Raw genomic sequence first — 57,671 nt, 5'->3', positions numbered from 1 at the left:
GTTATTACCAAATTTCTGTTCTGTAATACTTCCAGGAATGATAGATCCTGAATCTGTATGACCCTCTATTCTTACATCATTAGGCAAACCGCTAAGCACAGAAGCTAATTTGATAAAAGTTTCAACATTACTTTGATTATCAACTAAATTAGTAGAAGCAGATTCAAAATATTGATCTGCACCAAGACTTATGATAAAGCCTCTTTCATCTTCTTCTATTCTTACCTTTCTGCTTTTTATTTCTGATTCCAAAACAGAACTTGCCTTATCTATGCTTCTTCCAACAGAATATCCTCTGTCTGTAGATGGAAGTGTATTAGCATTAGCTCCTCCATAAATAAGTTTGCTTTGAGACAGTGTAGCACCTCCCGGCATAACTCCGAATGAACCTTGGAATGCTGTAGCAATAAGCTGTATAGAAGAATCGTTAACAGAACTAGACATTGTTGCAAGAAGCATTACGAAGAATGTCAATACTAATGTTACGAAGTCTCCGTAAGTTTGAAGCCATAAAGGAGCTGAAGGACCTGGTACTTGTGCTTTGTCTCCAACTTTTTTAGCTTTTTTACCAAATTTAATAGTAGCCATTTTTTACCTCTAAAATTATTTATATCATCTATATTTCTATTACTATCTATCTCCTACTTGTTCATTAACTTTCTGACGCTGAGCAGGAGGTAAGAATGATATAAGTTTATCTTTTACTATTCTAGGGTTATCACCTGCCTGTATAGATAATATACCTTCAAGCATAATGTTTTGAACAGTAGCTTCTGAAGCATGTCTTGCTGCTAGTCTTCCAGCTATAGGCAAAGCAAAACCGTTAGCTATAACAGATCCGTAATATGTAGTAATAAGTGCTACAGCCATACCAGAACCGATAGCTTCCATACCGCCGCCGCCGCCCAAACTTCTAAGCATGATTACAAGTCCGATTAATGTACCAATCATACCCCAAGCAGGATATAATGAAGCAGCATCTTCAAATACTTTTTTAATTGTATCATGCCTTGCTTCTACGTTATCTATTTCTGTATTAAGAATGTTTTTTACAAGCTCTGGATCTGTTCCGTCTACTACAAGCTGCATACCTTTTTTAAGTAAAGGATCTGAAATTTCTTGTATATCATCTTCTAATACTAATAAACCTTCTCTTCTAGCTTTTTCTGAAAAACTTAAAAGTGTTATAATAATTTGTGCTTCATCATAATCAGGTTTTTTCAAAAGAACTTTTATAGCTTTAGGAACACCTAATATAGTTCCTAAGTCATTAGCAACTAAAAGCGAAGTTGTACCTCCCAAACCTGTAACAACTACAGATGCAAAGTCAACCATATGACCTACATTACCGCCTCCTGCAATGATACCGAATAAGTTAATAGCTATAACTAATACAACACCTAATGGTACAAATATATCCATATTTTGACCTCTAACTAAAATTTATTTTTTATTTATTTTCATTCTTCATTACCATAGAACGATGGCTTTTTTACACTTTTTTCATCAACTATTCTAGTTCTGTAGTCTATTATTCTATTTAGCACCGTTTCAAAACTATCTTTAGTTACTACCTTCCTTCCAGATAACATTGTTATTACCAAATCAGGAGTCTCCTCCATGAATTCTATTTGATGAGGATTAACATATAATATACTTCCATCAAATCTTGTTATATGTATCATTATCAGAAACTCCTAACTCTATTATACTATAAAATTATAAAAAGTCTATTTATTATCTCTTAAGAGCTATAACTTCCTGAAGCATTTGGTCTGCTGTAGTTATAGTTCTAGCATTAGATTGGAATCCTCTTTGAGTTACTATCATATCTGTAAACTGCTCACTCAAATCAACGTTAGACATCTCTAAAGTTCCTGCTTTAATAGAACCTCTGCCCTCTGCTGAAGCAACACCTATATTGGCAGCTCCTGAGTTATTGCTTTGTACAAATAAAGTATCTCCTGCTTTCTCTAAACCGCCTGCATTATTAAATTTAGCTAAAGCAACCTGACCCAAAGTTTTTCTGTTTCCATTAGTGAATACACCAGTAATCTGACCGCTGTCATCAAAGCTGAAACCTTCTAGCATACCCATAGTATAACCATCTTGTTCTATAGCTTTAGTTGTTGATGGTGATTCAAATTGTGTAATACCATTAAATAAACCAACTTCACCTAAAGTAAGGTTAATAGTTTGATTTACTTCACCTTCTGTTCCTTGATAAGTGAAAGATACATTAGGCATTAATACGCCCTCTGTTTGTGTGTTAGTTCCATCACTTACTGAAATCAAAGAACCGGCATCATTAAATACTAATTGGAAAGTATTGTTTCCGCCGCCTTCTACTGGATCGCCTGCTGATACACTTACACTTCCTTCAGTAGCATCTGGTATATCTATTACCATATCCCATCTGTTAACATCTGTTCTAGTGAAAGTTGCTCTTAATTGACGAGGGATTCCTGTAGAATCGTATATAGTTAAATCTGATTGATGTGTTTCTCCGCTCTTTTGTAAGTTACAGAAATATTTTGTATTAGCTGTAGCTCTTGCTGGATCTTTTGAACCTACTGGTATAATTATATCTTCTACACCAGCAGCAGTATTTAAATCCATTTCACCAGTTTCTGGATTAAGTACAGCATTCCAACCTTGTACTTTATAACCATTAGAAGGATTTACTAAATATCCGTCTTTATCTAAAGAAAAAGCACCATTTCTTGTATAATAAGAATTATTGCCTCTTTTTTCAATAAAGAAACCTTCTCCCTGAATAGCTAAATCAGTGTTTACACCTGTAACTTGTAAAGCACCTTGAGTATGTATAGTGTCTATAGTTGCAACCATCATACCTAAGCCTACCTGCTGAGGATTGATACCGCCTCTATCCTCTTGCGGCTTAGCTGCTCCGCTTAAAGATTGGCTTATCATATCCTTGAAAGTAACTCTTCCTCTTTTAAATCCGTAAGTATTAACGTTAGCTATGTTATTTCCAACCACATCCATTCGAGTTTGATGATTTTGCAAACCAGACACGCCGGCAAATAATGAACGCATCATAAGGCGTATTCCTCCAAAAATTTTAATATTTCTTATAAATATTTTCGGTATAATTAAAATTTGTTTAATACTTTTTTATCTATTATCGCTATATACTCATTATTTACATATTTATAATTGAAATAAACATAAAAATATGTTAGAATTACTTTACAAGTGATTATATATATTTTCTTAATTGATGTTAAAATATGTAATCGTCTCTATTAATAGTGTTATATAAATTATCAATTTATAATAGGGGGTTATGATGGAACATTATACTTTAGAAAAAATTGAAGAAATACTCAATGATAATGAGTTCTATAGTGATGATTCCGAAAGTGATGAAAAAGAATTCATATACAATAAAGAATATTCCAATATTATAAATGTATTACAAGAATATTTAAAAAACGATGATAAAAATATAAAAAAATTATTCCTCTTGGCAAAAGCGTACTATCTAAATTTTGATTCAAAAAGCAGCATAGAAATATTAAAAAAAATAATAGAATTAGACCCAAAAAATGACAGAGCTTTATATTGGATTGCATGCGTATATTATTCTTCTAATGTTATTAATGATGCTTTAAAAAATATAAAAAATGCAATAGAGATAAATAATAAAGATTCAGAATATTGGTATTTGATTGGAGAGATATACAATAATATAGGAAATTATACTGATGCATCTATCGCATATAAAAAAGCTTATGAAATAAATTATACAGAAGAAGTTAATAATAATAAACAATATTATGCTTTTACTTTAGGAAAAGAATATTTAAAAGCTGAAAATTTTGATGAGGCTGTAAAATATCTTAAAAAATCTTTAGATAATTTTCAAAATGACAATGACAATGAAATTATGCATTATTTGGCATTATCTTATGATAAAAATAAACAATATAATGAGGCTATAGATACATATCAAAAACTCTTAAAAATAGATTATCATAGTGAATTAGAGGACTTCTCTTCTTCAGCAATAGATTCTCTTGCAAAAATATACATAAAAATTGGAAAGAATGAAGAAGCCATCAATATATATAAAAAATACATAGAAATTAATCCTTCTTTATGGAGCATAATAACAAAATTTTATGATAAAGATGCCGGCATAGAACAGTATAAAGAAATAATAAATGCATATAATGATGTAATGAAAGAAAATCCTACAAATAATCAGTATTATTATTATTTATCTGAATTATATAAAGATATTAAAGAGTATAGTAAAGCAATAGAACTATACAACACTGCTATAGAAATTAACCCTAATGATTATAATTATTATATTTCAATGGCTGCATTATATGAAGACATTAAAGAATATAATAAAGCTGTAGATATATTAAAAAAAGTTATAGAAAAAGATTCTAATAATATTGAAGCGTATATTGAATTAGGAGATTTATACGAGAAATTAAATAAAATAGATGATAGAAATGAAATATATAAAAAAGCCATAGAAATATATAAAAATGATAATGATGCTTACAGTTTTGAAAATATCGGAAACCTATACGAAAAACTAGGAAACATAGAAGAAAGGAATGCAGCGTACAAAAAGGCTATAGAAATATACAATGAAACATTAGATATATATCATTTGGAAAAACAAGCTGATTTATATATAAAACTTAATGATAAAAATAATGCTATTAATTCTTATAAAAAGCTATTAGAAATAGACCCTTATAATAATAAGGCTTTAGAAAAAATAGACGAATTAAAACAATAATTATTTATTATCACTAATAAAAATTATTAATCAACTCTATCGCACGCAGAGCAAATTCTTTAGTATATACTTAATCCAAAATTATAATTTAAACAATATATTAAACGTGCGTTAAATAAAATGTTACCCTAATAAAAACTAGGGCGGGTATGCTTTGACAATTTAGCTTTAAATATAAAAAAATTAAAATTAATAAATTGATTTAAAAAATATAAAGGGCGGGGTATGTAATAAAGTTTTAAAACCTATTTTCATTCCCCACCCTTTAGGCTTTTTAATTTATTTTGAATTTTGATTTTTATTTCTTTATTGCTTAATTAGAATTGATAACACCCACCCAAGTTTTTTTTAAATTTATTACGATCACAACGCACGCAGAATAATTCTATAATATATTGTTTAGTAAAAAATTTTAATTTAAATAATATATAATGATTCGCTTACCGTGCGTTAATAATTATTCTTTTGCAACAATTTTTAAATAACTTAAAAACGCCTCATCTTCACATATAGTTTTACCTTCATCATCAGATAATTTAGCTACAGGCTTACCATTAACACTCTGAAGTTTCATAACTATATTTAAAGGCTTTGCTACAGGCTCAAAATCATTAGTAATATAAGTACCTATACCAAATGCCACATTAGTTTCATCTTTGAATTCTTTGTATATATTATATGCCTTGTCAAAATTAAGACTATCACTAAAAAGCAATGTCTTAGTTTTAGGATTAACTCTGAGATTCTTATAATGATTTATAACTTTATGCCCCCAAACAAAAGGATCTCCTGAATCATGCCTTATTCCGTCATAAAGTTTTGCAAAATATAAATCGAAATCTTTTAAAAATTTATCGGTTCCTAATGTATCGGATAAAGCTATTCCTAGATCGCCTCTATATTCATTAACCCAAGACTGAAGCATAAACTTCTGACTCTCTGCAAGCCTAACCTTATCCAATGCCTGCCCTACTTGATAATATTCATGAGCATTAGTACCAACAGCAAGCAAATCGTAAGTCTTAGCAAAATATACATTGCTCGTTCCTACTAAACATACTGGAGGAAGTTTTTCTTTTAATATAGAAACAACTCTTCTCTGCCAATCAAAAGAAAACCTTCTTCTAGTTCCAAATTCTGAAAATCTAAATCCATTATCCGAATTATGTATAGGAAGTAATTTTTCATCTATTTTTTTTATTAAATTAATTTCAGCCTGTTCATAAGCCTTTTTACCATTATCATCTTTACAAATAGTATAAGCATAATAAATCTCGCTAATCATAGCAAGAATAGGTATCTCCCAAAGAATAGTTTGATACCAAGGGCCTTCTATTTCTACTGTTAATTTATTATCATCAAATAATGCCCTTATATGTTCTCCTAAAGGTCTGTACAATTTTAGGAACTCTATATAATCTTTTTTGATAAATCTTAAAGAAGCTAAATATTCCAATTCATCTTTTCTGAAAGTTAAATCGCAAAAATATTTTATCTGTTTTAAAAGCTCCCTATGCATATCTTCAGTCCATTCCAAAATATTTCTGCTTCTAAAAACATAACGAACCCAAACATCAGAAAACTGCCTTAAAGCACATTGCTGCATAGTAAATTTATATAAATCAGTATCTAATAAACTATTTATAATAGGTTTCATTTTATATCCTTACTGTTTTTTATTAATTTTGTCAAAAGTCTTAGATATTTTATAAAGCCTGTAAATTCCCGAGACAAAACCTACAAATATGCCTATTATTGTAAATAAAGGCTTACTATTAAAATGTTTATCAGCATAATGTCCTACGAAAGTCAAACCTAATACCATACTCCCAAACTCAACACCAAGTGCTGCATATTTTATTCCATTTTGTAATTTTTTATTTTCAGTTATATTCATTTATATTCCACTGTTGTAAATATTAATGGATTAACATATTCAGTAGCTATTCTCAATTCATAGTCAAAAACACCAGTTTTAGCATTGCCCAATATCTCGCCCTTCTTTACATCCATTTTTTCAGATACCAAAGAAGTAGCAAGTCCGCTGTATCTAGTAATAATACCAAATCTATGATAAATAGTAATTGTAAATCCTGTATCCTTATCATAAGATACATCATTAACAGTACCCGATGCTGTAGACCTAATCAAAGTTCCTGCAATAGTTTCAAAACCTATTCCTTTTGATATAATAGAGCCTTCCTGATATGGTCTGGATACAACCGCATATCTTGAATCTATAGGAAGTATTGAAGGTATAGGTTCTAAAGCATTATTTTTTGAAGTTATATTAGCTTTTAATTCATCTAAATACATCTTCAATTTTTCTAATTCTTCTGCTCTCAAATTCATAACCAAAATATTATCCGCATAATTTGTGGATAGATTCATATTGTTTGACTCAACTTTCATAAGAGAAGCAATATTCGACATATCATTTCTGTAATAATCATTAGTAACCACAGAACTAAATATATTTTCAAGAGAATTTATTTCTGATAATTTATCCTTATAACTTCCGCTTAATACTTCAGTTTTACTTGCCAAAACAGTATTCTTTGTAAGGAAAGAAAAAGTTGTAAGAAGTGATAATGAAATTATTAATACTATTATTATGATAGAATATACTGGAAGCGATAATGTTTTAGTTTTCTTTTTAGAATGCGGTATAAACATAAAGTAAATTCTATGGGTGAGAAATTTACCTATTTTACCAAAAAATAAATGCAAAAAATTTTCTTTTTTATTTAAATATTTATTATTTTTCTTTTTTTTAGGTTTTATATACATAATTCTACTACTGCCTATTTTAGAGTTATTTTAACAAAATATTGATTTTTAATCAATAATAATAACAGTTAAATAGTTTATTTTGTAGTATATACATCAACTAAAGCCAAATACATTTGATTAGCCAATTCTTTTACAGCCCTATTACTTTCAAACTTCCATTCATGTATAAAACCAGATTCTATAAGTACAGAAGGAACATCTTTTTTTATTTCTTCTTTATTATAAGCATTTTCAAAAGCATCGCCTATAACTATTAATCCTCTTAATGATATAGCATTATTGATAAGCTCTTCTTTATCATAGAATTTCCAAACAGTATTAGGAAGAACTCTATCATGTCCTATAATAGGAGAAATCTTATATTTTTCCTGCATTCTTTCTGATAATTTATAAGCAACCTGCATAGAAGCTGGAAATTCTTTATTGTATGGACTAACTATAACATGAAAACCTGAAGTTTTATTTCTTCTGCTTATATAAGGCATATAATCAAAATGTATGCTTAAAAGTAAATCAAAATTATTATCTATAGCATAGTGTCTAATAGCGTATAATTCTAAGGTCTGATATCTAGTTAAATTTCCAGTTCTCTCCTCGCCTTTTACTTTAGTATTATATATACCCAAAAGCTCCTCATAATTATTAGTCATATATTCTTTTATAGGTCTGCTGTAGTATGCACCTTCTCTGCTTAAAAAATACTCAAATCTATCATCCTCTGAAAGTATCTTTGCTAATTCTCTTGCCACTCTCAAATTCATATAATATTCATAACCCAAATAACCTAAAGCACCTTTAGTAGCTGCATTATGTCCTGGGTCTATAAGTATTCTTACCTTTCTATTTTCTATTATATCGTTAAATTTCTTGCTAGGATTTTCAGCATTGTTTGATTCACTCTCTCTTACTATAGTTTCAGAAACTTTTGTATTTGCTGTAACTATAAGAGATGAAAAAGAGACTATTATCAAAACGATAATAACTGTAGAAAATATAATAAAACGGTTTTTGTTATTCATAATAGTATTATCGTAAATAATTTTATTAAATTAATAATGGTATAAATAAAAATAGGGCTTTTATTAAGCCCCATTTTTTTGTATTTAAGTATTATTATTGACAAGAAGCCTTTCCAGTACGTACATTAATTCCGCCGGCATCTGATATCATCTTAATAATATTTTGATTTCTTGATTCGCATGCATAAGTATAAGCAGACTTGTTTAATTGTTTGCTTACTATATTTACATCAACTTTTTTATCTAATAAGAATTTTACAGCCTCTTCTCTGCCGTTTCCAGCAGCAACCATAAGCATTGTTTCTCCGTCCCTTTTATCCTGTTCATTAAGGTCTAATTTTCCATTATATAAAGGGTATAAATATTCTATAACATCTATATTGCCGCCAAGTATGGCAGATTTAAAAGCACTTGTAACATCAGCAGTATCACCTGCATAAAGATTAGCACCTTTAGATACTAAATACTGAACAACATCTAAATATCCTATAAAAGCAGCCCAGCCTAAAGCAGTTTGTTTTAAACTGTATGTATCCTGAACTTCTATATCCTGTCCTGCTTCTACCATTTTCTTTATTTCATCAAGATTTCCTTCTTTAACAGCATCAAACCATTTAGCATTAGGTCCTTGAGAAGCTCTAGTATAGAATATTCTGTGAGAAAGTCTTCTAGGATTTGCAAGATTTGTTAATTGCTCTGGAGTAAGTCTTTTAAATCTTGAAGTTTGAGAATAAAGAGAAATAGATAAAATTAAAATAAATAAAATACTAATTAACTTTTTCATATAATCTCTCTGATCTAATTTTTTGATTTAAAAAACAAAAAATTACTATATTTAGTAAAACAATTTTTACTACTTTTTCATAAAAATAAATTACTGTTATTAGTAAAAAATAATTGCATTATATAAATTATTATAGTATTATGATAACTAATAATATATTTAAGGAAAATGCTATGTTTAGAAAAATACTACTTCTCTCAATAACCTTTATTATGATATTTGCCATATCATGCTCATCATCTAAAAACAGAAACCCTAAAGAATTATTCATTAATGCAGGCGAAGAACCAAAAACAATAGACCCTACTCTATCCGGAAATGACTTCGTATATCCTAGACATGTATTTGAAACTTTAATAACAAAGGATAAAGAAGGTAATTTACAGGCTGGAGCTTGTGAAAGCTGGAATATATCTGATGACGGACTTGTATATACTTTTAATTTAAGAACAAATGCCAAATGGTCTGATGGTAAAGATGTAGTCGCTGATGATTTTGTATATGCTTTACAAAGAGCTGTAAATCCTTTAAGCGGTGCTGAATATACTTCTTTTATAGAATATATTAAAAATGCAGTTAAAATACTATCAAGCGAACTTCCTGCTGAACAGCTTGGAGTAAAAGCCATAGATAATTATACTTTAGAAATAACTTTAGAAGCTCCTACAGGTTATTTTTTAGATATATTAACTTATCCTATATTTGCTCCTGTGAGAAAAGATATAATAGAACAGTACGGCGATCAATGGTCATTAAGCCCTGAAAGCTATATAGGTAATGGGGCATTTGTCATGACTGAAAGAAACCCTGATGAAAAAATAGTAGTTGTAAAAAATACTAACTATTGGAATAAAGATAATATAGTACCTGAAAAAATTACTTTCGTTATGATGAAAGATGCTACTTTGGCATTAGCTGGAATTAAAGACGGTTCATTAGACTTTTCAGTTTATATTATAGAACAGGATTTAGAAAAATTAAAATCTGAAGGTATAGTTAATATTGCTCCGTATTTTTCTACTGTAGCATTCGGTATCAATGCCACTAATGAAATATTAAAAGATACAAGAATAAGAAAAGCTTTATCTTTAGCTATAGATAGAAATTATATAGTAGAAAATGTTGTTCCTACAGCTAAATCTCCTACAAGTGCTTGGGTGCCGGTAGGTGCTTATGATGTAAAAGGAGATTTCAGAGAAAATGGCGGAGAATATATAGACTTATCAAAAGAGGCTTACTCTAATAATGTGGAAATGGCCAAACAATTAATGGCTGAGGCAGGATACACTAATGGAGAAGGATTTCCTGTACTTGAGTATAAAACTACTGCAGATTTAGTATATATACAAGTGGCAGAGGCAATTCAGCAAATGTGGAAAGAGAACTTAGGAGTTGATTTACAGATATCTTCTATGGAATGGGCAGCTTATCAGCAAATGAGAAGCGAAAAAAATTATCAGCTTATAAGAACTTTATGGATTGGTGATTACAGCGATCCTATGACTTTCTTAGAAAATTATTTAAGCTACAGAAGCCAAAATACTGCAGGATACAGCAATAAACAATTTGATAATTATATAGAAGCTGCAAGAAATTCTGCTAATCAGGAAATAAGAATGAAAGCTATGCATGAAGCTGAAAAGATATTAATAGCAGAAGATAATTTGTTAATACCTATATACAACCCTTCAAATCCTACTTTAGTAAGTAAAAGATTGAAAGATTATGTATTAACACCATTGCAAGAATACCAGTTCCATTATGCTTATTTAGAGTAATATATATAAAAATTATAAGTACCTGTCATTTATGATAATGGCAGGTATTTTTTATGAGCAATTTTTATTAGCAATAATAAAAAATAAAGCCTCGCCTAAAATAGACGGGGCTTTTTATATACAACTATTATTAAAAAAATAAAATTACTTTTCATTCTTTTCTGTATCTTCTTTTTTCAATTTTTCTATTCTTATTTTAGTAACAATATTTCCGCTCTTACCAACAACAGTAAATGAATACCCATTATATTCTATATCCTCATTTCTTTTAGGAAGTCTGCCCAAATACGAAAATAAAAATCCTCCAACAGTATCTGCCTCATCATCTGGTATAGGAGGAAGTATATCATATTTATTAAAATCATCTATTCTAGTTCTTGCATCAACCAAATATGTTCCGTCATCATTGCTCTTTACTTCTTCATCTTCTTCATCGTATTCATCTCTTATGTCCCCTATAATCTGTTCAAGTACATCTTCCATAGAAACAATACCAGAAAATCCGCCGTACTCATCAACAACCATTGCTATATGAATTTGCTTCTCTCTGAAATTTTTTAATAATTCCATTAATGAAATTGATATTGGAACAAATAAAGGTTTATGAAGAATCTTTTTAAGAGAGAAATTCTTTTCTTCAGCATCAATCAAATCTTTAACATACAAAACACCAACTATATCATCTATGCCGTCTTTATATACCGGAATCCTTGAGTTTCTATCCTTATTAAAAGCCTTTATAACTTTATCATAAGAAGAGTCTATAGGTATCATAACAACATCAACTCTAGGCACCATTATTTCTCTTACACTTTTTGATTTCAATTCTATAGTATTTGTTATAATTTCTCTTTCAGCTTCTGTTAATGTGGATAAATTTACATAATTATTTTTTTCCGTATCACTATCTTTTTTTTTCACTATTTTAGATATTAATTTATTTATTGGCATTTTTATATATGTCCTTAAATTATGATTTATTTTCTTTTATTGTTTTTATTACTTTCTTATATAATTCTCTCATTTTATTATGATTTTCCATTAATGATTTTCTAGTATAATTATGATGTATTCCTTTCAAATGAAGTATTGAATGAATAATCAATTTTAATATAGTCTTTTTTATCTTTTCTTCACTATATCTAGTTACTACCCATTCATAAGAAATAACTATATCTCCGCCTTCATTAATATCTCCCATAGGAAATGTAAGCACATCGGTAGCTTTATCTTTGTTTCTAAACTCTTTATTAAGATTTTTTATATATTCATCATCGCAAAAAAGTAAATTAACCTCACCGTCAATATCAGCAGTTTTGGCAGAGTAATATAAAAAATATTTATAATACTTTATATTTATATCATAATCAGTTTCATTAAAAACATTTACTTTCATAATTGTTATTTTTTTACAGATTCTTTAGTATCTTTAGTTTCTTTTATTTCTTTAACTTCTTTACTTTCTTTAGTGTCTTTGCTGTATTTTAATTCTTTTGCATCCTTTTCGCCTTTATGCTTCAAAGGTATTTTCTTAGCTATTTTTTCTTTTATATTTTCTTTAATCTTTTCTACTTTCTTAGATTTCTTTTCCTCTTTAGCATCTTTAGCTATTTGTTTTTTAGAATCTTTTTCTTCTTTTTTATCATCTTTCTTTTCTTCTTTCTTATCTGATTCAGAATTATTATTCAACTCAGGATATTTAATTCTCTCATGCAATGATGCTATTATTTGCTGGAATGATATCTTTTTAATTATTTCTATATCTTTCAAAGTAAGACCGCTGTCGTTTAACTCACCATGAGCCATTTTATCATTTACAATATGTTCTATGAGCATTTCTAAATCTTCTCTTCTAGGCGAATCTAAAGACCTGCTTGCTGCCTCTATAGAATCTAATATCATTAATATCGCAGTAATTTTTGACTGAGGTCTAGGACCTGGATATGTAAATAAATTAACATCAACATCAGGATTTTCTTTCATAGCTTCCACATAGAAATATTTTATTAAGCTAGTTCCATGATGTTCTTTAATTGCCGCAATAACCTCTTTCGGAAGTCTGTATTTTTTAGCTATTTCAACACCTAAACGAACATGGGCTTTTACTATCGAAGCAGAAAGAGTAGGCTTTAATTTATTATGTCTGTTTTCTGTTTTATTCGTATTTTCTATATAATAGAGAGGATTCTCCATTTTACCTATATCATGATAATATGCAGATACACAGGCAAGTCTTGCATCTTCTCCTATTTCTTCAGCTATAGTTTCAACTAAATTAGCCATACTTATAGAATGGTGATAAGTACCAGGAGCGTTCATCTGAAGTTTTCTAAGAAGAGGATTGTTCAAATCTGATAATTCCTGAAGTCTGAATATAGTTGCTGTTTCAAGTACATATTCAATAATAGGTAAAAATATCATAACAAGTATAGACTGAGTAAATCCGCTTACAAATGCAAATATAAAAGTTATATAATTTATCTTTAGACTATCATCTAATAATATACTTACCAAACACATCAAACTTAAATATGCCCCTATAAACAAACCAATTAACATAATAGAATATCTATTATGTATTCTTTTTGACAATATAGATGCAATAACAGATATAACAAACAATGAAGATATTTCAAATATTCCAGCCTGTGCTACATTTGCCGCAAGTAAAGTTATACATAATGTTATCATAGAAGATATTCCTCTTTTAGCTCCAAGCAAAGAGTTTATTATACTGAACATAGGAATGAATGTATATACATAAAAAGGAATATAAACATTTGATAAACTATAAGAAACATGATTATAAAAAATATAAGTGATTCCAATTATTACAGCGTACTCTATAGCAAACAATAAGAAATTTTTGAAAGTTATGTAAAAAGGTATCTTATATCTTAATATAATAAATCCAATAAATGAAAAAAGAAGCAGAATAAATAAAGCCTGACCTATGAATATAGATACATTATATCCTCCAAAATTATTTCCGAATAAATTTCTAATTAATTCAGCTTTTTCCTCAGTTACTCTTTCCCCTACACTTAAAATAGGAAAACCTTTTTTTATTACATTATAAATAGGATCTACATTATGTCTTAGATTATTTATTTTTTCTTTAGTTCTTGAAGAATTATATATTAAATTATCTCTTAAAAATGCATTAACAATAGATGATATAGAATTTATATGATTTATATTGAGATTTCTATATTTAGTACCTATCATTGAAGGAAGTTCAACTCTTAAATCTTCCAAAAAGAAAACTCTGTTTTTAGGAAGTAATTTTTCTTCAACTATATAGTTATCATAGCTATATACGAATATACCATTATCCAATATTAAACTTAAAGTATCAGCACTTAAATTTCCTCTGGATATGATGCCTACGCCTAGTAATTCTTTAACTGTTTCTATTACTTTAGCTTCATAACCTATATTAAGATCATTAACTACAGCATTTGAAAATACAGATTTATTTATAGGCTCATCATACATAAGTAAAAATTGATTATACATATCATCAATAGAAATATTATTATCATGAGATATTCTCATAAAAGAAAACATATTGCTTATTTTAGATAAAGCTTCATATTCTATATTTTTAGGCATATCAAATGTAGGGGATGCAGCTGCTTCTGTATAATATACAACTTTTTGAGTTTCTTCTTTATTTTCATATTTTACATTCTGCTTTACTATGAAAGGCTCTGTAACTATATCACCTATATTAGGGATATTAACTTTCTGCATATAAGTTGGAAAAACCAAAAATAGAGTAAACAAGTATAATAATATAGCTATACTTAATTGGAAAAATCTTTCTATATTTGGAGTTTTATTCAAAACAGATTTTACTATTTTTTTATTTGTATTCATAAATTAGTACCTTTTTTAATATATTTATATAAATTAATCAGCATTATCATAAGCCTCTAATATTTTAGAAACTAAATGATGCCTTATAACATCTTTCTTTTCAAAATGATGAAAACTAATACCGTTTATATTGCTTAATATTTTCAAAGCATGTTCTAGTCCTGACTGAGCATTTTTAGGCAAATCGCTTTGAGAAATATCGCCTGTAACAACAACTTTAGACTTCTCTCCTATTCTGCTTAAAAACATTTTCATCTGAGATATAGTAGTATTTTGTGCCTCATCAAGTATTATAAAAGATCGGCTTAAAGTTCTTCCTCTCATATATGCAAGAGGAGCTACTTCTATTTTACCTTCTTCTGTAAATCTTGATATCATATCAGCAGATATAATGCTGTATAGAGCATCGTAAACAGGACGCATATAAGGAGATATTTTCTCTTTAAAATCCCCAGGCAAATATCCTAAACTCTCACCCGCCTCTACAACTGGTCTTGTTATAATGATACGTTCTATTTTTCCTTCAGAAAGTAAATTGATAGCATAAGCCACGGAAAGAAAAGTCTTACCTGTACCTGCAGCACCTGTAGAAAATATTATATCGCTTTTTTGCATCTTATATAAATATTCTCCCTGAGATACAGTTTTCATTTCTATATTTCTGCCCAAATAAGGCAATTTTATTTTCATGGATATAAATTTATTTTCTTTATCATTATAGATGTTGTCGGCTATATTGATTACTTTTTGTTCGGTTATTTCAGCAGATGAATTGTATAAATCTTTTAAAGTATATAAAACTTTTATGGTGTCTTCTATTTTTACTAAATCACCTTTTATAGTTAATTCATTTCCTTTTGGATATATGGAAACATTAAATTTATTTTCTAATATTTCAAGATGTTTATCTTCTACTCCGCATACAGATATAAAAGAAGCATTATCTTTGAATTTTACTTTATTATCTAAAAGTTTGTTGTTAATTATATTAAGTCCCTTTTTAAAAAATTTAATATCTTTTACTTTAATAATATACTAAAATCATATCTATTGTCAATATCAACTAAAAAAAATATGACATTTTTTACAATATTTATTTATAGTATATTAAAATATCGATAAAACAATAAATTCTATTTATATGGTTTTAGAATTTATTAAAAAAATCATTTTTTATATGTTAGTAGTTTACGCATTATTTTTTAACTATTATTTCACATATATAAAATTCATATATCATATTATATATATAAAAATATTATTTTATTCATATTATCTTACTTATAACTACTAAAAAATAAAATAATTTTCAATATGAAGTATATTATTATTGTAAAGAAAAATAAAAAAAATTATAAAAATATATAGACTATTTTTTTTATTTATAGTAGTATATAATAGTTTAAGAGTATAGTTTAATAAAGGGTATAAAGTTATATTTTAAATTATGAGAATTTTACTTGCAATAACAAGCTCAATATCTGCATACAAAACACCATTCCTTGTTAGTCATTTAAAAAAACAAGGACATAATGTTATTTGTGCAGTTACAAAAAATGCACAAAACATGGTCGGCGTTAAAGCATTAGAAACTATGAGCGGAAATAAAGTGATAACAGATTTATGGCAGGAAGACGATGTACTTAGACATATTCATATTAATGAAGAAACAGATATATTATTAATTGCCCCTGCCGATGTTAATATTATAGGAAAAATAGCAAATGGTATATGCGATGATGCAATAAGTACAATAGCATGTGCATATACAAAAAAGAAATATTTTGCTCCTGCTATGAATCCTCATATGTGGACTAATAAAGCAAATCAAAAAAATGTTAAATATCTAATAGAAGAATTAAATTATGAGTTAATACCGCCAGAAAGCGGAAATATGGCATGCAATGATGAAGGTGTTGGAAGGCTTGCCGATCTTGATACTATAATAAAAATAGTAACTTCAAATAATGAATCATTGAAATACAATAATATAAGATTCACTATTACATCAGGGGCTACAATAGAATGGATAGACCCTATAAGATATATCACTAATAATTCAAGCGGAAAAATGGGAGCTTCTATATATGAAGAAATATCTTCAAATGGTGGAATATCTACATATATAGAGGGCAAAGTTAATGATTCTTTAGCTGTAAAAAATAATGATAAAAAAATCAAAATAAATACTACTAAAGAATTGCAGGATAATGTATTGAATGAACTTGATAATACAGATATACTTCTTATGGCTGCTGCTCCTTTAGATTTCAGACCTGCACAAGTTTTTGATAAAAAGGTAAAAAAACATAATATAAATACTATAGAATTAATTGAAAATGATGATATACTTGCATCTTCAAAAAATAAAAAGAAAAATGGAACATTAATAGTATCTTTTGCTGCGGAAACTGCTGAAAATGATGAGGAACTAAAAAATTATGCTGTAGATAAGATGAAAAGAAAAGATGCTGATATGATAGTTGCTAACAAAATACAGGATGCTATAGGAAAAGATACTAATAAAATTACAATATTTTTTAAAGACGGAAGATTTAAATCTTTTCCTCTTTTAAGTAAAAAAGAATGTGCTAAAGAAATAGTTTCTGAAGCTGTTTCAGAATGGAAGAAAAAAATAATATTACGGGATTTTAAATAATGAGCTACCTTTATGAAATAAAAGAAATTAGTAAGATATATGGACATGGCGGAGGTGCTACACAGGCATTAAAATCTGTTAACCTTACAATAGAAGAAGGAAAACTTACTGCTATATTAGGACCTAGCGGTTCAGGAAAAAGTACTTTACTTAATATATTAGGTGCTTTAGATAAACCTACAAGCGGACAGGTATTATTTTTGGGTGAGGATATTTCTCATTATAGTGATAAAAGATTAGCTAAATTTAGAAGAGAAAATATAGGATTCGTATTTCAAAGCTATAACTTACTTCCTAACTTAACAGCTATAGAGAATGTTGAATTTTCTACTGAAATTACAGGACTTTCAAGAAGTAATGCAGAAGAGGCTTTAAAATTATTAGGTCTTGAAAACAGAGTAAAACATTATCCTACAGAATTATCCGGAGGAGAACAGCAAAGAGTAAGTATAGCACGTGCCATAGCTAAAAAGCCTAAAGTGGTATTATGCGATGAGCCTACTGGAGCATTAGATAATAAAACAGGTGTTATGGCTCTAAAAATACTTAGAGACCTAAACAGAAATTTAGGAACAAGCATCATACTTATTACACATAGTAAAGAAATAGCTAAAATGGCTGATACTGTTGTAAAAATTTTAAGCGGTGAAGTATTAGATAAATATGATGTGGCAAATCCTTTGAATCCTGAAGATATAGAGTGGTAAAATAATAATGATAAATATAAAAACTAAACTATTATTTAGAAAAATAAATAAGCAGCTTGCTATATTTATGTCTGCTGTATTCATAGTAACATTGGCTGTGCTTTTCTTCGTTGCTGTAAAAACAGTATATAGAGATTTTAAACTATCAGCTGAAAATTATTTTGAAGAAAATACATTGGATGATTTAGTATTATTCGGTATGTTTGATACTAATGATATAGAAACTCTTGAAGAAATGAAAGGCGTTGATAAAGTTGTTGCTAAGCATAGATTTCAAGGTAAAATAGACAATATTGATGCTATAATTTACGGTACTGATAATGCTGAAGATAGGATAAATAAGCCTTATGTATATGAAGGAAAATCTGAATTAAAGACTAATGAAATAGCAATTAATAAAAACTTTGCAGAAGCTAATTCTTTAAAATTAGGCGATACTGTAGAATTAGTATTTAATGATAAAACTAATTCATTTGTTATAGCCGCTTTAGTATCTTATCCTAATTATGTATTTTTATTTAAAGACGGAGCAAGCACTGCTTCAGAAGCTAAAGATTTTGCAGTTATAGAAGTTCATGAGGATCATTTTAATTATATACCTTACAATTCAATATATATAAAATACACAGAAGATGCTAATAAAGAAAATGTTGAAAATCTAATAAGAATAAAATTAAAACAAAAAATATTCTTATTCACAGATAGAAAACAATCTGTTAACTATGTAAACTATGAACAAACATTACTCCAAATAGACTCTTTTTCATATATATGTCCTTCTATACTTCTTCTTATGGCAATACTTTTACTTTATATTATACAAAGAAGAAATGTTGCTGTAGAAAGAAAACAAATAGGTATAATGAAAGCTATCGGACTTACAGATTTTTCTATAATGTTTATGTATATAAAATATTCATTCTTAGTATCATTTTTCGGTATACTTTTAGCTTTTATTGCAAGCAATTTCCTTTTGCCTCCTATATTCAATGCATTAGGAAATATATTTGATATGCCTAATTTTAATCATAACACCTATATAGATTTATGGATAATATCAGCGGTAATAATATTATTTGTATGCATATTCTCTAACCTTTTGGCTGCTGTATCAATATTGAAATTAAATCCTGCTCAGTCTATGAGAGGAGAGCCGCCTAAAGGATCAGGTAAAAGCTTTGTAGAGAAATTACCGATTTGGAATAAATTTTCTTTCAATACAAGATATGCTATAAAAAATGCCTCAAGAAGCAAAACAAGATATTTAGCTTCTCTTTGGGGAATGTTCGCTGCTATAAGTATGACTATATTTGCTCAAGGGTTTAATAATTCCTTTGATTATTTCTTATACAACTTATATGAAAAATTTGCTTTATATGATGTTGTTGCAAATATAAATCCTACAAAATGGGAAGATAATTCTGATATATTTACTAATGAAGGCATTAAATATTATGATAAGGCAGCTATTTATCAGGCAAGATTATATCCTGCATTTGAGGATAGTGCTGAAAGTTTGTATATACCTGCTTTAATATATAAAGACAGTTTTTCTTCTATGGATATACCTAATAATAATGACAAAGAAGATTCTGTTATGATTCCTAAATATTTAGCTGAAAAATTAAATATTAAAGAAAATGATTATATTGGAATAGAATTATATACTTTAGGAAACAGTATTTCAAGAAGAGTTAAAGTGAGTAAATTCGTTGATCAGCAAGGTATGTTCTATGTTTATATAGATAAAAAATTTGCTGAAGAAACATTCGATATACAAGATGTTTATAACAGCATATTTATATCAACTAAAGATGATTTCACTAAGGAAGATATGAAAGATATATTGGATAAAAGTAAAGAGGTTTCATATTACAGCTTCAGAAATGATGAGTATGAGGCTTATAAAAATCAGATAGCTACTATATATCTTTTGGTGCAGATACTTATATTCATAGCCTTCTTACTGGGTGCTACTTCTCTTTATGGTGTAGGTGTTATAACGCTTGCAACTAGAAGATATGAATTCACTCTTCTAAAAGTTATGGGATATACTACAAAGGAAATTATGATAGCCTCATTAAAAGAAACTATTACACAAATAATAGTTGCCATACCATTAGGAATAGCTGCAGGATACGGAATATTATATTTGGTAAAAAAACCTTTCTCAAGCAAATTATTTTCATTTGTTCCGCATGTATATCAGTCAAGCTATATACTTGCTATAGCATTGCTTATAACTGTAATATTCCTTGTATCTGTAATGAGTGCTTATTATATAAATAGATTGGATATGGTTGAAGGATTAAAAGACAGAGAAGAATAATTAAGTTAATGATAATAAAAAAATATGCAATTTTTTTATTCAATCGCTTGACTTTTTTTTCAGTTATTGTATAATAATAATCACTTTGCTGGTGTAGCTCAATTGGTAGAGCAGCTGATTTGTAATCAGCCGGTTGCGGGTTCGAGTCCCATCACCAGCTCATTTTTTTTTTAACGCATTTGTTTTTTCAATATTCCCAATACTAAAAAGTTTTAATAATTAAACAATTCTATTTCGATAATATATTGCAAACTAATAGTTAGGATATGATTGTATGTTAAAATTAAAAGATCTTATAAATAAAAAAGGATATTTCATAATAGCTGAAGCAGGATGTAATCATGAAGGCGATTTAAATACTGCAATAAAACTTATTCAAGAAGCAGCTAAATCCGGTGCTGATGCTGTAAAATTTCAAAGCTTCACACAAAAAACTTTATTCGCTGCAAAAGAATATACTAAAATTTTGAAATTAAAAGATGATGCTTTAGACGGTGTTGACAATATCATATTAAAAAAAGAATGGTATGAACCTCTAATAAAAGAAGCTAAAAAAAATAAAATCATATTTATAACAACTCCTTTTTCTGTAGATTCTGTAAATGATATTGTAAGCTACGATATACCTATAATAAAAATAGCTTCATGCGATATAGATAATATACCTTTGCTTGAAACTGTTGCTAAGACTCAAAAGCCTGTCATACTTTCAACAGGGCTAGCTTTAAATAAAGATATTAAAGAAGCCTTAAAAATATTGAAAAAAAATGAAGTAGCATTATTACATTGTTCTGTAGAATACCCTACTCCTTTACAAAATGCTAGACTCAACAGAATATCTGTTATGAAAAATCTATTTAAAAATAATATAATAGGATATTCAGATCATACTATAGGTATTGAAGCTCCTATAATTGCTGTTTCTTTAGGTGCTAAAATAATAGAAAAACACTTTACTGTTACACCTGAAAAAGAAACAGGAGATCATATTATTAGCTTAGAAACAAATGGCATGTTGGAGATGATAAAGTCTATTGATAAAACATTAACTATGCTTGGAGGAGATGCTGCAAGCAAGAAAGAGCATGTATTAAGCAAGCAGGAAAAAAAGGAACTTGTATATGCAAAAAGAGGTATTTATTTAAGTCATGCAATGCTTAGAGGTGAAATAATTACAGAAAAAGATTTAATAGCTTTAAGACCTTGCGTTGGAATACCTGCTAAATATTATAATAAAGTTTTAGGTATGAAATTAAAAGTTGATAAAAAATCAAATACAGCTTTAAGTTTTAGAGATTTAAAAAAATAACTTGAAATAAAAAATATTTTATGATAAAGTATACAGCAAATAAGGAATGAGGTCTCCTTAGATTATTTAATCAATTTATATTTAAATAATTAAACCGCTTTATTTATTTTTTTATATATAAAAGCTGATGACTTCTGCAAATTTGATGATTTTTTATGATTATTAAAGAACAAATAAAATCTTTAATAATTTATATATGGATTTGCAGATTCAGTTTTTATATTTTTTTCAACTAAAATCCAATAATTCATATACTCATAAAAAATCAAATACTAATAAAAAAGGATTATATATTTATGCTTCTCAGTTTAGCTTTGATATTTTTATGCGGAATGATACTTGGAAAAATATTCTCACTTTTAAAACTTCCTTCTCTGTTAGGACTTATAATCACAGGTATAATACTAGGACCATACTGCTTTAATTTACTTGATAATTCAATACTTTCAATATCAGCAGATTTAAGAGAATTGGCATTAATAATAATATTAACACGTGCCGGACTTAATCTTGATATAGAAGATTTAAAAAAGGTAGGACGCCCTGCAATACTTATGTGCTTTGTGCCTGCAACATTTGAAATAATAGGAATGATTTTAATAGCTCCTAAACTTTTTGATATTAGCTTATTAGATGCTGCTTTAATGGGTTCTGTTGTTGCTGCCGTATCTCCGGCTGTGCTTGTCCCTAAGATGCTTAAACTTATAGATGAAAGATATGGTACTAATAAAAGCATACCTCAATTATTAATGGCAGGTGCTTCCGTTGATGATATATTTGTAATAGTATTATTTACATCTTTTACTTCTCTTGTAAAAGGAGGCAATATATCTTATCTTGATTTTATAAAGATACCTACTTCAATTATATTCGGGCTTTTGTTGGGAATAATTATTGGTTTCATATTATCCAAATTCTTTACTAAGTTTCATATAAGAGACAGTGCTAAAGTAGTTATAATACTAAGCATATCATTTATACTTGTAAGCATAGAAAATTCAATATCAAATCTATTCGGCGGCATTATAGGAATATCAGGACTTTTGGCCGTTATGAGTATAGGAGCATATCTTAAAAAATCAAAAGAAGAATTATCAAAAAGACTTTCATTAAAATATTCTAAACTTTGGGTAGCTGCTGAAATTATGCTTTTCGTACTTGTAGGTGCTGCTGTAAATATTAATTATGCTATGAAAGCCGGAGCATTAGGAATTATATTGATATTTGCTGTTTTGATATTCAGAATGTTTGGAGTGCTTGTATCATTAATAAAAACTAAATTAAATAAAAAAGAGAGAATATTCAGCATGATTGCATATTGTCCTAAAGCAACAGTTCAGGCTGCAATAGGTTCAATTCCTTTATCATTAGGTTTTGCTTCAGGAGAGATTATACTTGTTATAGCAGTTCTTGCCATACTGATAACAGCCCCACTAGGAGCTTTTGCCATAGATGCTACTTATAAAAAATTATTAGAACATGAATAAATTAATAATATATACCTAAACAAATATATTTTGTCAATTTTAGTTTTTTCAATTTTATTGTTTGTGGTGTCTTTGCCCCACCGCTCTGCGTACTTCGTCAAAGTTTTTATCCTTCGGATACGCTATGCGAAAAATGCAATTGTTAGAACTTTATATTAAAAATATATGTATTAAATGTATGGTATAACCTAAATTTAGACTAAAAATGCAGTTCTTTTGGTTCTTTTATACCAATAAAAGAACTGGGGTATGGGGCAAAGCCCCAGATATTAAAAACAAAATATAACTTTATTTTTTACAAAGTATAGTTATTTAGGTATATACTAAAAATTTTCAGTAAAAAATAATTAAGGGCTTGTATTTTAATAAAAAATCAAACCCTTAACATATATTATAAAAAATCACTTACCTGTAACATTTATAGTATCATAATCAGCAAAATCATTTTTACTTTCTAAATCTTTTTTATCATAATCTTTTAGAGGTATTTTATTTCTTATAGCGGCATAAATAGTAGGTACTATTATAAGAGTAAATGCAGTTGAAACTAAAAGTCCTCCTAGTATAGCAATGGATAAAGGCTGATAAATTTCATTTCCGCTTCCTCCTGCTAATGCCATAGGTAAAAGTCCTAATATAGTAGTAAGCGTTGTCATAAGTACAGGTCTTAATCTTCTTGGCCCTGACTCCAATGCTGCATCATCTCCATTAATATTTTTTTCATACATAAGCTGATTCATATAGTCTATAAGTACAATACCATTATTTACTACAATACCAATAAGCACTATAAAACCTATTCCGCTGTATACGCTCAAAGTTTGTCTTCCTATAAATAATGCCACTAAAGAACCAGCAAAACCAAATGGTATTGCAAATGCTATAACGAAAGGAGCAATAAAAGATTCAAACTGACTAGCCATTATAGCATAAACTAAAATCAATGCTAAAATAAATGCCTGAAGGAGCTGTAAAAATGCTTCTTTCATATTCTCAAAATCTCCGGCATAATTAATAGTGAATCCTGAAGGAAGAAATACTTCTTTTGAAATATTATTCTGAACATCCTGCATTATTTCATTTAATGCTCTATTATAAGCTGATGCTTTGATAGTTGTTATTCTTGTGCTGTCTTTTCTTTCTACTTCTGTAGGGCCATAGCTTTTTTCTATAGTTGCTATTGATGATATAGGTACTATTCCTGATGTTGTAGGTATCATAATTCTTGATATATCATCTATCTTTAATCTGTCAGGCTCTCCTAAACGAACATTAACATCTATATCAGTAACATCAGAATTAGCAGGAGTCATAGTTGTAGCTGTTGTACCTGCAAAACTAGTTTTAATAATATTCGCTATTGTATTAACATTAACCCCCATTTTAGCTGCTATTTCCCTATTAACATATATTTTTAACTCAGGATTAGAATCATCTCTTGTAAGTCTTGGTTCTCTTATTCCTTCTATATCCGATATTGCTTTTATTATATTATTAGCTATTTCAGTGGACTTATCCAAATCATCTCCTACAAGTTCTATTTCTATTTCATTTCCTCCTGTTCCTCCGTTTCTTCCGATGCTGCCTATAGACGATGTTGTTACTGCGGATATATTAATCTGTGCAGGATAAGATAATAATGATTTTCTTGTTATCTCTATATATTCATCAACTGACTTTTTTCTTCCTTCGCTTTTACCTCTAAGCTGAACCCTTATCTCAGCCGAATTTTCTTCAGAACCTGATTTTACCCTAGACTGCATTCTGTAAAAATCTTCTTCTCCGATTGCCGCTTGTATATCGCCTTCCATTCTAGTAATGAAAGCCTGTGTCTGTTCTGATTTAGTACCTACAGGCATTTTCACTTCTATTTTGAATTGTCCTTCATCTGAAGTAGGAAATCCTTCCTTACCTATAAAAATTAAGCCTAATATTATTATTACAAACACCACTGATAATGAAGAGATAAATACTTTCTTTTTATTTTTTATAGAATAGCTTAATAAATTAGAATATAGATTATTAACTTTACTATGGAATTTATTATTAACAAAATTTTCTATAGGTATTAAAAATTTAGTTTTCTTATTTGTTACAAGTCTAGCCCCAAGCATAGGAACTATAGTAAGAGCAACGAATAAAGAACCTATCATTGAAACTGTAACTGTAATACATAAATCTCTAAATAATTGTCCTGTTTGTCCTTCAACGAAAAGGAAAGGCAAAAATACTGCTATAGTTGTAAGAGTTGAAGCAGATATCGCAAGAGCAACAGTTGAAGTACCATTGATAGCCGAAGAATATTTACCATACCCATTATTTCGGTAATAGAATATATTTTCAAGCACTACAATAGAGTTATCAACCATCATACCAATACCTAAAACAAGTCCTGATAATGATATAATATTCAAAGTTATTCCCATAAAATACATCAATGTAAATGTAATGATAATAGACATAGGAATTGAAACTGCTATTATAGAAACTGTTTTTACATTCCATAAATAAAGCATTAATACAATAACGGCAAATAATCCGCCCTGCCAAGCTGTATCTAATACTCCCTTTATAGCCTGATTTACATTATCAGCACTATTAAATAATATCTCATATTCTACGCCTTCAGGAAGATTAAGATTAGCTAATTGTTTTTTTACCGCCTTTGATACATTAACAGCATTTCCGCCTGATTCTTTATTAACTGATACAGATATTGCAGGCATTCCATTAATTTTTACTATTTCAGAATCATCACTATATCCCTGATAAACTCTTCCTATATCTTTTAATTTTATAGGTGTATCATTTGTTTTTAATACTACAACAGTATTTTCAATATCTTCCGGAGTTGTAAACTCACCCATAGTTCTTAGAGTATACTTATAAACTCCTTCATAAGTATCACCGCCGGATAGATTCTGATTTTCTGAGGATAAAAGAGAAACTATGCTGTTAATATCTATACCATAAGCATGAAGTCTATTTAACACTAAATCAACTTTCATTTCACTTTTTAATCCGCCTCTTATTTCTGCTCTTGCTACTCCTGAGGACTGTTCTATTTTATTTAATACCTGATTATCTATCAATGTATATAATGCTCCTAAATTGTCTGTACCGAAAAAAGCTATTTCCATAATAGGTGTAGTATCTGTTGAAAATTTAAGCACTATAGGACTATCAGCATCATCTGGTAAAGAATTCTTTATACTGTCTATAGCTTCTCTTACATCTGCTGTAGCAACTGCTAAGTCAGTACCCCAGTTAAATTCTATAAATACGCTTGACTTACCTTCCTCTGAAGTGGAGCTTATTGTATTAATACCGCTTACTGTTGCAACAGCATTTTCAATTATTCTTGTAACCGATTTTTCTACTTCTTCAGGTCCCGCATTATCATATTCTGTACTTACTGTAATATAAGGAAACTCCATATCCGGCAAAAAATCAACTGATAATTTACTTAAACTTACAATCCCTAATATTAATACTGCTATCATACACATAAAAACAGCTACTGGTCTTTTTACTACTAATTCTATAAAATTTCTCATTCACTTCACCCCGCCTTTTATATAGCATACTATATATATTAAACTCTTATTCTATTATTTATTTTTAGACGAATAATTTTCAAAAAAGTTTCAATATAAACTACTTTTTTATGATATAATCATTTTATTTTTCAAATTCTTACAATTCATTACATAACTTTATAAAATCATCATAAACTTTTATAGACTGCAAATATCTTAAATCAAGCATATATCCTGAATCAATATGCTTAAAAAATTCAGCATCCCAAAGTTCTGTTTCTATAAAGCCTTTTTTATAATCATATTTATAAGGTTCAAATTTAAACATATAAGTTCTAAAATATTTCACTTTAGCAAAACATAATTTATATATTCTAAATAATATTCCTATGGTATCATTTCTATTGAAAAATTTATCTGTAAATATTAATGTCTTATGTGAGTTTTCTTTCTCATGATACCAAGAATCTCCTTCTTTTATAAGATCATATTTTTTTATTATATTTTCTTTGTCGGCAGTATAAAGAGAAGTAAAATCATAATCATATACTACCTCTTTATAAATAAAGTCTATTCCATCGCATGCTATATAAAAATAACTATTCATATCATCTGCTTTAATTTTTATCATGATAGAATATTTACCATTAATGACATTTTTATATTTTTTAATTACTTCTTCTATTTCATCATTACTGCATAAATGAAATATATCATATTCATTCGGACATGCATTAAAATACTTTGAACATTGAACAAAAGAAGCATTTTTAAAAATAATTTCTATAATATGACTGCAGCTTAAATCATTGCCTCCTACTATATTCAAGTTATTACCATAATTAGAGATCATAAAATCAAGCCACATATTATTTTTTATTGACTTATTTATATTTTCTATCTTCTCTTTTGCAATCAATATATTAATTTCATCTATATAATTTTTAAACTCTTTTTCCATATATTTAAAATTGGCAAAAGCAACTTTATCATCATGCATAAGCACTTTTATACATATAGCATCATTATCCAATATATAAAATAAATATTTTTTTTCATCATTAAACAATAAAAAGCCTTCATTTGATCTTTCTATTTTTCCATTTATTTTAGATTTTATATATTTCATAAGTGAAAACATAGCATTTTCATCATTACTTTTATTATCATAGAGAAGTTTTATTGTCTTTAATTTCTCATCTAAAAAAATTATTTTATACATTATTATATCCAAATTACATAAACAATATATTCATTTTATTATAATATAAATACTTTATTTTTTAAAGCGTAAAATATAAAACTATTTTTAGGAACTTTTTAATAATTCATTCGTCTAAATGAGAAATAATCAAATCAAGAGGTTTTTATATGAAAAAAATAATGATTATTGCGGTATTAATTTTTAATATATATAGCTTATATGCCGAAGAACATTTTATAATAAATGATGCTTCTATTAAAGTATTAACTGATGCCGGAGTGGATATAGACTTAGAAAAAAAATACACTATAAATTCAATCACAAAAAAATACTTAAAAGATGCTAGAAAGATTTTATTTGAAATAAATAAAATTGATATGAAAATAAATGACGAATTTAAAAAAGAAAATGTGGATTTAGAGAGTGTTAAACAGTTAATATTTGAGAAAAAAGCAAAAGAAGCCGATTTTGATTATACTATAATGTCATGCGACTTGGATATATTATCATTATTTTCAGATAATGAGATAAAAAGGATAAAATATTATATTATTTTTAAAAAATAGTGGGAACTTTTTAAATAATGTTTACGTCTAACAATGCAAAAGATAATATGATATTGAAAGTTATGGAGTGATAAGGAGAGTTTATGAATAAAATATTTTATACTGTATCTTTGATATTATTATTATCTTTGTCAATTTTTGCACAACCGGGTCCTAAAGGTCCCGGTCCTCATGGGCCTGGACATGGAAGAAATAGAAGAGGAGGCGAATTTGATAAAAGATTAGGACATGATCCTTTACAGTTTTTTAGAAAAATTGGTATAACTCTAACTGATGAACAGGCTGAAAGAATGTATGATATAGCCATCAAATTTATTACAGAAGAAGAACCTATCAGATTAGAAATAGAAAGAATAGAAAACAGTATAAGATTGGAGTTAATGAAAGACAATACTGATAGAAATGCTATTAAAGAGCTGATAAAACAGAAAAAAGAGCAAGAGGCTTTAAGAGATTATTTAAGGATAGTGAGAGATTTGGATATTATAGCTGTTCTTACTCCGGAGCAAAAAGCTCAGCTAAACAGCTGCATGATGAGATAGGTAATTTTTATAAGGATAAATATGAGCAGTGCTATGGCTTATGAAGATAATATAGATGCATTCAAAACGGGTAATGAGGAAGCTTACAAAGAGCTTATAGAAATGTATAAAAAACCATTATTCAATTTGGTTTATTCTATCATTTCTAATAAAGATGAAGCTGAAGAGATTGTGCAAGACGTTTTTGTAAGTTTTTACATAAAACGTGAAAGTTTTGAGGGAAGAAGTAAAATATACACTTGGCTTTATAGGGTTTCTTTTAACAGGGCTGTTGATCATATAAGAAAAAAAGAGCGAGAAAAAAAATACCGCTTAAAAGAATATAGAAATTCTGAAGTACAGGGATCCGGAAATGATGACAGCATACATAGAATTATATTAGCCGAGGCTTTGGAAAAATTGGAAGATGATTTCAGAATTCCGCTTATGATGGCTGAATATGAAAATTACTCTTACAATGAAATATCAGAAAAATTGGATCTGCCGGTTAATACTGTCAGAACTAGGATATTCAGAGCTAGAAAAAAACTTCTATCTATTATAAAAAAAATGGGGGTGAGCTTATGAAAAATAATCATGAATATTATGAAATGCTTATCAGCAGACATAAGGACAATGATTTAGATGCTAATGAAATCTTTGAAATGGAAAAACATTTAGCTTCTTGTAAATCTTGTCAGAAATTCAGAGATGAAATCAATTCTATGTCATCTATACTTTTAGGTATGTCAAATATCAAAGTAAATAAGAAACCTGCAAGCATTTTCAATAAAAAGAGAGTCATAGCATCTATAAGTTCAATAGCTGCTGCTTTACTCATATTCGGTGCAGTAAGTACAATATATAACAATAATAATATTCCAGGTAATCCAAATGATTCTGCTAAATTAATGGTTGCTGATTTGAATGATTCTATAATAAGAACTAGCATAGATGATTATAATACTGAAGATGATTATGCTCCTTTATCAAGCTATTTTAGTTATGGTGATCTTGATCCTGAAGCAGCAGAGGCATCATCAGATGATGACTATAATAATGCTGAGATATCTATAATGTCTGCTTATATTTATTATATGGGTAAATAACGCATGCTAAACAGGCAAAAAATATAAAATAATTATAATTCATAGTTATTCTATATAATTAAAAATAACTAAGCATGCGTTTAACAAAGCTATAAATCTAATCCCAGCTTGGGTGGGCATTGCTTTTTCTTATAAAAATAAAAAAACAATGGTGATTATATTTCTAATATGCACAATAAACCTAAAGGGCGGGGAATTAGAATAAAGCCAAAATTTAAAATCACATTTTAGAAAGTTTTTTAACAGTAGCAGGAAGTAATTTATGTTCTTCTACTAATACGCGTTTTTGTAAAATTTCTGCAGTATCATCTTCTTTTACTTCAACTTTAGTCTGCATTATGATATCTCCTCCGTCTATAGTATCAGTAACATAATGAACAGTACAGCCTGATTCTTTTTCCTTGTTTGCAATTACAGCCTCATGTACATGAATGCCATACATTCCCTTTCCGCCATATTTAGGAAGAAGAGATGGATGAATATTAATAATTTTTCCTTCCCATTTTCTTATAAAGGCACTGTCTACTATTGATAAAAATCCTGCCAATACAACCAAATCTATATTAGAAATCTCTTCATCTATTTTTTTGAATAAATCTTTTTTATATACTTTTCTATCTAATAATACAGCCTTTATTCCAGCATTTTCAGCAATATTAAGTCCTCCGCAATCCCTATCTGCAATAACTATATCTATTTTATAATAATCATTATCCTGTGAATCTATTAAAGATTTTAAATTACTTCCGCCTCCGGAAATTAAAACGGCTACTCTAAGCATATATCACTCTTATCCTCATTATCATTTTTAGCAATATATCCTATTTCATAAGCGGATTCATTTTGTTCTTTCAAATCATTTATGATACTATCTTTATCCTCTTTAGAAGCTATTATTACAAATCCGATACCCATATTGAAAGTATTATACATCTCTTCTTCTTTTATATTACCCAAATACTGAATATAATTAAATATATTTGGAGTAACAAAACTATCCTTTTTAATTACAGCCTTATATCCTTTAGCAACAGAACGCGGAACATTTTCTATTAAACCGCCTCCTGTAATATGAGCCATCCCTTTAATATTATATTTTTCTAATAAAGGAAGTACTTTTTTTACGTATATTTTAGTAGGTGTTAAAAGAGTTTCACCTATTTTTTCACCTTCATATACAGCATTATAATCCCTTACAAGTTTTCTTATAAGTGAATATCCATTACTATGAAAACCGGAAGAAGCTATACCTATAATAGCATCTCCTTCACTTACTTTAGAGCCGTCAATAATTTTATCCTTCTCAACAACACCAACACAAAAACCAGCTATATCATAATCTCCATCTTTATAAAAACCAGGCATTTCAGCAGTTTCTCCGCCGATTAAAGCAGCACCAGCCTCATAACATCCGTCAGCAATACCTTTAACTATTAAAGCAGCAGTTTCCCCATTTAATCTTCCGCATGCAAGATAATCTAAAAAGAAAATAGGCTTAGCACCATGACAAAGCACATCATTAACACACATAGCAACAGCATCTATCCCAACAGTATCATATTTCTTCATAGAAAATGCTATCTCTAACTTTGTACCTACTCCGTCGGTTCCTGATACAAGTACAGGATTATTATACTTACCAAGTTCATACAAAGCACCAAAACTTCCTATATTGTTAAGTACATTTGTATGCATAGTTTTAGCCACAACTTCTTTCATCAGAGATACAGCTTTATAGCCTTCTTCTCTGCTGACTCCGCTGTCTTTATAAGAAATACCCATAAATAATTCCCTTATTTGATATTTAAAAAATAGAAAAAACGTTTATTAAGTATACCAATATTTTATATATTTACAAGAATTTTTTTTATTAATATAAATAATTAATAAAAACATAAAAATAGGTACAGATACAAATCTATACCTATTAAAAAATTCAATTAACACACTTTTAGAATGTTACACCTATAGCAATTCTAGGAAGCCATATAAATCTTAATCCATGAGTAAAAGAATATCCTAAATCAATTAAAGATATGTCAATAAAAGGACGAACAGGCCAATTTGCTCCTTTTTTTGTAAACATATCTATCTTAAATCCCATCTCCCCCGATATATAAAAATTTACTATAGCACTTAACTCTTCTTTATTTGCTGAATAATCTTTTCCATTAACAGCAAATATATTCATACCTATTTTTGGAAGCAGGAAAAAACCATTATCTCTATTACTTTTATTAAAATAAAATCGAACACCTATAGATGCCGGTATAACTACAACATCAGCCTTATATGATTTTTGATAAGCAGTTGAGCCATTAATAGTTATAGTACCATTATAATGAGCACTAAAACTATATATTCCAAGATAAGCATCTATTGCCTGTTTTGGTAAATATGCATAATTATATGTAAATCCTATACCAAATCCGCCTTTAAATAATTGCTCGTCTGATCCATTTTGGGGCTTAAATAATAAATTTCCTACAAGAGGCAAAGTAACTGTAGAATACATTGTAGTACCAAAATCTATACCTACAGCATGTCTAGCATTCTCATAGCTTGCTGCATATATCAAAGAATTAAATAATAATATAAATATTATAATTTTTTTCATAATCTAAATATCCATTAAAACCTTATACTAAAACCTATTCTTGGAAATAAACCGATTCTAAAATTAAGAAGTATCTTAGCCCAATCAGGCAAAGTAGCAACATTAGATATGTCACCACCTAAAAATCCTGAAGTAACCAAAGCCGCTAAATTTCCATATACAGCACCCGCCATATTATCAGCCCAAGGCATTATATAATATCCTATCTCCAATAATCCTATATCAATAGTAGGTTTAACTCTCCATTCTTTTGTAGGAAATAATTCTATATTCCATCCAATTTCATAAGAAATATAAACGGCTGCATCTGCTACTGTCTGACTTGATCTCACTGCAGTAACACCATGTTCGGTTTGAATATCATAAAAAAATGCATCTATAGCCAAACGGAAATGATTATAAAACTGTCTTTTCTTACCATAAAATTTCACTCCGAATGTAACAGGCATTATAATAATAGAAGTATTAAATTTAGTATCACCTACAACAAAGCTAGTTAGATCTGCATCGGAACCCTGAGGCAAATTAATGTTACCAGATAATTTAAGAGCATTCTCTTTGCTAATATAGAAAGAATACTGGCTTCCATATAATCCAATACCTGCACTTACAGATATTTGATTATGAACAAATAATGAATATTCAACAGAAGGTATATACCATCCAAATGCCTTAAGATTTATATACTGTAAATATTTTCCAGCATTTCCTAAATCCGCACCAAACATACCTACTGTATACATTCCATGTTTGAAAATAGTATCTAAAATCATAGGAGTAAATACAGAAACACCTGGATTTAGATTAAAGCTTATCATCTGTCTTCCCTTTATCCAACTATAATTTTCACCTGTAACTTCTGTAGATAAAGGAAGTCCCTTAGAAAATGCCGTATGCATTGAAAAAATAAAAAATACTATTAAAAACTTTTTCATAATTTACACTTTCAAAAATTATTTAATAACTTCAGTAAAAAAACCATCTTTCAGACTTAATAACTCATTCGTAATTTGATTACGTTCACTTTCAGATAAATTAACGCCTTTAAGTAATTCATCGGTTTTAGTCGTATCTATACTACCAGTCTTCATAAGCTGTCCTAACATATTTGTAGCAATTTTTTTATATTCAGTATTATCTGATTTTCTAATCTTATCCATAAAATCCATTGCTGATTGAGTAGTACTAACTACAAGAACTGATTTTCCTGATGGTACAACTTGCAGATTTTTTCCTTCATCATTTATTTTTACAAAGTCAGCAGATATAGTTAAATCATAACCAACAAACCGATATGTTCCATTATTACCTTTGGTGCTTCCAGTTATAGTTAATACATTGTCAGCATTTATAGTTACTCCTTTAAAATTACCATACCGAATTTTATTTAAAACTATGTCTGGACCTGGATTAGTTACAACAACACCTGTATTTTTTGTGCATGAAACAATTAATATAATTAAAAATGAAAAAAGTACAGAGTATAATTTCATATTTAATCCTCTTATAGAATACGTATATTTATAATTATATATATATATTTATATAAATAGCAACTATATAATGATGGGTAATACAAAATAATATGTATTACCCATCATTATATTAAAAAATTAATTTTATAAATCCTGAGCTATTTCTTCAATCTTGAATATCTCAAGAACATCGCCTTTCTTAATATCATTAAAGTTCTCTATAGAAGCACCGCATTCATAACCGCTAGCAACTTCTTTAACATCATCTTTAATTCTTCTTAAACTAGAAATCTTGCTTGTATAAATGAGAACATTATCTCTCATCACTCTTACACCAGCATTTCTTTCTATTTTTCCATTAGTTACATAACATCCGGCAATAGTACCAACCTTAGGCACATGGAATACATCTCTAACTTCAACAGTACCAATATCAACCTCTTTTTTGAGTCTTTCAAGAGAACCTTTCATAGCATTTTGAATGGCCTCTATTGCCTCATAAATAATATCATATCTTTCTATAGGTATTCCAAGTTTCTCAGCTAATTCTCTAGCCTTTCCGGAAGGACGAACTCTATAAGCTATAATGATAGCATTAGATGCATGAGCTAAGTTTACATCACTTTCAGTAACCGCACCTGATGCACTATATATTGAAACAAATCTTATTTTATCACTTTGTATTTTATTTAAAGCATCTCTCAAAGCCTCAGCACTGCCCTGAACATCAGCTTTAATTATTACTTTGAACTCTTTCATAGATTCAGAAGCTATTTTTTCATAAAGGTTTTCTAATGTAACTTTAACATTAGCCTTTAAAGCTTCCTGCTGTTTTAATTGAACTCTTTTATCAGCTATGGCCTTAGCTTCTTTCTCATCAAGCATAACATTGAATGATTCACCAGCTTCAGGAGTCTTTTCAAAACCTAAAACTTCAACAGGAGTAGAAGGCAAAGCCTTTGTAACTCTCTGACCCAAATCATTAACCATAGCACGTACTTTACCAACTGATAAACCGCATACAAAATAATCACCTATTTTCAAAGTACCATTTTGTACAAGTACAGTACCTACAGGACCTCTGCCCGGATCAAGTGAAGCCTCTAATACTATACCTATTGCTTCTCTATTAGGATTAGCCTTTAATTCAAGCATTTCAGCCTGTAATATAATAGCTTCCAATAAATCATTGATACCTTGTTTAGTTAAAGCACTCACACCTATATATTGAGTATCTCCGCCCCATTCTTCAGGAGTAAGTCCATACTCTGATAATGCTGCTTTTACCTTATCCATACTGGCATTAGGCAAATCCATTTTATTAACAGCAACTATTATAGGAACATTAGCTTCTTTAGCATGATTCAAAGCTTCAACTGTTTGGGGCATTACACCGTCATCTGAAGCAACAACAAGTATTACTATATCTGTACTTTTAGCTCCTCTAGCTCTCATCATAGTAAATGCAGCGTGTCCAGGAGTATCAATAAAAGCTATTTCTCCGCTAGGTATTTTTACTTTATAAGCACCGATATTTTGAGTGATTCCGCCGCTTTCTTTTGATGTGATATTACTATGTCTTATAGCATCAAGCAAAGAAGTTTTACCATGGTCAACGTGTCCCATTATTGTAACAACTGGAGGACGAGGCTGCAAATCTTCTTCTCTGTCTTCTTTTACTTCAATAGTTGCCTCTTCCTGTAAAGATATAACATTAACTTTACAACCAAAATCATCAGCAATAATTGTAGCAGTATCAGAGTCAATTATATCATTAACTCTAGCCATAGTACCCATACCCATAAGTTTGGATATTATGTCAGAAGCTCTTAAATTCATCTTTTTAGCTAAATCACCAACAGTAATAGTTTCCATTATGCTGATTTCTTTTTCAACACTTGCAAGTCTTTGTTCCTGCTGACGTTTTTTAGCCTGAAGTTTATTAAATATTTTATTTTCCTGTCTTTGAGCTGCCTCTGCTTTAGAATCTTTTTGAGATGATTTTTTATCGTATTCTTTATCTTTCTTCTCGTAATCTCTCTTCTTATTATCTTTTTTATTGTCTTTCTTAAAAGAAGATACATCTTCAACAGGAGAAGAATCTTTATATGATTTATTTTCTTTAAAATCTCTATTTTCTCTATTATGAGAATAATTTTTATTCTTAGATTCTTTATTATTATCTCTAGTATCTCTATTTTCTTTTGCTATATTATTTTTTTCAGGAGTATTGTTATTGTTGTTATTATTTTCCTGTTTTTGAGCATCAGGCTTATCTGATTTATTATGTATTATTATTTTCTTTTTTACTATAACTTTTTTTACTTTCTTAACAGCTGCTGCAGCTTGATTATCATCATTATTATTAGATGCATTACTTTTTTTGATAATAAATTTTTTTGGCTTATTATCAGCTGCAGAGCTTTCCTGATTTAAATTTTTTTCATTATTCTCATTTTTTTGAGACATTCTTTTCCTTTCCCATTAATATTAAATTTTAATTATTTGTTCTTGGTAATAAATTATCACCTTGCTGAGGTAAAGCTGCTGGGTTATTTGTACCTTGCGGTATAGCTGTAGCATTAGTATCTCCTATTTGAGGAGGGAGTATGCTTGCTTCACCTAATACAGCTGTATTTCTTTCTATTACTGCTTTATCTTTTAAATCCTGTATATCTCTTTCTACTAATTGCTGAGCATAAGCATTTTTGTATAATTGAGCAATATAAGGAGCTGTTTCTGTATTATATGCTGTGATTCCATACATTTGAGTTAATTGCTGTTTAGCTTGTTCAAAGAATGCTTGAGCCTGTTCTGGTGTAGGATCTGGTATATTTTTAGAAGCATCTGCCATGAGTTTTGTTACATAATATTGGAATTTTATATTTCTGATTGAAAGATTAATAAAATCTTTAGCTTCTTCTGTTTCAAAGAATTTTTCTTGTTCTGCTTTATTCAATAATAAAATAGAATTTATCAACTGATCTGCATATATTTGTTTAGTAGCGGCATCATTAGCGTACATAGCTATTTGTTCAGCTGTAGCACCTTGAAGTACTAAAGAAGCTTGTAAGTCTTTAGTAAAATTAGTTTGATTAATAGTAAAATCATCTACTTTTAATACCCATTCACCTTCTCCGCCTTTCAAATAAGCTAGAGAATCTGATGAAGTTTTTGATCCGCTTGTGCTTCCTCCTTGAGTTTGTGAGCAAGCTATTATAGAAAATGAAGATATTATCAATATTAATTTTTTCAGGTTTTTCAAACTCATAAATACTCCTTAAAATAAAAAACAATTTAATAATAGTATAGTGTATCATATATAAATATTTCTGCAAGTATAAAACATATAAAATTTACATATATAAACTTGACAAAAATAATTAATTCCTAAATAAAGAAATGTTATTTTTTTCCTGAATACATATTAATTACTAAATTAGGAAGTTCTTTTTCTAATATTCCATACCAAATAGATTTTCTTCTTTTTAATGTTTTACTGCTCATAGCAATATTCATCAATTTATTATATGTTTCATTAGCCTTCTGAACATTCTGGAATATTGGTATATGATTAGCAGGGAAAATCTCTGATATATTAGCTTCTATATCTTTCTTAATAACAACATCATATATAGGCAATACCTTTTCATATCCGGCACAAATACTTTCTGCATATTCTAAAACCATCTTATCAAAATCCGGAATAGTTTTTAGCAACTTAATAATCAAAGCAAAAGTATCTATGGCCTCTTTATAATTTTCTTTAACTACATAAGCTCCGTTTGCCTTATCGCATAAATCACATATAGTTGAATTTGTATAGCTTGATATATATTCATTTACATGCTCATCTATTTGGAAAGGAGGCATTGATTTAGCAACTTTTGATATCAAATCTAAAATTGCTGTAAACATTCTCTGCTTCCATAAATTACCCTTAACACTTTTAACTAGCTCTTCCATCTCTGTAAAGAAATGCTCTTTATATTTTTCATCAGGATTGAATATCGCTTCTACTATAGGTATTTCAGTACCTTTAAATGATATCATACCATTATCATAAAAAGATATTATATCCTTTTCAAATATTTCACTTTTAACTTTGCTGTTTTCCTTCAAAAAGTTAAATTGTAAATTTTTAGTTACTATTACTTTATTTTCCTTAGGTGCTAAAGTATTTGCTCTTGCCTGCATTCTCGCAGCATTGTTAATTAAAAATCCTGATAAATCCCCATCTTCCGTAATAATTAAAGAACTATTAGTATTACCTCCGGATATTCCGGCACTGATTTTAAACTCGGGCAAACCGCTCGTATCTACACTTGGGTATTCATTCAATAATCTTTTCTTACTTAATACTCCTATTATAGCAATGGTAGCACTCAAAGCATCTGTTGCTGTAGGGCATACCATAATTATTTCATCGCCTTGTTTTCTATGTGATATAACATTATAAAATCTTGTTACTTCGCTTACTTTATTTTGCATTAAATCATCTAAGGCATGCATTTTAGAAAGATTATTTTTATTTTCTTCGCAAAACTTTGTATAACCATGTATATCAAGCATTGCTATATAAATATCAGCTATTGAAAGGCTTAATTTTAAATCACCAGCAAAATTATATTTTTGATTCTCTGTAACGAATTGAGACCACAATTTCGGGTAGAGTTCTTTATCTAAATTATTAAAAAACCCCCAATTAATTTTTCGTATGAGATCGAATAAACCTTTTAATATTTTCTTATGGTCATGTACTTTTTCAAAATTAACATTTTTAGCATAAGTAAAAATTTCTGAAAATGTTTTTATTTCGCCTGATACTATTTTTTCACTTAAATGAGTATATAATTCATATTTGGAAGTGGATTGATTAAATTCTTCTATTTTGTTCACTTTCTTCCCTTACCTTAATTTGATCTAAATAGCCATGTTATTACTTTAACTTATAAACAAAAAAAATCAATAGATATTATAAAACATATTGAAAAAAATATAATCTATACTAGAATAAAATAAAAATAAATTTATAAAATTTAGTGTAAAATTATGCCTCAAAAAAAAATAAATGATGACTTTAATATAATTATAGCTTTATATCGCCCGGAAATACCTGCTAATACAGGAAATATTGGAAGATTATGTGTAGGACTTAATATACCTTTACATATAGTGTCAAAGCCTTCTTTTATAATTAGCTCTAAAGAAGTTAAACGTGCTGGACTTGATTATTGGGAGAATTTGCAATTAGTAAAACATGAAAATGAAAATACTTTTTTAGAATACTGCAATAATAACAATAAAAGAATAGTACCTATTACTAAATTTGGAAAGCATAGATACGATGAATTTCAATATTCTAATAATGATATACTTTTATTCGGCAGAGAATCAACTGGGCTTAGAGAATCATTATGGGAAAACGATTTAGAAAATTCTGTATATATACCTATGAGTGATAATATACGTTCAATAAATGTATCTAATACTGTAGCTATAGTTGCTTATGAAGCATACAGACATATTGTTTTAATTAATAATTAACTTATTTATTCTCAAATTATTAACTAATAAATAACGCACGGTTAGCGAAACTTTATATATAAATATTATTCTATTTATTAATTAATCAATATATAAAAAATTTATTCTGCGTGCGTTGATAATATTTTTAAATTCTAAATAATTTTTGGGTGGGTGCTATAATTACAGAATTAAATTATAAAAAATAAAAAAATTATTAACACTAAAATAAACAATAAGCATATAGGGTGGGATTACAAAATAAAACAAAAAACAAATTATTTTTTTGTTTTATTTACATACCCCGACCTATATATTTTTTAATCTATTTTAAAATTATAATTTTCATTAGCCTTATTACTAAACTATAAAATACAGCACCCGCCCAAGCTTTATTTAAATTTATTATGCAGTTAAGGCATTGTTTCCTTTAGAATCTATAGCTACAATCAAAGGCATATCTTCAACATAAAGCTCTCTTATAGCCTCAGTACCTAAATCTTCAAAAGCTATAATCTTAGCAGACTTAACACAATTAGACATATATGCAGCAGCCCCTCCAATAGCAGCAAAATAAACTCCGCCGTATTTTATTATGGCATCTATCACTTCTTTATTTCTCTTACCCTTCCCTATCATTGATAAAAGCCCAAGCTCTAAAAGTTTAGGAGAATAAGCATCCATTCTGTAACTAGTAGTAGGACCAATGCTTCCCATAATTTCATTAGGTTTTGCCGGAGAAGGACCAGCATAAAAAATTGTTTGATTTTCTATATTGAAAGGAAGTTTTTCATTGTTGTTTAACATATCAATTAATCTTTTATGAGCGGCATCTCTTGCAGTATAAATAGTACCTGTTAGAGCCACCATATCACCGGCATTCAAAACAGATAATTTTTCTTTTGTTAAAGGCGTATTTAATTTTTTTATTTCCATTTTCTGTCACTCCTAATTTTTTTATTGCTACTATAAATGATATACTATTTTTTATAGAATAATTTCTTTATGCCTTGTTACATGACATCCGGTACAAACACATACAGGAAGAGAAGTTATATGTGCCGCATACATGTTTATATGAACGGCTAAAGCAGTTGTTTTTCCTCCGAATCCTGATGGTCCTATATTCATTTTATTAATATTCTCAAGTAATTCTTCTTCTAATTTTTGTAAACGAATATCTTCACTTTTTGTGCCAACTTCTCTAAGCAAAGCCCTTTTTGCAATATCAGCACATTTCTCCATACTTCCGCCCAAACCTATTCCTATAATCATAGGAGGACAAGCATTAGAAGCGGCTGTTTTTATTGTTTCATATACAAACTCTTTTACACCTTCTATTCCAGCTGAAGGAGGAAGCATCTTTATCTTGCTCATATTTTCACTGCCGAAACCTTTAGGGGCAACTATGATTTTTACTTTATCACCATCTACAATATTATAATGTATTACTGCAGGAGTATTATCATTAGTATTTTTTCTGTCTATAGGATCATTTAATACTGACTTTCTTAAATAGCCTTTCGTATATCCTAAAGCAACACCTTTATTAATAGCATCTGTTAAATTACCGCCGGTAAAATGCACATCCATTCCTATATCCATATATATAATTGCCATACCTGTATCTTGACATATAGGCTTTAATTCTTTAGAAGCTATATCAGCATTTTCTATCAAAACATTAAGAATATTTTTTGCAATTTTGTTTTCTTCTTTTTTTTCGCTTTCAATCAGAGCTTTTTTAATATCATCATTTAAATAAATATTAGCATCTATACATAATTGAGCAACAGTTTCTGTTATAAGATTAACATCTATATCACGCATAAAAATCCTTTTATAAATAAAAAATTAAATTAGACAAAAAAATAAAAGCCCACTAATATTACTATTAATGGGCTTTATATCTACATTTGTAATAAGTCGCTTAAATCAAATTATCCAATAATTCTCATTATAGATTGATTTTTCATATTAGCGTTAGCTAACATAGCAGCACCTGTTTGTTGTAAGATTTGCTCACGAGTATAAGCAACCATAGCAGAAGCCATATCAGCATCACGTATAACACTTTCAGAAGCGATAGTGTTTTCAGTAGCGATCATTAAGCTTTTTACCATAGATTCCATTCTGTTTTGAACAGCACCTAATTCAGATCTTTGAGCTACTACCATTTGAATACCTTCATCGATTCTTCCTAAAGCTTGGTTAGCAGTTTCAACAGAAGAAATAGATATAGGAGTATCTCCTCCAACTTGTAAGTTAGCAGCAGTCATAGAACCTATGTTTACAGAAATTCTTTGATCCATGTTAGCACCGATGTGGAAAGTCATAGGAGTTTGACCATCAGCAGCAAAACGTCCAGTTAACATGTTCATTTTGTTGAATTCAGCTTGAGAAGCGATTCTGTCAACTTCAGCTACTAATTGATTAACTTCTACTTGGATTAAAGCTCTGTCGCTGTCAGAGTATATACCGTTAGCAGATTGAATAGCTAATTCTCTCATTCTTTGCATAATGTTAGTAGTTTCATTTAAATAACCTTCAGTTGTTTGAATGAAAGATATACCGCTTTGAGCGTTTCTAGTAGCTTGTTGTAAACCGCGGTACTGTGAACGCATTTTTTCAGATACTGCTAATCCAGAAGCATCGTCTCCAGCAGTGTTAATTCTCATACCACTAGAAAGCTGTGCTATTGTTTTAGTCATTGAATTTCCAGTTAAATTCAATTGTCTGTTTGCATTTAATGCAGAAATATTATTGTTGATAATCATAACTACCCTCCATGAATAGTGCTTAAAATATTTTGTAATTTTATTTTCTAAAGCTATCTATATTATGCATTTTATATCTGTTTAGTCATCCCCTACAAAACAGTAACATAATATTAACTTCACGTACACCATATTATAATATCTTTTAAAAAAAAGTAAAGACTAATTTTTTATAAAAAAATTCCGATAGAGGTTTTAACTGTATTCTTATACATTAAAACATGATATTTTATTGACTTTTTACCGCTATTAAATTAAAATTAACAAATATAATATAATAAATATATACGGTTATAAAAATATGAAATATATCACCACTCTTTTTATAGTAATGACAATAATGTTATATTCATGCAGCGATGCTAAAGCAAATACATCTAAAAAAGAAAACAATCAAAAAATAAATGAAAATTTTTATTTCAATGCTGATAATGCATATAATTATATAAAAAAGCAAACAGATTTAGGACCACGTAATTACGGCTCTGAAGCTCATAAAAAAGTAAGAGAATTCTTTAAACAAGAAATTTCTGATCTTGGATATGAAGTTCATAGTCATAATTTTGAAGCTCCTTACATAAAAGGAAGAAAAGGAGAAAATATATATGCATTTCTTAAAGGCAAAACTGATGATTATATAATTATTACTAGTCATTTCGATAGCCGCTCTGTTGCTGAAAAAGACCCTGTACAATTTAATAGAGATAAGCCTATAAGCGGTGCTAATGATGGAGCAAGCAGCAGCGGTGTTTTACTTGAACTTATGAAGGCTTTAAAAAATTATAATGATTTGCCTTATAGCGTATGCTTTGTACTATTCGATTTGGAAGATGATGGAAATCTATTCGATGTTGAAGGTGATTCTTTAATAGAAACAGATTGGATACAGGGAAGCATTGCTTTTGTGAATGAAATTATATTAAGAGATAAAATATTAGATAAACAAAAAATAAAATTCGGTATACTTCTTGATATGGTTGGAAGCAAGAATGCAAAATTCAGATATGAAAGTTTTGCTCATACATATTATTCTGCAATATACGATAAAGTTTGGAATTATGCCGATAATTTAGGATACAAAGAATATTTTATTGACGGACATTATGGTACTATAATAGATGATCATACTCCGTTTTTAACTGAGAGAATACCTTTCATTGATGTTATAGATATGGGATATCCATTTCATCATACATCACAGGATACTATAGATAAATTAGATAAAAAGACTTTAGAAGCAGTAGGAAAGACAATAGAATATACGATAAAGAACGCTGATAAAGTTTATTAATTTTCAGTCATAAACGAGCAGCTGATAACTTACGAATAAAAATAAAATTGTAAGCTATTATAAAATAATTATATAACATACAAAATTTAATTTTACATTAAAACTATTAACATTGTTATAAAAAAATGTTATAATTATTGCAATTAATTTATATATTTATAAATGAAAAATACTAAAAAATAGGAGGTTTTTTAATATGTTTGGATATTTTGAATATTATTTCGGATATATATGGATACTAATTCCAGGTATAATTCTCGGTTTCTGGGCTCAGATGAAAGTAAAATCTACTTATGCTAAATACAGCAGAATGGAAAATAAAAGAGGCATTACAGGTGCTCAAACAGCAAAATATATTCTAGAAGGATATGGAATAGATATACCTGTTGAAAGAATAGGCGGTACATTAACTGACCATTATGACCCTTCTGCAAGAGTATTAAGACTTTCTTATGGTGTATATGATGGTACAGATGTTGCTGCTTTGGGAGTTGCTGCTCATGAGGTAGGACATGCTATACAGCATGACAGAGGATATGCTCCTCTTTCTATAAGAAACGGTTTTTATCCTCTATGTGCTATAGGAGATCAATTTGGGCCTTATTTGGTATTAATAGGCATTATGATAGGAGGTGCCGGAAGTTTTTCATACTACATAATGATGGCTGGTATTATACTTTTTGCATTTGCTGTTTTCTTCTCTTTAGTTACTTTGCCTGTTGAATTTGACGCTTCAAACAGAGCTATAAAGATATTGGATAAAGGCGGATTCTTAGATAGTGAAGAACTTGACGGAGCTAAAAAAGTTTTATCTGCTGCTGCTTTAACTTATGTTGCCGCTGCTGTTACTGCTATACTTACATTATTAAGACTTTTAATGCTAGCACAAAGAAGAAGAGATTAAAATTTTTAAATTAAAAAATATAAATAAAATGAAAGAGGTATTTATTATTAAAAAATAAATACCTCTTTTTTTATTTTGTAATATAAAATAAAATTAAAATTCAGGCAAATACCAAGTTATCCCTGTAGTAGAAGCAAAACTAACAGGTATACCAGTAGAATCTGAATCACTATTATTAACATCCATTTCAAAATACCATTCTAAATCTTTTACCGGAGTTATATAAAGCTCTGCATAAGCACCCCAAGATAAATAATGATTAACTTTAAAATCATAATTAACTTTTCCATCTTGATCTTCATATTGCATTTTTCCTAAATATCTAGCCTTATAACCTAAAGAAGGCTCAACATAAAGTGATACTATATCACTATTAGCTGTTACTCCCAATACTGCCTGAACAGTTACATCATAAGGATTCTTATCCCATTTAACATTGATATTTGCTTGCGGGGAAACAGTAGTATTTGGATCATAACCTCCTATTTCTTCATACATACCATCTAATGCTCTTACCATAGTACTAAATCCATGCAAAGCTGTATTATATGCTACTTTAATAAAAGGATTGATAGTTACATTTCCAACAGCAGTATTCAAAAAATAGAATCTTGTTTCAAAACCAAATGATCTTGCTAAAACTTCTTGCATATCAAACTTATATCCTAATTGCCCATATTTTACATATAATCTTATTTCATTAAAAGCATCTATACCTGTATAATATCTTATTTGCGTATCAGTACTTATCCCTAAATAATTATCTCTATAGCTCCCAAGTTGATCAATACTTCCATTATGTACTAATATTTGCACAGGAATAGCTATCCTCAAATTATCATTTAAAGCATTAATCATAAGTACAGGAGTATGAGAACCAAAGTTATAACTAGTAGGCAAAAAGGATGGTGTAGTATAATTATAACCTAAACCTATACTAAAAGCCTCAGAAGTATATCCTATACCGCCGGAAATAGTTGCTCCAAAATAAGTACCAACATTATTATGCAACAAAATATCTCCTAATTTAGTTAATGAACTCTGAGTTCTAAAACCAAAAGTACCTTTAATAGTACTATTACCTAAAACAAATCCTAATTGATCCATTCTAGCTCTAAACTGATTGCCGTCTGTAAGAAAATCAATCCAATCATCCTGATCTCCATACATACCAAATATTGAAGAATATGACATACTCAGTAATGCCATCATAATTAGAAAAATCTTTTTCATTTTGCACACCTAAATTATATTAATATAATATAAAAAAATTAAACAAATGTAAATACATGTACATTATTTAATATTAATATAATATAAAACTAATAATATAAAAAGGCATAGACTTAAAAGTAAGCCTATGCCTTATATTTTTAATTCAAATTATAACTTACATCTTTCTTAAAGCTATTCCTAAAAAGAAAGCAAATCCTCCCCAAATAGCTAATAAGCTGAATCCCATAAATATAGCAGAATCTAATCCCATAATTAATTCCTCCTTTTATTTATTTTCATTTATGAGGTATATTAGGCTGTCTATCTTTAAACTTAGCAAATAATATTCCAACTATGAATGCTATAACAGGCATTGACCAACCTAAAGCGAATAATGCCCAAGTAGGATAACCGCCGTAAGGTGTTTTGAAATCATTTATTAATTTCAATGATAACATTACAGCTAAGAATACTGGAGTTAAGAATTTCAAACAGAAATCCCACCAGCTGCCTACTCTGAATTCACTCACTGTATTGATAGTTTCTTTGAATGATCCAAGTTTATATACCCAAGCAACTAATATAATCTCTATTAAACCGCTTACTACAATATTATAATTGTTTATAAATGCATCGACTATATCAAGTATAGAAAGTCCGCTTCCTGTAGCATATACCATAGATATAAGACCTTGTATAACTATGATAACAATACTTACTTTTTTTCTATTGAAATGGAATTTATCTATAAATGAAGATATAACAACTTCAGCAAGAGAAATAGCAGATGTTAATCCTGCAAATGAAAGTACCAAGAAGAATACTACACCAAATAATCCATTTAAACCAGGTAAAGAGTTAATAGCTTCAGGAAATACCATAAATGCTAAACCTATACCGCCGCTTCCAGCAACTTCAGCAACAGGCTTTCCTTGAGTATGAGCCATATAACCAATTATACTAAATACTGTTATACCAGCGAACAAACTGAAACTAGTATCAGCAAAACCTGTCATAAATGCATTGTTTGCAATATCTGAATCATCAGGCAAATAACTAGAATAAGTAATCATTATACCGAATGCTACAGACATACTGTAGAATACCTGACCATAAGCATCTATCCAAATTTTAGGATTAGTAAGTTTAGAAAAATCAGGTTTGAACATATAATCAAGACCTGCTAAAGCTCCAGGCAAAGTTACACCTCTAATAAGAATAATTACTACCAATATAGCTAATAAAGGCATGAATATTTTATTTGCTTTTTCTATACCATCTTTAACACCGCCAATAACAGAAACTAATATAATAATCCAAACAATAATTAATGGTATAGCAACTCCAATATTAAAATTACTAAGTGAAAAACCATCTTGAAGTTTTAAATACTCTTTAGTAAAGAAGCCGGCTGTATCAGCTCCCCATTTTAAACCTTGAATAGAAAAGAGTCCGTAAGATAATGACCAAGCAATAATGACTGAATAATAAATAACTATTGCAAAACATGTAAATACTTGTAACCAACCTAACCATTCCCAAGAAGGGTTCAATGCTTTTAAAGCACCAGGTGCACTTTTATGAGTCTTATGTCCTATAGAAAACTCTAGTATCATTATAGGTATGCCAGCAGTAAGCATAGCCAAAAGGAAAACTATCATAAAAGCACCGCCACCATTAGATGCAACCATATATGGGAAACGCCATATATTACCTAAACCAACAGCTGAACCTATAGCAGCAAGTATGAATCCTGCTCTAGTCCCCCATTGTCCTCTGTGATGATGATGACTCATCTTTCCTCTCCTTATTTTTATTTTTTCATTATCAATTTTTTATAATATATGTAAAACCATAAAATATCAATACTTTTTATAGAAATTTTTGATTTATTTTTTCACATAAAATTTATATTAAAATTATTAAATTATTTTTTGCATAATACTATATCATTAATAATATAACGTTTATATATACTTAAAATTGTAATGAATATCACAATATATTTATAAGACTTACAATTAAACAACTATTTTTCTAATAATGATGCTATAATATAAAATTTTATTCTGTCTGTATGATTTTTAATAGGATCAAGCCCTAATATTTCTTTAATTTTTTTCATTCTATGCAAAATAGTATTTCTATGAAGGGACAGTTCTTCACAAGTTTTATTAATATTCAAATCATACTTACATATAGTTATTATAGTTTCTTTGAAAGTTGAATTTTGATTAATAATCTTTAATGTATTTTTAAGAATCATAGAGGAACTAAAATAACCTTCGTTTAAAACAATATATTCTAATATGTAATCTTCTATAAAGTAAATATCATTATTCGTATACTTAATATAATTAAAAAGAAAATTAGCCTGTTCAAAACTATTAGGTATATTCTCCAAACTATTGACTATACATCCGCACATAACGGAAAATTTTATTTTTATTTCTTTTTTAAGATATTTAAAAAATGATGATACTGTTTTATTTTTATCATTATCATTCAAACTTTTTATGATGATAAACTGCCCATTTCCAATATGAGAAATTATATCTTGATTACTAAAGTATTTTATTAATTTTATTTTATTTAATATGCATTCAGATATTTTTTTAATATCATAATCATTATTTTTTTCTATTTTTATTAAACATACCATTCTATTAATATTAAATGAATAACCATTATTTTCAGCCCATATATTGATAGATGATAAATACTTGTAATTTTCTTTAGATATAATTTTATATATATAATTATTTAATGTTGTTTGCTTTAATGTTTTTTTATCAATATCAATCTCTCTTTCGATTAATATTTCAGTAGTCATTTTTATAACGTTCGCTATCAATTTTATTTCTTTAGGATCTCCTGTAACTCCTACTACACCTATAAGTTCATTATTAAATATAAGAGGCATATTAATACCTGGTCTGCTGCTTTCTTTATCATTATCTATAAAGTTAAAATAATTCATATTTTTAGAATTTTTTAATACTTCCAAAGCTCCCAAATTTATTTTTCCTATTCTGCCCTTATCTCCGCTTGCAATAATCTCCCCATATTCATTCATAATATTAATATTAATTTCATAATCTATAACTTTCATTATCTTATCTAATAATCTTTGAGCCATTTCATTATCAATATACATAAGCACCTTAAAAATAATTAATTTTTTTATATAAAATATATTATCTTTATAATAATAAAAAACAAGAAGATATTTACACTTTAAAATACAATATGCCTAGCAGGATTAAATACTAGGCATATAATATGGTATTGGAACAAATTTATTATAAAAATAATTACGATTGATATCACTAAAAAATAATGTATTACATACTAAAAAACTATATAAAATCCTTACATAATTTAATTATATTTGTTTTAGTATTTTAATTATATCAAAATTATATATATATTTCTTTGTATCATAAATACAATTTTTGAAATATTTATTGTATATATTAAACAATAGGTAAATGTTAAAAAATACATAGAGGAATTTAAAAGGAATATAATATGAAAAAAATCATAATAATACCGGACTCTTTCAAAGGCAGTGCAAGCAGTTTAGAGGTTTGCAATTATATAGAAAGAGGAGTATTAAAAGTAATAAAAGATGCTGATATAATAAAAATTCCTGTTGCTGACGGAGGAGAAGGAACTGTAGAATCTATACTTTATGCAGCAGGCGGAAATATAAAAAAAATAAATGTAAAAAATCCTGAAGGCAAACTAATAGAAGCTAAATACGGAATCATTAATAAAGAAAAAGCTGTTATAGAAATGGCAGAAGCATCTGGACTTACTTTGATCGATGATAAAACAAGAAATCCTTTAAAATATTCTACTTACGGAACTGGAGAATTAATAAAAGATGCTGTCAATAATAATATAAAAGAAATTTTAATAGGAATAGGCGGAAGTGCAACAAATGACTGCGGCATAGGTATGGCTAATGCTTTAGGATATAAATTTCTCGATAAAGATAATAATGAGCTTGAAGCCATTGCTGAAAACATGATGCATGTTGATGATATAGATGATAGTAATGTTGATAAAAGAATATTCGATATAAAAATAACTGCCGCATGTGATGTAAAAAATCCGCTTTATGGAAAGAATGGTGCTACTGCAGTATACGGAAAACAGAAAGGTGTTACAGAAGAAACTTTTGATATACTTGATGAAGGACTTAAAAATATAGCAAAAATCATAAAAGAAAAATTTGGTAAAGAAATAGACTATATGGAAGGTGCCGGTGCTGCCGGAGGATTAGGAGGCGGACTTGTTGCTTTTTGTAATGCTCAGTTAAAAAGCGGAATAGATGCTGTGCTTGATATAATAGATTTTGAATCAAAAATAAAAGATGCCTCTCTTATAATAACCGGAGAGGGAGCTATTGACGGACAAACTAAAGAAGGAAAAGTGCCTGTTGGTGTTGCAAAAAGAGCCGGCAATATACCTGTAATTGCTATAGTTGGTGAAATTAGAGAAGGAGCTGAAATAGTATATGATTTGGGTATTAAGTCCATAATGCCTATATGCACAAAAGCTATGAGTCTTGAAGAATCTATTTCTAATGCTGCAGCTTTGGTAGAAAATGCTTCTGAAAGAGCATTAAGATTTATAAATATAGATTTAAAATAAAAAATATAATTTAAATAAATTAATTTTTTTAATTATTTATGATTGATGTAAGTTATCTGAAATTCCATAAATATTAAAATATCTCACTTCTATATTTTCTATATCATCATCTATTTCTTTTAATGAAAATTTTAAATTTAGTCCCATTAAATATGTATTATCTAAAGCGATATATCTTTCATTCTTATTATCATCTTTAGGCATATAATCATATATTTTCATGTTAACATCTATATGAACATCACAGATTATATATCCTTCCTCAAATACTTCTGTAGTAATGAGCATATAATTATTTATATAATCATATTCGCTATAGGCATTATCAGAATATTTTTTCAATATTGATAAATCTAAATAATTTTCCACGCCTTCTTTTATTTTCTTCTCAATATTAGAATCTTTATAAATTTTATCTCTTACATCTTCTTTTGTAATTCTAGGTTTATAATCATTAAAACTGTTAAGACTCTCTGAATCAAGCATTATCATTTCTCCTGAACATTTATTAAAAATACTTTTATCAATTAAAATATATTATTGCAATTATATATTAAAAATGATATATATATCAAATATTAAGAATTATAATTTTTATAAACGGAGAATAATAAAATGAGAGTTTCTGAAATAGAAAGAAATACTAATGAAACAAAGATAAAAATTAAATTAAATATAGACGGAACAGGAAAATACAAAAACAATACTAAAGTAGGATTTTTGGATCATATGCTTGATTTGTTTGCACGCCATGGGAGATTCGATTTAGAAACTATATGCGATGGGGATATTCATATTGATTATCATCATTCTGTAGAGGATGTTGGTATTGTATTAGGTAAATGTTTCGCTGAGGCTTTAGGGGATTTGAAAGGTATTAAAAGATATGGTAATTTTAGTATGCCTATGTGCGAGGCCCTTACTATGGCTGCTGTTGATATATGCGGAAGAAGTCATTTAGTTTTTAACAGCGATTTAAAACATGAAAAAGTTGGTGGCTTCGATACTGAACTTGTTAAAGAGTTTTTCATTGCATTCACTAATTCTATGAATATTACTTTACATATAAATACTTTATATGGAGAGAATACTCATCATATAATAGAATCTATTTTTAAAGGTGTTGCTAGAGCTTTAGCACAGGCTTGTGAAATAGACGAAAAATATAAAAATGAAGTATTATCTACAAAGGGAATGCTTGAAAATAATAAAAATTAAAAAATTTGATTTTTTGTTTTTTTATAAAAGGCATATAATTAATATTTTTTAATTTATTCTGCCCGCCCACCCGCCCCTATACTTTGACTTTTATGTTTTATTTTAGTATAATAACTTTAATAAATTAATAGGATTTTTTTATGACAGCTATAATAGATTATGAAGTAGGAAATTTATTCTCCCTTATGTCATCATTAAAGTATGTAGGAATAGATGCTAAACTTACAGATGATGAAAAAACTATAAAAGAATCTGACGCTTTGATACTGCCGGGAGTAGGAGCTTTCAGAGATGCTTTAGCAAAACTTGAAAGAAGAAAAGACGGAACATTAAAAAATACTATTATAGAAGAAGCTAAAAAAGGAAAATTAATTTTGGGTATATGCTTGGGTATGCAAATGCTTTTTGATAAGAGTTATGAATACGGAGAGTATAATGGACTTGGACTTATAAAAGGAAATATATGCCCTATAGAAAAAGATTTAAAAAATAAAGATTTGAAAGTACCTCATATGGGCTGGAATAATCTCAATATAAAAAAAGAAGATAAACTATTTAAATATATTAATAATATGGAATATGTTTATTTTGTACATTCATACTATGGCAAGGATTGTGATGAAAGCATAATAGCCGACAGTGAATATGATGTTCAAATACCGGCCATAGTAAAAAATGATAATGTATACGGAATACAGTTTCACCCTGAAAAAAGCGGAAATACAGGACTTAATATATTAAGAGGCTTCAAAGATTTAGTACAAGGATAAATTAGAACAAACCTACTCTTGTTCTTTTAATCTCTGTTCTGTATCTTTTTATTTCCCATTCAGTTCTTCTTTTGTCCCATTTAAGTATATTAGCCATTTCCTCTGCTATATGCTCTGATATTAAAGTACCGCAGTCATTCTCTGTTAATATAAATCTTAGTCTTCTTATCATTATATCATCTAAATGCATAGCATGTTCAACTTCTACAAAATATTTTATGAGTCCTCTGTTGATTCTATAATCAAGCCCTACTTCTACTAAAAGAGATGAATCATTTTTGCAAAGCTCATTTAATTTTAAAATCAAATTAACAGAACCGAAATAATCTATAAGGAATTTAACTAAATCTTCATTTAAAACCAATTCAACATTTTTCTCAAATTTATTATTAACAACCTTCTGATTACTGAACCATTTATAAGGCTTGCCGTACATTTTTACTAATGTCTTCATAGTAACAGCAGAAGAAGTTGTAAAGTTTCCGCCTTCAACTAAGAATAGTCTGTATTGAGGATGAGAATGTATTTTAACCTGTGAAGGATTAAGAGGCATCATTCCAGACTGAGTAGTTATTATATGGTTTTTATTAACAATAGAGCTGAAATAAGTATTATATATATCAAGCAAGTATTCAGCTTCATCGCTTGTAGTGTATATACAATCTAAATCATGAATATTTTTTTTAATTGTAGGCCCTATGATAGTATTATTCTTCCAACGCATTAAAAATACATTAGGTCTTGATTTTATCTTAGGAAGAATAACAGATTTATTTATATGAATCAAATCGCTGTCTATAATCAAATGACTTCCCTTAACATAAACAAGTCTGTCTTCAAAATTTCCATTAGGAAGAAGAGAACTTATACTATGTCCCCAAGCTCCTGCAGCTATTAATATAGTTTTAGCATTTGCTGTATATACTCTTCCTGTTATATGATCCGTAAAAACTACATTTTCTATTTCTTTCTGATTATATTCAAAAGCCTTAACTTCACAGTAGTTTAATATATCCGCTCCGAACTCTTCAGCTTTCAAAAGAAGTTCTATAACATATCTGGAATCATCTAATAAGCCTTCATAATATTCTACAGATGCTATAACATCATTATTTATCAAATCAGGCAAGGCATCTAATGTTTCATTTCTGCTAAGTGATTTATGTCTTTTAGTTTTTCCAAACAGGGAAAACATATCATATAGCATCATTTTTATTTCTTCTCTTAAAAGCCCTGTACTGCTATGTTCATATATAGGATTGATAATGCCAAAATGTTCAGATGAAGCCTTATACATAAGGTTATTTCTTTCTCTTACTCTATGAATTGTATACATTAAATTTTTACTATTCATATCATTAAATCCGCCTGAAAGCATTTTAGAAGTTCTGGAAGAAGAACCGAAAGCAAAATCATGCTTATCAAGCAAAAGTACGGAAAGTCCTACTCTGGAAGCCTTTAATGCTATAGTAGCACCAATAACCCCGCCGCCTATAATAATAATATCATATTTTTTATTACTATTTTGGAGTATTTCAGCTCTTGTTTTTGGCATAAATAAACTCTCCTTTTATTGCTATCGATAAACTCGCTATACATTAGCTGACAACTTCCTTCGTCAGTTATCAGCTGCTCGTTTATCGTTTTTTATTGTTTATAAATAAACTCGCTTTGTATTAGCAATAATAAAAAAATAATATATAAGCCTCATATATTCTAGTATATACAAAATCATTATAAATACAAATATTTTAACAATTCTCTCAAACTCATACGATTTTTACTACTTTTCAAAAAAGCCTGCATCTCTTTAACCTTGCCATGATTATCTATATAATGCCCCTCAAACTCACCAAGATATGATATAGGAAAACTTAAATAAGCATTATAAGCCAAAACAGAAAAATTCGGACTAAATACTATATAATTACCCTTATTTTTCTTGGCAAAATCAATCATATTATCATTATCATCTAATGAGTCGCCTACTATAATAAATTTTTTAAATTTTTCATTATATATATAATTATCGTCAAATATAGAATGCTTTATATCCTGCTTTAAATCTCTTATAGAAAAATCATTAATATTTGTATAATTATCTCTGATATTTTTTGAATTAGTAGCCATTCTATTTTTTTTGAATATTAAATTTTGTATTCCCAAAGAATCAATAAATTCATTGAAAGCCTCAATATCTTCAATAGGATACATACTAGAGTTTAAAGCCAAAGTAGATTCTGCCTCAATATCATTAATAAATTTATGATACAATTCTTTAGCCTCATCAAACTCATACTGCATTCCACTATAAAAAGGCTTTTCTAATGTATTATTTGAATAATAATCCAGCTTTCTTCCATAATCGCATATTCCGTATTTTTTGCCCTTTGGAGATGATATATCTTTTATACTATAATCAATATAACTGTATTTAGCATCGCATAAATGATTGCATCCTATACAAAAACTGTCTATGCTTCTTACTGTACTTATATCATCATTGATTTTATTATCTATATCCCTTTGAACTTCAAATACATGAGTAGGACATAAATCTGTTATCATAGAATTATATCCGTCTACAACTTTATAATCTTCGCATATACCGCAATTAATACATCTGTCAAAATTGACATTTATAAAGTTAGGAAGATTCATTTTTTCTACTATATTCTTTAATTCTATTAAGTTAATATCATTTTCATCGAATGCATTTGGAGATGCCTCTATTGAAACATTATAAATATCTAAATATTTTTTTAATCTGCATATATAATCAGCCTTACAGCTTTCGCATATAGGCTCATGCATATAAAGCATGGCCTTTAATAAAGAAGTTCTATATCTTATAATATCATCATCATGTTCATTTAAAACACTCATTCCATTTTCTACTATTTCATTGCATGCATATTTATAAGAATAATCATTTTCATTTTTTTTCTTTACTTTAACCAAGCATAATTTGCATCTTAGAATATTATTTTTTTCTTCAAAAGTATTTGTACTATTTATTTTATATGAGCATAAATGAGGTATATCTATATTGATGTAGGACAGTGCCTGAAGTATAGTATATCCTTTCTGAGATGATACCGTCTTTCCATCAACATTAAATTTTACTATCATTAAATAAAACCTCTAATATAAAAAAGATTTTTAACTTTTTAAAAAACTATATAATGTTATCTTATTCTCTATCAAATACACAAACTCATCTCTAAACATTTCCATAGCAGATAATATACAGTTAGCAAGACTTCTTATATACAAACATGAAGCCCCTATTTTAATCATTTCAACAGCTTCTTTCAAATTAGAATAATCATCAAAATTTGAATTTCCTAAAAGCATTCTATTGATATAATATTCGCATAAATCGAATCCATTATGACAAGGAGAACATTTTCCGCATGATATGCTCTTACCAAACTGAATTATTTTTACTACAACCCTTATTATACATCTATCCTCTTGTATGAAACATATACCGCCATTTCCCATCTTCATATTAAGACTGTCAAAACATTCATAATCTAAAGTCATTTTCTGGAAAGTTTCAAAATCAATAGGAGGGTTCAAAAAACCATTAGTAAATACGCATTTTATAGTATATTCTTTTACCGTTCCGCCGGCAGCTTTGACAATATTTCTTAATGGAGTATACATTTCAAATTCATATAGATTAGGACTAATAATATCCCCTGTAATAGAAAGTATATTACTTCCTTTATACTCTCCATTTCCATAATCTTTGAAAGTAAATCCTCCGATATGAGCCAAATATGCAATTTGTGATATAGTTTCCAAATCGAATATGTATTTTTTATTTTCTAAAAAAGAAGGTGTGATTCTGATATTATATTTATTATAGTAGCCATATTCATCGTATATGTTTATTTCTATATCACCGACAAAATTGGCATCTTCCGCTTCAACTATTGCTTTTAATAAAATATCTCTTTCTTCTAAATAATAATCTTTTAATATTATATCTATTCTTTTAATATTTAAGATTTTGGCTATAAAAACAGAGCCGTCTAATATAAGATGCGGATTATTTTTTAATAGAAATTTATCTTTGAAAACCAAATAATCAAATGAAGCGGCATTGACTAGAATATAATCTTCTTTAATATTTCCGTCAGTTAATAATTGATATATAGAAGTTTGAGTAATATCTCTTTTTAATAAAGGATATTCTTTTAAATCTTCAAAAAAAGAATTACCTATATTTTGAACTGCTAAATATTCCCCGAAATGATCTCTGTATGACTGAATATTTTCTATATTATTTTCACTATGCAGTACAAATTTCTTCATCTTTTTCTTACATGTATAGCTTCTATATACTTAATAATACTTTTAAAAGACGATTTTGTACATTCCATACCATTAATAAGGATAGGTACGGCATTATGGCAATCATGCATACACTCCATCTCTTTAAGGAGCATACCATCAGATGACGGCACTCCTATTTCTAAATCATAATGGGAACGAATAGCTTCTAAAAGACCATAAGCCCCTTTCATAGAGCAATGAAGTCCTACGCATACCTCTATGACAGTTTTTACATTGCTTGCCATATTATTTTCCCATTAAAAATATAAATTCCAAGAGATGAAAACATTAATAATGTTATATTATATTACTTTTTCTTATGCCTATTTTTGCGTAAACGTTTTTTGCGTTTATGCGTAGCCATCTTTTGACGAAGTCTTTTTCTTCCTGAAGG

The 57,671-nt window shown here is 28.4% G+C and carries 53 protein-coding genes and 1 tRNA gene (1 of these 54 running past the window's edge); 19 read left to right on the top strand and 35 right to left on the bottom strand.

What is annotated here, in order from left to right; genetic code table 11:
* The 4 genes in view from Q0K19_RS06450 to flgE are tightly spaced (at most 52 nt apart) and all read right to left on the bottom strand, a layout consistent with a single transcriptional unit that may run on beyond the window.
* Positions 1 to 588 carry the 5' portion of a flagellar motor protein MotB gene (locus Q0K19_RS06450; protein WP_297246474.1) on the bottom strand. It extends 213 nt beyond the left edge of the window, so only the first 588 of its 801 coding nucleotides appear in the window; the start codon lies at positions 586 to 588; the stop codon falls past the left edge of the window.
* Positions 589 to 630: 42 nt separating this feature from the next.
* Positions 631 to 1,422 (bottom strand): motility protein A, encoded by a 792-nt coding sequence (locus tag Q0K19_RS06445; RefSeq protein WP_297246472.1) that lies wholly within the window; start codon positions 1,420 to 1,422, stop codon positions 631 to 633.
* A 38-nt stretch (positions 1,423 to 1,460) separates the two neighbouring features.
* Positions 1,461 to 1,685, bottom strand: coding sequence for a flagellar FlbD family protein (locus Q0K19_RS06440; RefSeq protein WP_297246470.1), 225 nt, complete (start codon positions 1,683 to 1,685; stop codon positions 1,461 to 1,463).
* Positions 1,686 to 1,737: 52 nt separating this feature from the next.
* Entirely contained in the window at positions 1,738 to 3,063 is a 1,326-nt protein-coding gene (gene flgE, locus Q0K19_RS06435; RefSeq protein ID WP_014486918.1) for a flagellar hook protein FlgE, read from the bottom strand.
* Positions 3,064 to 3,313: 250 nt separating this feature from the next.
* On the opposite strand from flgE, the gene Q0K19_RS06430 reads away from it, so the two are divergent.
* Positions 3,314 to 4,789 carry a tetratricopeptide repeat protein gene (locus tag Q0K19_RS06430; RefSeq protein ID WP_297246468.1) on the top strand — a complete coding sequence of 492 codons (1,476 nt, stop codon included), beginning with the start codon at positions 3,314 to 3,316 and terminating at the stop codon, positions 4,787 to 4,789.
* 457 nt (positions 4,790 to 5,246) lie between these two features.
* On the opposite strand, the gene pncB is transcribed toward Q0K19_RS06430, so the two are convergent.
* The 5 genes from pncB to Q0K19_RS06405 all read right to left on the bottom strand — a co-directional run bounded on the left by pncB (position 5,247) and on the right by Q0K19_RS06405 (position 9,385).
* Positions 5,247 to 6,446 carry a nicotinate phosphoribosyltransferase gene (gene pncB / locus Q0K19_RS06425; RefSeq protein ID WP_297246466.1) on the bottom strand — a complete coding sequence of 400 codons (1,200 nt, stop codon included), beginning with the start codon at positions 6,444 to 6,446 and terminating at the stop codon, positions 5,247 to 5,249.
* Between the two features lie 9 nt (positions 6,447 to 6,455).
* Entirely contained in the window at positions 6,456 to 6,686 is a 231-nt protein-coding gene (locus Q0K19_RS06420; protein WP_014486915.1) for an AtpZ/AtpI family protein, read from the bottom strand.
* Positions 6,683 to 7,579 (bottom strand): M23 family metallopeptidase, encoded by an 897-nt coding sequence (locus tag Q0K19_RS06415; protein ID WP_297246463.1) that lies wholly within the window; start codon positions 7,577 to 7,579, stop codon positions 6,683 to 6,685. Before Q0K19_RS06415 ends, Q0K19_RS06420 begins: the two co-directional genes overlap by 4 nt.
* Positions 7,580 to 7,656: 77 nt before the next feature.
* Positions 7,657 to 8,601: an N-acetylmuramoyl-L-alanine amidase gene (locus Q0K19_RS06410; RefSeq protein WP_297246461.1), complete on the bottom strand. Its 945-nt coding sequence runs from the start codon at positions 8,599 to 8,601 to the stop codon at positions 7,657 to 7,659.
* A 94-nt stretch (positions 8,602 to 8,695) separates the two neighbouring features.
* Positions 8,696 to 9,385, bottom strand: a complete 690-nt coding sequence (locus tag Q0K19_RS06405; protein WP_297246459.1) for an ankyrin repeat domain-containing protein — start codon at positions 9,383 to 9,385, stop codon at positions 8,696 to 8,698.
* 173 nt (positions 9,386 to 9,558) lie between these two features.
* Between Q0K19_RS06405 and Q0K19_RS06400 the strand changes: the two genes are divergently transcribed.
* Positions 9,559 to 11,163 carry a peptide ABC transporter substrate-binding protein gene (locus Q0K19_RS06400; RefSeq protein ID WP_297246457.1) on the top strand — a complete coding sequence of 535 codons (1,605 nt, stop codon included), beginning with the start codon at positions 9,559 to 9,561 and terminating at the stop codon, positions 11,161 to 11,163.
* A 144-nt stretch (positions 11,164 to 11,307) separates the two neighbouring features.
* Here Q0K19_RS06400 and tlyC read toward each other — a convergent pair whose 3' ends face one another.
* From tlyC to Q0K19_RS06380, 4 genes are read right to left on the bottom strand one after another with little or no spacing between them, the layout of a single operon-like run.
* A complete protein-coding gene (gene tlyC, locus Q0K19_RS06395) occupies positions 11,308 to 12,114 on the bottom strand; it encodes a hemolysin C (protein ID WP_297246455.1) in 807 nt (268 codons plus the stop codon).
* A 19-nt stretch (positions 12,115 to 12,133) separates the two neighbouring features.
* Positions 12,134 to 12,559, bottom strand: a complete 426-nt coding sequence (gene ybeY, locus Q0K19_RS06390) for an rRNA maturation RNase YbeY (RefSeq protein ID WP_297246452.1) — start codon at positions 12,557 to 12,559, stop codon at positions 12,134 to 12,136.
* Between the two features lie 5 nt (positions 12,560 to 12,564).
* Complete coding sequence (locus Q0K19_RS06385; RefSeq protein ID WP_297246450.1) at positions 12,565 to 15,045, bottom strand: HDIG domain-containing metalloprotein; 2,481 nt, start codon at positions 15,043 to 15,045, stop codon at positions 12,565 to 12,567.
* Positions 15,046 to 15,078: 33 nt separating this feature from the next.
* Positions 15,079 to 15,735 carry a PhoH family protein gene (locus tag Q0K19_RS06380; protein WP_297246448.1) on the bottom strand — a complete coding sequence of 219 codons (657 nt, stop codon included), beginning with the start codon at positions 15,733 to 15,735 and terminating at the stop codon, positions 15,079 to 15,081.
* An 82-nt stretch (positions 15,736 to 15,817) separates the two neighbouring features.
* Between Q0K19_RS06380 and Q0K19_RS06375 the strand changes: the two genes are divergently transcribed.
* The 7 genes from Q0K19_RS06375 to Q0K19_RS06345 all read left to right on the top strand — a co-directional run bounded on the left by Q0K19_RS06375 (position 15,818) and on the right by Q0K19_RS06345 (position 23,536).
* Entirely contained in the window at positions 15,818 to 16,084 is a 267-nt protein-coding gene (locus Q0K19_RS06375) for a hypothetical protein (RefSeq protein ID WP_297246446.1), read from the top strand.
* A gap of 408 nt (positions 16,085 to 16,492) precedes the next feature.
* Positions 16,493 to 17,704, top strand: a complete 1,212-nt coding sequence (coaBC, locus tag Q0K19_RS06370) for a bifunctional phosphopantothenoylcysteine decarboxylase/phosphopantothenate--cysteine ligase CoaBC (protein WP_297246444.1) — start codon at positions 16,493 to 16,495, stop codon at positions 17,702 to 17,704.
* Positions 17,704 to 18,411, top strand: a complete 708-nt coding sequence (locus Q0K19_RS06365) for an ABC transporter ATP-binding protein (RefSeq protein ID WP_297246442.1) — start codon at positions 17,704 to 17,706, stop codon at positions 18,409 to 18,411. Before coaBC ends, Q0K19_RS06365 begins: the two co-directional genes overlap by 1 nt.
* Before the next feature lie 7 nt (positions 18,412 to 18,418).
* Positions 18,419 to 20,740: an FtsX-like permease family protein gene (locus Q0K19_RS06360; RefSeq protein WP_297246440.1), complete on the top strand. Its 2,322-nt coding sequence runs from the start codon at positions 18,419 to 18,421 to the stop codon at positions 20,738 to 20,740.
* 87 nt (positions 20,741 to 20,827) lie between these two features.
* Positions 20,828 to 20,900: transfer RNA gene (locus tag Q0K19_RS06355), tRNA-Thr, on the top strand.
* A 114-nt stretch (positions 20,901 to 21,014) separates the two neighbouring features.
* The gene (locus Q0K19_RS06350; RefSeq protein ID WP_297246438.1) at positions 21,015 to 22,049 is read left to right on the top strand and encodes an N-acetylneuraminate synthase family protein; all 1,035 of its coding nucleotides are present in this window, start codon (positions 21,015 to 21,017) and stop codon (positions 22,047 to 22,049) included.
* A 296-nt stretch (positions 22,050 to 22,345) separates the two neighbouring features.
* Positions 22,346 to 23,536, top strand: coding sequence for a cation:proton antiporter (locus tag Q0K19_RS06345; protein ID WP_297246436.1), 1,191 nt, complete (start codon positions 22,346 to 22,348; stop codon positions 23,534 to 23,536).
* Positions 23,537 to 23,937: 401 nt separating this feature from the next.
* On the opposite strand, the gene Q0K19_RS06340 is transcribed toward Q0K19_RS06345, so the two are convergent.
* The gene (locus Q0K19_RS06340) at positions 23,938 to 27,093 is read right to left on the bottom strand and encodes an efflux RND transporter permease subunit (protein ID WP_297246434.1); all 3,156 of its coding nucleotides are present in this window, start codon (positions 27,091 to 27,093) and stop codon (positions 23,938 to 23,940) included.
* A gap of 139 nt (positions 27,094 to 27,232) precedes the next feature.
* Positions 27,233 to 28,297 (bottom strand): hypothetical protein, encoded by a 1,065-nt coding sequence (locus Q0K19_RS06335; RefSeq protein ID WP_297246432.1) that lies wholly within the window; start codon positions 28,295 to 28,297, stop codon positions 27,233 to 27,235.
* Between the two features lie 149 nt (positions 28,298 to 28,446).
* Here Q0K19_RS06335 and Q0K19_RS06330 point away from each other — a divergent pair, with 149 nt between their 5' ends.
* The 4 genes from Q0K19_RS06330 to Q0K19_RS06315 all read left to right on the top strand — a co-directional run bounded on the left by Q0K19_RS06330 (position 28,447) and on the right by Q0K19_RS06315 (position 30,475).
* Positions 28,447 to 28,845 carry a hypothetical protein gene (locus tag Q0K19_RS06330; protein WP_297246430.1) on the top strand — a complete coding sequence of 133 codons (399 nt, stop codon included), beginning with the start codon at positions 28,447 to 28,449 and terminating at the stop codon, positions 28,843 to 28,845.
* A gap of 83 nt (positions 28,846 to 28,928) precedes the next feature.
* Positions 28,929 to 29,387 (top strand): periplasmic heavy metal sensor, encoded by a 459-nt coding sequence (locus tag Q0K19_RS06325; protein ID WP_048595390.1) that lies wholly within the window; start codon positions 28,929 to 28,931, stop codon positions 29,385 to 29,387.
* 21 nt (positions 29,388 to 29,408) lie between these two features.
* Complete coding sequence (locus Q0K19_RS06320) at positions 29,409 to 29,954, top strand: RNA polymerase sigma factor (RefSeq protein WP_297246427.1); 546 nt, start codon at positions 29,409 to 29,411, stop codon at positions 29,952 to 29,954.
* The gene (locus tag Q0K19_RS06315; RefSeq protein WP_297246425.1) at positions 29,951 to 30,475 is read left to right on the top strand and encodes a zf-HC2 domain-containing protein; all 525 of its coding nucleotides are present in this window, start codon (positions 29,951 to 29,953) and stop codon (positions 30,473 to 30,475) included. The genes Q0K19_RS06320 and Q0K19_RS06315 overlap by 4 nt, the downstream gene beginning before the upstream one ends.
* A 220-nt stretch (positions 30,476 to 30,695) precedes the next feature.
* Here the strand turns inward: Q0K19_RS06315 and purN are convergent, their stop codons facing one another.
* From purN to Q0K19_RS06275, 8 genes are all read right to left on the bottom strand, one after another.
* On the bottom strand, positions 30,696 to 31,256 hold the full coding sequence (gene purN, locus Q0K19_RS06310; protein WP_297246423.1) for a phosphoribosylglycinamide formyltransferase: 561 nt from the start codon (positions 31,254 to 31,256) through the stop codon (positions 30,696 to 30,698).
* On the bottom strand, positions 31,244 to 32,257 hold the full coding sequence (gene purM, locus Q0K19_RS06305; protein ID WP_297246421.1) for a phosphoribosylformylglycinamidine cyclo-ligase: 1,014 nt from the start codon (positions 32,255 to 32,257) through the stop codon (positions 31,244 to 31,246). The genes purN and purM overlap by 13 nt, the downstream gene beginning before the upstream one ends.
* A 169-nt stretch (positions 32,258 to 32,426) precedes the next feature.
* Positions 32,427 to 33,092 carry a hypothetical protein gene (locus tag Q0K19_RS06300; RefSeq protein ID WP_297246419.1) on the bottom strand — a complete coding sequence of 222 codons (666 nt, stop codon included), beginning with the start codon at positions 33,090 to 33,092 and terminating at the stop codon, positions 32,427 to 32,429.
* Between the two features lie 14 nt (positions 33,093 to 33,106).
* Positions 33,107 to 34,027, bottom strand: a complete 921-nt coding sequence (locus Q0K19_RS06295; protein WP_297246417.1) for a hypothetical protein — start codon at positions 34,025 to 34,027, stop codon at positions 33,107 to 33,109.
* An 18-nt stretch (positions 34,028 to 34,045) separates the two neighbouring features.
* Positions 34,046 to 34,585 carry a hypothetical protein gene (locus tag Q0K19_RS06290; protein WP_297246416.1) on the bottom strand — a complete coding sequence of 180 codons (540 nt, stop codon included), beginning with the start codon at positions 34,583 to 34,585 and terminating at the stop codon, positions 34,046 to 34,048.
* 126 nt (positions 34,586 to 34,711) lie between these two features.
* Positions 34,712 to 37,036, bottom strand: coding sequence for a translation initiation factor IF-2 (infB, locus tag Q0K19_RS06285; protein WP_297246414.1), 2,325 nt, complete (start codon positions 37,034 to 37,036; stop codon positions 34,712 to 34,714).
* A gap of 28 nt (positions 37,037 to 37,064) precedes the next feature.
* Positions 37,065 to 37,838: a hypothetical protein gene (locus Q0K19_RS06280; RefSeq protein WP_297246412.1), complete on the bottom strand. Its 774-nt coding sequence runs from the start codon at positions 37,836 to 37,838 to the stop codon at positions 37,065 to 37,067.
* A gap of 134 nt (positions 37,839 to 37,972) precedes the next feature.
* On the bottom strand, positions 37,973 to 39,466 hold the full coding sequence (locus Q0K19_RS06275; RefSeq protein WP_014486883.1) for a hypothetical protein: 1,494 nt from the start codon (positions 39,464 to 39,466) through the stop codon (positions 37,973 to 37,975).
* Between the two features lie 153 nt (positions 39,467 to 39,619).
* On the opposite strand from Q0K19_RS06275, the gene Q0K19_RS06270 reads away from it, so the two are divergent.
* Complete coding sequence (locus tag Q0K19_RS06270; RefSeq protein WP_297246410.1) at positions 39,620 to 40,114, top strand: tRNA (cytidine(34)-2'-O)-methyltransferase; 495 nt, start codon at positions 39,620 to 39,622, stop codon at positions 40,112 to 40,114.
* 384 nt (positions 40,115 to 40,498) lie between these two features.
* Here Q0K19_RS06270 and Q0K19_RS06265 read toward each other — a convergent pair whose 3' ends face one another.
* The 3 genes from Q0K19_RS06265 to Q0K19_RS06255 all read right to left on the bottom strand — a co-directional run bounded on the left by Q0K19_RS06265 (position 40,499) and on the right by Q0K19_RS06255 (position 42,870).
* Entirely contained in the window at positions 40,499 to 41,029 is a 531-nt protein-coding gene (locus Q0K19_RS06265; protein WP_297246408.1) for a Fe-S-containing hydro-lyase, read from the bottom strand.
* Between the two features lie 51 nt (positions 41,030 to 41,080).
* Positions 41,081 to 41,923: a fumarate hydratase gene (locus Q0K19_RS06260; protein ID WP_297246406.1), complete on the bottom strand. Its 843-nt coding sequence runs from the start codon at positions 41,921 to 41,923 to the stop codon at positions 41,081 to 41,083.
* Between the two features lie 110 nt (positions 41,924 to 42,033).
* On the bottom strand, positions 42,034 to 42,870 hold the full coding sequence (locus tag Q0K19_RS06255; protein ID WP_297246404.1) for a flagellin: 837 nt from the start codon (positions 42,868 to 42,870) through the stop codon (positions 42,034 to 42,036).
* A gap of 301 nt (positions 42,871 to 43,171) precedes the next feature.
* On the opposite strand from Q0K19_RS06255, the gene Q0K19_RS06250 reads away from it, so the two are divergent.
* The gene (locus tag Q0K19_RS06250; RefSeq protein WP_297246402.1) at positions 43,172 to 44,161 is read left to right on the top strand and encodes a M28 family peptidase; all 990 of its coding nucleotides are present in this window, start codon (positions 43,172 to 43,174) and stop codon (positions 44,159 to 44,161) included.
* A gap of 196 nt (positions 44,162 to 44,357) precedes the next feature.
* Positions 44,358 to 45,065: a zinc metallopeptidase gene (locus tag Q0K19_RS06245; protein WP_297246400.1), complete on the top strand. Its 708-nt coding sequence runs from the start codon at positions 44,358 to 44,360 to the stop codon at positions 45,063 to 45,065.
* 93 nt (positions 45,066 to 45,158) lie between these two features.
* Here the strand turns inward: Q0K19_RS06245 and Q0K19_RS06240 are convergent, their stop codons facing one another.
* The 4 genes from Q0K19_RS06240 to Q0K19_RS06225 all read right to left on the bottom strand — a co-directional run bounded on the left by Q0K19_RS06240 (position 45,159) and on the right by Q0K19_RS06225 (position 49,437).
* Positions 45,159 to 46,298 carry a cell surface protein gene (locus Q0K19_RS06240; RefSeq protein ID WP_297246398.1) on the bottom strand — a complete coding sequence of 380 codons (1,140 nt, stop codon included), beginning with the start codon at positions 46,296 to 46,298 and terminating at the stop codon, positions 45,159 to 45,161.
* A 157-nt stretch (positions 46,299 to 46,455) separates the two neighbouring features.
* Positions 46,456 to 46,551, bottom strand: a complete 96-nt coding sequence (locus Q0K19_RS06235) for a MetS family NSS transporter small subunit (RefSeq protein ID WP_020064978.1) — start codon at positions 46,549 to 46,551, stop codon at positions 46,456 to 46,458.
* Between the two features lie 25 nt (positions 46,552 to 46,576).
* Positions 46,577 to 48,076: a sodium-dependent transporter gene (locus Q0K19_RS06230; RefSeq protein ID WP_297246396.1), complete on the bottom strand. Its 1,500-nt coding sequence runs from the start codon at positions 48,074 to 48,076 to the stop codon at positions 46,577 to 46,579.
* A 233-nt stretch (positions 48,077 to 48,309) separates the two neighbouring features.
* On the bottom strand, positions 48,310 to 49,437 hold the full coding sequence (locus Q0K19_RS06225) for a sugar diacid recognition domain-containing protein (RefSeq protein ID WP_297246394.1): 1,128 nt from the start codon (positions 49,435 to 49,437) through the stop codon (positions 48,310 to 48,312).
* 374 nt (positions 49,438 to 49,811) lie between these two features.
* Here Q0K19_RS06225 and Q0K19_RS06220 point away from each other — a divergent pair, with 374 nt between their 5' ends.
* Positions 49,812 to 50,942 (top strand): glycerate kinase, encoded by a 1,131-nt coding sequence (locus Q0K19_RS06220; RefSeq protein ID WP_297246392.1) that lies wholly within the window; start codon positions 49,812 to 49,814, stop codon positions 50,940 to 50,942.
* A gap of 36 nt (positions 50,943 to 50,978) precedes the next feature.
* Here the strand turns inward: Q0K19_RS06220 and Q0K19_RS06215 are convergent, their stop codons facing one another.
* Positions 50,979 to 51,434 (bottom strand): hypothetical protein, encoded by a 456-nt coding sequence (locus tag Q0K19_RS06215; RefSeq protein WP_297246390.1) that lies wholly within the window; start codon positions 51,432 to 51,434, stop codon positions 50,979 to 50,981.
* Positions 51,435 to 51,557: 123 nt separating this feature from the next.
* Between Q0K19_RS06215 and hisB the strand changes: the two genes are divergently transcribed.
* Together hisB and hisH are read left to right on the top strand one after the other, a co-directional pair.
* Positions 51,558 to 52,160 carry an imidazoleglycerol-phosphate dehydratase HisB gene (hisB, locus tag Q0K19_RS06210; RefSeq protein WP_297246388.1) on the top strand — a complete coding sequence of 201 codons (603 nt, stop codon included), beginning with the start codon at positions 51,558 to 51,560 and terminating at the stop codon, positions 52,158 to 52,160.
* Between the two features lie 140 nt (positions 52,161 to 52,300).
* Entirely contained in the window at positions 52,301 to 52,930 is a 630-nt protein-coding gene (hisH, locus tag Q0K19_RS06205) for an imidazole glycerol phosphate synthase subunit HisH (protein ID WP_297246386.1), read from the top strand.
* Between the two features lies 1 nt (position 52,931).
* On the opposite strand, the gene Q0K19_RS06200 is transcribed toward hisH, so the two are convergent.
* From Q0K19_RS06200 to Q0K19_RS06185, 4 genes are all read right to left on the bottom strand, one after another.
* Positions 52,932 to 54,485 (bottom strand): FAD-dependent oxidoreductase, encoded by a 1,554-nt coding sequence (locus tag Q0K19_RS06200; RefSeq protein ID WP_297246384.1) that lies wholly within the window; start codon positions 54,483 to 54,485, stop codon positions 52,932 to 52,934.
* Between the two features lie 179 nt (positions 54,486 to 54,664).
* A complete protein-coding gene (locus Q0K19_RS06195) occupies positions 54,665 to 56,062 on the bottom strand; it encodes a 2Fe-2S iron-sulfur cluster-binding protein (protein WP_297246382.1) in 1,398 nt (465 codons plus the stop codon).
* Between the two features lie 30 nt (positions 56,063 to 56,092).
* Entirely contained in the window at positions 56,093 to 57,256 is a 1,164-nt protein-coding gene (locus Q0K19_RS06190) for an NADH-ubiquinone oxidoreductase-F iron-sulfur binding region domain-containing protein (RefSeq protein WP_297246380.1), read from the bottom strand.
* Positions 57,253 to 57,522, bottom strand: coding sequence for an NAD(P)H-dependent oxidoreductase subunit E (locus Q0K19_RS06185; RefSeq protein ID WP_048595409.1), 270 nt, complete (start codon positions 57,520 to 57,522; stop codon positions 57,253 to 57,255). The genes Q0K19_RS06190 and Q0K19_RS06185 overlap by 4 nt, the downstream gene beginning before the upstream one ends.
* Positions 57,523 to 57,671 lie beyond the last annotated feature (149 nt).

The sequence above is a fragment of the uncultured Brachyspira sp. genome (assembly GCF_944393015.1).
GTDB lineage: Bacteria > Spirochaetota > Brachyspiria > Brachyspirales > Brachyspiraceae > Brachyspira.
Note: the sequence above shows the minus strand (reverse complement) of the source record. Positions and strands in the feature narration are given on the sequence as shown.

Bases quoted from the DNA above. Each gene is read 5' to 3' on its own strand.
- Q0K19_RS06420 (WP_014486915.1), bottom strand. From the start codon at position 6,686: ATGAATATAACTGAAAATAAAAAATTACAAAATGGAATAAAATATGCA.
- Q0K19_RS06245 (WP_297246400.1), top strand. From the start codon at position 44,358: ATGTTTGGATATTTTGAATATTATTTCGGATATATATGGATACTAATT.
- flgE (WP_014486918.1), bottom strand. From the start codon at position 3,063: ATGATGCGTTCATTATTTGCCGGCGTGTCTGGTTTGCAAAATCATCAA.
- Q0K19_RS06265 (WP_297246408.1), bottom strand. From the start codon at position 41,029: ATGGAAATAAAAAAATTAAATACGCCTTTAACAAAAGAAAAATTATCT.
- Q0K19_RS06340 (WP_297246434.1), bottom strand. From the start codon at position 27,093: ATGAGAAATTTTATAGAATTAGTAGTAAAAAGACCAGTAGCTGTTTTT.
- Q0K19_RS06360 (WP_297246440.1), top strand. From the start codon at position 18,419: ATGATAAATATAAAAACTAAACTATTATTTAGAAAAATAAATAAGCAG.
- purN (WP_297246423.1), bottom strand. From the start codon at position 31,256: ATGCTTAGAGTAGCCGTTTTAATTTCCGGAGGCGGAAGTAATTTAAAA.
- Q0K19_RS06255 (WP_297246404.1), bottom strand. From the start codon at position 42,870: ATGATTATCAACAATAATATTTCTGCATTAAATGCAAACAGACAATTG.
- Q0K19_RS06445 (WP_297246472.1), bottom strand. From the start codon at position 1,422: ATGGATATATTTGTACCATTAGGTGTTGTATTAGTTATAGCTATTAAC.
- ybeY (WP_297246452.1), bottom strand. From the start codon at position 12,559: ATGAAAGTAAATGTTTTTAATGAAACTGATTATGATATAAATATAAAG.
- Q0K19_RS06330 (WP_297246430.1), top strand. From the start codon at position 28,447: ATGAAAAAAATAATGATTATTGCGGTATTAATTTTTAATATATATAGC.
- purM (WP_297246421.1), bottom strand. From the start codon at position 32,257: ATGGGTATTTCTTATAAAGACAGCGGAGTCAGCAGAGAAGAAGGCTAT.
- Q0K19_RS06235 (WP_020064978.1), bottom strand. From the start codon at position 46,551: ATGGGATTAGATTCTGCTATATTTATGGGATTCAGCTTATTAGCTATT.
- hisH (WP_297246386.1), top strand. From the start codon at position 52,301: ATGACAGCTATAATAGATTATGAAGTAGGAAATTTATTCTCCCTTATG.
- Q0K19_RS06380 (WP_297246448.1), bottom strand. From the start codon at position 15,735: ATGAAAATAAAATTGCCTTATTTGGGCAGAAATATAGAAATGAAAACT.
- Q0K19_RS06260 (WP_297246406.1), bottom strand. From the start codon at position 41,923: ATGCGTGATATAGATGTTAATCTTATAACAGAAACTGTTGCTCAATTA.
- coaBC (WP_297246444.1), top strand. From the start codon at position 16,493: ATGAGAATTTTACTTGCAATAACAAGCTCAATATCTGCATACAAAACA.
- Q0K19_RS06220 (WP_297246392.1), top strand. From the start codon at position 49,812: ATGAAAAAAATCATAATAATACCGGACTCTTTCAAAGGCAGTGCAAGC.
- Q0K19_RS06385 (WP_297246450.1), bottom strand. From the start codon at position 15,045: ATGAATACAAATAAAAAAATAGTAAAATCTGTTTTGAATAAAACTCCA.
- tlyC (WP_297246455.1), bottom strand. From the start codon at position 12,114: ATGCCAATAAATAAATTAATATCTAAAATAGTGAAAAAAAAAGATAGT.
- Q0K19_RS06405 (WP_297246459.1), bottom strand. From the start codon at position 9,385: ATGAAAAAGTTAATTAGTATTTTATTTATTTTAATTTTATCTATTTCT.
- Q0K19_RS06345 (WP_297246436.1), top strand. From the start codon at position 22,346: ATGCTTCTCAGTTTAGCTTTGATATTTTTATGCGGAATGATACTTGGA.
- Q0K19_RS06250 (WP_297246402.1), top strand. From the start codon at position 43,172: ATGAAATATATCACCACTCTTTTTATAGTAATGACAATAATGTTATAT.
- Q0K19_RS06295 (WP_297246417.1), bottom strand. From the start codon at position 34,027: ATGAAAAAGTTTTTAATAGTATTTTTTATTTTTTCAATGCATACGGCA.
- Q0K19_RS06320 (WP_297246427.1), top strand. From the start codon at position 29,409: ATGAGCAGTGCTATGGCTTATGAAGATAATATAGATGCATTCAAAACG.
- Q0K19_RS06440 (WP_297246470.1), bottom strand. From the start codon at position 1,685: ATGATACATATAACAAGATTTGATGGAAGTATATTATATGTTAATCCT.
- Q0K19_RS06315 (WP_297246425.1), top strand. From the start codon at position 29,951: ATGAAAAATAATCATGAATATTATGAAATGCTTATCAGCAGACATAAG.
- Q0K19_RS06280 (WP_297246412.1), bottom strand. From the start codon at position 37,838: ATGAGTTTGAAAAACCTGAAAAAATTAATATTGATAATATCTTCATTT.
- Q0K19_RS06410 (WP_297246461.1), bottom strand. From the start codon at position 8,601: ATGAATAACAAAAACCGTTTTATTATATTTTCTACAGTTATTATCGTT.
- Q0K19_RS06335 (WP_297246432.1), bottom strand. From the start codon at position 28,297: ATGTATAAAATAATTTTTTTAGATGAGAAATTAAAGACAATAAAACTT.
- Q0K19_RS06215 (WP_297246390.1), bottom strand. From the start codon at position 51,434: ATGATAATGCTTGATTCAGAGAGTCTTAACAGTTTTAATGATTATAAA.
- Q0K19_RS06430 (WP_297246468.1), top strand. From the start codon at position 3,314: ATGGAACATTATACTTTAGAAAAAATTGAAGAAATACTCAATGATAAT.
- hisB (WP_297246388.1), top strand. From the start codon at position 51,558: ATGAGAGTTTCTGAAATAGAAAGAAATACTAATGAAACAAAGATAAAA.
- pncB (WP_297246466.1), bottom strand. From the start codon at position 6,446: ATGAAACCTATTATAAATAGTTTATTAGATACTGATTTATATAAATTT.
- Q0K19_RS06225 (WP_297246394.1), bottom strand. From the start codon at position 49,437: ATGTATATTGATAATGAAATGGCTCAAAGATTATTAGATAAGATAATG.
- Q0K19_RS06350 (WP_297246438.1), top strand. From the start codon at position 21,015: ATGTTAAAATTAAAAGATCTTATAAATAAAAAAGGATATTTCATAATA.
- Q0K19_RS06230 (WP_297246396.1), bottom strand. From the start codon at position 48,076: ATGAGTCATCATCATCACAGAGGACAATGGGGGACTAGAGCAGGATTC.
- Q0K19_RS06190 (WP_297246380.1), bottom strand. From the start codon at position 57,256: ATGAAGAAATTTGTACTGCATAGTGAAAATAATATAGAAAATATTCAG.
- Q0K19_RS06415 (WP_297246463.1), bottom strand. From the start codon at position 7,579: ATGTATATAAAACCTAAAAAAAAGAAAAATAATAAATATTTAAATAAA.
- Q0K19_RS06365 (WP_297246442.1), top strand. From the start codon at position 17,704: ATGAGCTACCTTTATGAAATAAAAGAAATTAGTAAGATATATGGACAT.
- infB (WP_297246414.1), bottom strand. From the start codon at position 37,036: ATGTCTCAAAAAAATGAGAATAATGAAAAAAATTTAAATCAGGAAAGC.
- Q0K19_RS06400 (WP_297246457.1), top strand. From the start codon at position 9,559: ATGTTTAGAAAAATACTACTTCTCTCAATAACCTTTATTATGATATTT.
- Q0K19_RS06240 (WP_297246398.1), bottom strand. From the start codon at position 46,298: ATGAAAAAGATTTTTCTAATTATGATGGCATTACTGAGTATGTCATAT.
- Q0K19_RS06185 (WP_048595409.1), bottom strand. From the start codon at position 57,522: ATGGCAAGCAATGTAAAAACTGTCATAGAGGTATGCGTAGGACTTCAT.
- Q0K19_RS06200 (WP_297246384.1), bottom strand. From the start codon at position 54,485: ATGCCAAAAACAAGAGCTGAAATACTCCAAAATAGTAATAAAAAATAT.
- Q0K19_RS06300 (WP_297246419.1), bottom strand. From the start codon at position 33,092: ATGAAAAAAATTATAATATTTATATTATTATTTAATTCTTTGATATAT.
- Q0K19_RS06195 (WP_297246382.1), bottom strand. From the start codon at position 56,062: ATGATAGTAAAATTTAATGTTGATGGAAAGACGGTATCATCTCAGAAA.
- Q0K19_RS06325 (WP_048595390.1), top strand. From the start codon at position 28,929: ATGAATAAAATATTTTATACTGTATCTTTGATATTATTATTATCTTTG.
- Q0K19_RS06270 (WP_297246410.1), top strand. From the start codon at position 39,620: ATGCCTCAAAAAAAAATAAATGATGACTTTAATATAATTATAGCTTTA.
- Q0K19_RS06290 (WP_297246416.1), bottom strand. From the start codon at position 34,585: ATGAAATTATACTCTGTACTTTTTTCATTTTTAATTATATTAATTGTT.